Annotated in this window: 55 protein-coding genes, 5 tRNA genes and 1 pseudogene (2 of these 61 only partly in view); 25 read left to right on the top strand and 36 right to left on the bottom strand. The window is 38.3% G+C overall.

Annotated elements, in window-relative coordinates:
* The 3 genes from fepA to HCB49_RS08210 all read right to left on the bottom strand — a co-directional run.
* On the bottom strand, nt 1-1023 hold the 5' portion of the coding sequence (gene fepA / locus HCB49_RS08220) for a multidrug efflux MATE transporter FepA (protein ID WP_185604648.1). The gene continues 309 nt to the left of window position 1, outside the view; only the first 1023 of its 1332 coding nucleotides appear in the window; the start codon lies at nt 1021-1023; the stop codon falls past the left edge of the window.
* 9 nt (nt 1024-1032) lie between these two features.
* The gene (gene fepR, locus HCB49_RS08215; RefSeq protein ID WP_185480998.1) at nt 1033-1623 is read right to left on the bottom strand and encodes an efflux pump transcriptional regulator FepR; all 591 of its coding nucleotides are present in this window, start codon (nt 1621-1623) and stop codon (nt 1033-1035) included.
* Nucleotides 1624-1735: 112 nt separating this feature from the next.
* The gene (locus HCB49_RS08210) at nt 1736-2779 is read right to left on the bottom strand and encodes an alpha/beta hydrolase (protein WP_185480999.1); all 1044 of its coding nucleotides are present in this window, start codon (nt 2777-2779) and stop codon (nt 1736-1738) included.
* Nucleotides 2780-2993: 214 nt separating this feature from the next.
* Here HCB49_RS08210 and HCB49_RS08205 point away from each other — a divergent pair, with 214 nt between their 5' ends.
* The 3 genes from HCB49_RS08205 (at nt 2994) to betL (ending at nt 7263) form a co-directional block, all read left to right on the top strand.
* Nucleotides 2994-4208 (top strand): argininosuccinate synthase, encoded by a 1215-nt coding sequence (locus HCB49_RS08205; RefSeq protein WP_008948399.1) that lies wholly within the window; start codon nt 2994-2996, stop codon nt 4206-4208.
* A 3-nt stretch (nt 4209-4211) separates the two neighbouring features.
* On the top strand, nt 4212-5582 hold the full coding sequence (gene argH / locus HCB49_RS08200; protein ID WP_185604647.1) for an argininosuccinate lyase: 1371 nt from the start codon (nt 4212-4214) through the stop codon (nt 5580-5582).
* 157 nt (nt 5583-5739) lie between these two features.
* Nucleotides 5740-7263 (top strand): BCCT family glycine betaine transporter BetL, encoded by a 1524-nt coding sequence (gene betL / locus HCB49_RS08195; RefSeq protein WP_185604646.1) that lies wholly within the window; start codon nt 5740-5742, stop codon nt 7261-7263.
* 43 nt (nt 7264-7306) lie between these two features.
* On the opposite strand, the gene HCB49_RS08190 is transcribed toward betL, so the two are convergent.
* From HCB49_RS08190 to HCB49_RS08155, 8 genes are all read right to left on the bottom strand, one after another.
* Entirely contained in the window at nt 7307-7504 is a 198-nt protein-coding gene (locus HCB49_RS08190) for a hypothetical protein (protein WP_008948403.1), read from the bottom strand.
* 3 nt (nt 7505-7507) lie between these two features.
* Nucleotides 7508-8158, bottom strand: coding sequence for a class II aldolase/adducin family protein (locus tag HCB49_RS08185; protein ID WP_185604645.1), 651 nt, complete (start codon nt 8156-8158; stop codon nt 7508-7510).
* 1 nt (nt 8159) lies between these two features.
* On the bottom strand, nt 8160-9092 hold the full coding sequence (locus tag HCB49_RS08180) for a 1-phosphofructokinase (protein ID WP_185604644.1): 933 nt from the start codon (nt 9090-9092) through the stop codon (nt 8160-8162).
* 17 nt (nt 9093-9109) lie between these two features.
* Nucleotides 9110-10459 carry a PTS galactitol transporter subunit IIC gene (locus tag HCB49_RS08175; protein ID WP_185392207.1) on the bottom strand — a complete coding sequence of 450 codons (1350 nt, stop codon included), beginning with the start codon at nt 10457-10459 and terminating at the stop codon, nt 9110-9112.
* A 33-nt stretch (nt 10460-10492) separates the two neighbouring features.
* Nucleotides 10493-10768, bottom strand: a complete 276-nt coding sequence (locus HCB49_RS08170) for a PTS sugar transporter subunit IIB (protein ID WP_003722354.1) — start codon at nt 10766-10768, stop codon at nt 10493-10495.
* Nucleotides 10769-10773: 5 nt separating this feature from the next.
* Complete coding sequence (locus tag HCB49_RS08165) at nt 10774-11241, bottom strand: PTS sugar transporter subunit IIA (RefSeq protein WP_185604643.1); 468 nt, start codon at nt 11239-11241, stop codon at nt 10774-10776.
* A gap of 7 nt (nt 11242-11248) precedes the next feature.
* A complete protein-coding gene (locus HCB49_RS08160) occupies nt 11249-13255 on the bottom strand; it encodes a BglG family transcription antiterminator (RefSeq protein ID WP_185604642.1) in 2007 nt (668 codons plus the stop codon).
* A gap of 180 nt (nt 13256-13435) precedes the next feature.
* Nucleotides 13436-14881: an aminotransferase-like domain-containing protein gene (locus tag HCB49_RS08155; RefSeq protein ID WP_185604641.1), complete on the bottom strand. Its 1446-nt coding sequence runs from the start codon at nt 14879-14881 to the stop codon at nt 13436-13438.
* A 126-nt stretch (nt 14882-15007) separates the two neighbouring features.
* Here HCB49_RS08155 and pdxS point away from each other — a divergent pair, with 126 nt between their 5' ends.
* Both pdxS and pdxT read left to right on the top strand, forming a co-directional pair.
* Nucleotides 15008-15895: a pyridoxal 5'-phosphate synthase lyase subunit PdxS gene (gene pdxS, locus HCB49_RS08150; protein ID WP_185604640.1), complete on the top strand. Its 888-nt coding sequence runs from the start codon at nt 15008-15010 to the stop codon at nt 15893-15895.
* Between the two features lies 1 nt (nt 15896).
* Nucleotides 15897-16463, top strand: a complete 567-nt coding sequence (pdxT, locus tag HCB49_RS08145) for a pyridoxal 5'-phosphate synthase glutaminase subunit PdxT (RefSeq protein ID WP_185604639.1) — start codon at nt 15897-15899, stop codon at nt 16461-16463.
* A 261-nt stretch (nt 16464-16724) separates the two neighbouring features.
* On the opposite strand, the gene HCB49_RS08140 is transcribed toward pdxT, so the two are convergent.
* Nucleotides 16725-17261 (bottom strand): TetR/AcrR family transcriptional regulator, encoded by a 537-nt coding sequence (locus HCB49_RS08140; RefSeq protein WP_185604638.1) that lies wholly within the window; start codon nt 17259-17261, stop codon nt 16725-16727.
* A gap of 122 nt (nt 17262-17383) precedes the next feature.
* Between HCB49_RS08140 and HCB49_RS08135 the strand changes: the two genes are divergently transcribed.
* Both HCB49_RS08135 and HCB49_RS08130 read left to right on the top strand, forming a co-directional pair.
* Nucleotides 17384-18034, top strand: coding sequence for a transmembrane-type terpene cyclase (locus HCB49_RS08135; RefSeq protein WP_185604637.1), 651 nt, complete (start codon nt 17384-17386; stop codon nt 18032-18034).
* On the top strand, nt 18031-18648 hold the full coding sequence (locus HCB49_RS08130; protein WP_185604636.1) for an NAD(P)H-dependent oxidoreductase: 618 nt from the start codon (nt 18031-18033) through the stop codon (nt 18646-18648). The genes HCB49_RS08135 and HCB49_RS08130 overlap by 4 nt, the downstream gene beginning before the upstream one ends.
* A 79-nt stretch (nt 18649-18727) precedes the next feature.
* Here the strand turns inward: HCB49_RS08130 and pta are convergent, their stop codons facing one another.
* The gene (gene pta, locus HCB49_RS08125) at nt 18728-19705 is read right to left on the bottom strand and encodes a phosphate acetyltransferase (RefSeq protein WP_185604635.1); all 978 of its coding nucleotides are present in this window, start codon (nt 19703-19705) and stop codon (nt 18728-18730) included.
* Nucleotides 19706-20023: 318 nt separating this feature from the next.
* Between pta and HCB49_RS08120 the strand changes: the two genes are divergently transcribed.
* Genes HCB49_RS08120 through HCB49_RS08110 form a run of 3 tightly spaced genes read left to right on the top strand, consistent with a single transcriptional unit; the run spans nt 20024 to nt 22431 of the window.
* Nucleotides 20024-20251, top strand: a complete 228-nt coding sequence (locus tag HCB49_RS08120) for a FeoA family protein (RefSeq protein ID WP_003722363.1) — start codon at nt 20024-20026, stop codon at nt 20249-20251.
* On the top strand, nt 20248-22242 hold the full coding sequence (gene feoB / locus HCB49_RS08115; protein ID WP_185604634.1) for a ferrous iron transport protein B: 1995 nt from the start codon (nt 20248-20250) through the stop codon (nt 22240-22242). Before HCB49_RS08120 ends, feoB begins: the two co-directional genes overlap by 4 nt.
* 6 nt (nt 22243-22248) lie before the next feature.
* Complete coding sequence (locus tag HCB49_RS08110; protein WP_185481012.1) at nt 22249-22431, top strand: FeoB-associated Cys-rich membrane protein; 183 nt, start codon at nt 22249-22251, stop codon at nt 22429-22431.
* 27 nt (nt 22432-22458) lie between these two features.
* Here HCB49_RS08110 and HCB49_RS08105 read toward each other — a convergent pair whose 3' ends face one another.
* Nucleotides 22459-23313, bottom strand: coding sequence for a metallophosphoesterase (locus HCB49_RS08105; protein ID WP_185604633.1), 855 nt, complete (start codon nt 23311-23313; stop codon nt 22459-22461).
* A gap of 250 nt (nt 23314-23563) precedes the next feature.
* Here HCB49_RS08105 and HCB49_RS08100 point away from each other — a divergent pair, with 250 nt between their 5' ends.
* From HCB49_RS08100 to HCB49_RS08090, 3 genes are read left to right on the top strand one after another with little or no spacing between them, the layout of a single operon-like run.
* Entirely contained in the window at nt 23564-24325 is a 762-nt protein-coding gene (locus tag HCB49_RS08100; RefSeq protein ID WP_185604814.1) for a DeoR/GlpR family DNA-binding transcription regulator, read from the top strand.
* A 5-nt stretch (nt 24326-24330) separates the two neighbouring features.
* Nucleotides 24331-25473: an N-acetylglucosamine-6-phosphate deacetylase gene (gene nagA / locus HCB49_RS08095; RefSeq protein ID WP_185604632.1), complete on the top strand. Its 1143-nt coding sequence runs from the start codon at nt 24331-24333 to the stop codon at nt 25471-25473.
* A 41-nt stretch (nt 25474-25514) separates the two neighbouring features.
* Nucleotides 25515-26312, top strand: coding sequence for an alpha/beta fold hydrolase (locus tag HCB49_RS08090; RefSeq protein ID WP_185604631.1), 798 nt, complete (start codon nt 25515-25517; stop codon nt 26310-26312).
* 89 nt (nt 26313-26401) lie between these two features.
* Here HCB49_RS08090 and manA read toward each other — a convergent pair whose 3' ends face one another.
* Nucleotides 26402-27358, bottom strand: a complete 957-nt coding sequence (gene manA, locus HCB49_RS08085) for a mannose-6-phosphate isomerase, class I (protein WP_185604630.1) — start codon at nt 27356-27358, stop codon at nt 26402-26404.
* Between the two features lie 79 nt (nt 27359-27437).
* Nucleotides 27438-28169, bottom strand: coding sequence for an NADPH-dependent oxidoreductase (locus HCB49_RS08080; protein WP_185604629.1), 732 nt, complete (start codon nt 28167-28169; stop codon nt 27438-27440).
* 122 nt (nt 28170-28291) lie between these two features.
* On the opposite strand from HCB49_RS08080, the gene HCB49_RS08075 reads away from it, so the two are divergent.
* From HCB49_RS08075 to HCB49_RS08060, 4 genes are all read left to right on the top strand, one after another.
* Nucleotides 28292-28522, top strand: a complete 231-nt coding sequence (locus HCB49_RS08075; protein ID WP_185392227.1) for a helix-turn-helix domain-containing protein — start codon at nt 28292-28294, stop codon at nt 28520-28522.
* Between the two features lie 83 nt (nt 28523-28605).
* On the top strand, nt 28606-29361 hold the full coding sequence (hemQ, locus tag HCB49_RS08070; RefSeq protein ID WP_185604628.1) for a hydrogen peroxide-dependent heme synthase: 756 nt from the start codon (nt 28606-28608) through the stop codon (nt 29359-29361).
* 198 nt (nt 29362-29559) lie between these two features.
* Nucleotides 29560-30327 carry an ABC transporter ATP-binding protein gene (locus HCB49_RS08065; RefSeq protein ID WP_185481019.1) on the top strand — a complete coding sequence of 256 codons (768 nt, stop codon included), beginning with the start codon at nt 29560-29562 and terminating at the stop codon, nt 30325-30327.
* On the top strand, nt 30314-32257 hold the full coding sequence (locus HCB49_RS08060; RefSeq protein WP_185604627.1) for an ABC transporter permease: 1944 nt from the start codon (nt 30314-30316) through the stop codon (nt 32255-32257). The genes HCB49_RS08065 and HCB49_RS08060 overlap by 14 nt, the downstream gene beginning before the upstream one ends.
* Before the next feature lie 31 nt (nt 32258-32288).
* Here HCB49_RS08060 and HCB49_RS08055 read toward each other — a convergent pair whose 3' ends face one another.
* Complete coding sequence (locus tag HCB49_RS08055) at nt 32289-33113, bottom strand: hypothetical protein (RefSeq protein ID WP_185604626.1); 825 nt, start codon at nt 33111-33113, stop codon at nt 32289-32291.
* Nucleotides 33114-33174: 61 nt separating this feature from the next.
* Between HCB49_RS08055 and HCB49_RS08050 the strand changes: the two genes are divergently transcribed.
* Nucleotides 33175-33636 (top strand): GNAT family N-acetyltransferase, encoded by a 462-nt coding sequence (locus tag HCB49_RS08050; RefSeq protein ID WP_185604625.1) that lies wholly within the window; start codon nt 33175-33177, stop codon nt 33634-33636.
* 34 nt (nt 33637-33670) lie between these two features.
* Here HCB49_RS08050 and glmM read toward each other — a convergent pair whose 3' ends face one another.
* From glmM to HCB49_RS08005, 9 genes are all read right to left on the bottom strand, one after another.
* A complete protein-coding gene (gene glmM / locus HCB49_RS08045; protein WP_008948433.1) occupies nt 33671-35023 on the bottom strand; it encodes a phosphoglucosamine mutase in 1353 nt (450 codons plus the stop codon).
* A 239-nt stretch (nt 35024-35262) separates the two neighbouring features.
* The gene (locus HCB49_RS08040) at nt 35263-36606 is read right to left on the bottom strand and encodes a CdaR family protein (protein ID WP_185604813.1); all 1344 of its coding nucleotides are present in this window, start codon (nt 36604-36606) and stop codon (nt 35263-35265) included.
* The gene (gene dacA / locus HCB49_RS08035; protein WP_003722380.1) at nt 36606-37427 is read right to left on the bottom strand and encodes a diadenylate cyclase; all 822 of its coding nucleotides are present in this window, start codon (nt 37425-37427) and stop codon (nt 36606-36608) included. The genes HCB49_RS08040 and dacA overlap by 1 nt, the downstream gene beginning before the upstream one ends.
* Before the next feature lie 174 nt (nt 37428-37601).
* Nucleotides 37602-39863, bottom strand: a complete 2262-nt coding sequence (gene mdxK, locus HCB49_RS08030; RefSeq protein ID WP_185604624.1) for a maltose phosphorylase MdxK — start codon at nt 39861-39863, stop codon at nt 37602-37604.
* Between the two features lie 15 nt (nt 39864-39878).
* Entirely contained in the window at nt 39879-40712 is an 834-nt protein-coding gene (locus HCB49_RS08025; RefSeq protein ID WP_185604623.1) for a DUF1189 domain-containing protein, read from the bottom strand.
* 27 nt (nt 40713-40739) lie between these two features.
* Nucleotides 40740-41591, bottom strand: coding sequence for a sugar ABC transporter permease (locus tag HCB49_RS08020; RefSeq protein WP_003763416.1), 852 nt, complete (start codon nt 41589-41591; stop codon nt 40740-40742).
* The gene (locus tag HCB49_RS08015) at nt 41592-42899 is read right to left on the bottom strand and encodes a sugar ABC transporter permease (protein ID WP_185392236.1); all 1308 of its coding nucleotides are present in this window, start codon (nt 42897-42899) and stop codon (nt 41592-41594) included.
* Nucleotides 42900-42986: 87 nt separating this feature from the next.
* Nucleotides 42987-44246 carry an extracellular solute-binding protein gene (locus HCB49_RS08010; protein WP_003739497.1) on the bottom strand — a complete coding sequence of 420 codons (1260 nt, stop codon included), beginning with the start codon at nt 44244-44246 and terminating at the stop codon, nt 42987-42989.
* A gap of 214 nt (nt 44247-44460) precedes the next feature.
* A complete protein-coding gene (locus tag HCB49_RS08005) occupies nt 44461-46236 on the bottom strand; it encodes a glycoside hydrolase family 13 protein (RefSeq protein ID WP_185604622.1) in 1776 nt (591 codons plus the stop codon).
* Between the two features lie 257 nt (nt 46237-46493).
* Here HCB49_RS08005 and HCB49_RS08000 point away from each other — a divergent pair, with 257 nt between their 5' ends.
* A complete protein-coding gene (locus HCB49_RS08000) occupies nt 46494-47129 on the top strand; it encodes a CPBP family intramembrane glutamic endopeptidase (RefSeq protein WP_185604621.1) in 636 nt (211 codons plus the stop codon).
* 36 nt (nt 47130-47165) lie between these two features.
* On the opposite strand, the gene HCB49_RS07995 is transcribed toward HCB49_RS08000, so the two are convergent.
* The 3 genes from HCB49_RS07995 to kimA all read right to left on the bottom strand — a co-directional run bounded on the left by HCB49_RS07995 (nt 47166) and on the right by kimA (nt 50928).
* Nucleotides 47166-48131: a LacI family DNA-binding transcriptional regulator gene (locus tag HCB49_RS07995; RefSeq protein ID WP_185481026.1), complete on the bottom strand. Its 966-nt coding sequence runs from the start codon at nt 48129-48131 to the stop codon at nt 47166-47168.
* A 138-nt stretch (nt 48132-48269) separates the two neighbouring features.
* Nucleotides 48270-48506 (bottom strand): hypothetical protein, encoded by a 237-nt coding sequence (locus HCB49_RS07990; RefSeq protein WP_185481027.1) that lies wholly within the window; start codon nt 48504-48506, stop codon nt 48270-48272.
* Between the two features lie 598 nt (nt 48507-49104).
* Entirely contained in the window at nt 49105-50928 is a 1824-nt protein-coding gene (kimA, locus tag HCB49_RS07985) for a potassium transporter KimA (protein WP_185392242.1), read from the bottom strand.
* Nucleotides 50929-51262: 334 nt separating this feature from the next.
* On the opposite strand from kimA, the gene HCB49_RS07980 reads away from it, so the two are divergent.
* The 5 genes from HCB49_RS07980 to HCB49_RS07960 all read left to right on the top strand — a co-directional run bounded on the left by HCB49_RS07980 (nt 51263) and on the right by HCB49_RS07960 (nt 51822).
* Nucleotides 51263-51334, top strand: a tRNA-Glu gene (locus tag HCB49_RS07980).
* 156 nt (nt 51335-51490) lie between these two features.
* Nucleotides 51491-51564: transfer RNA gene (locus HCB49_RS07975), tRNA-Thr, on the top strand.
* 9 nt (nt 51565-51573) lie between these two features.
* Nucleotides 51574-51657, top strand: a tRNA-Tyr gene (locus HCB49_RS07970).
* Between the two features lie 11 nt (nt 51658-51668).
* Nucleotides 51669-51740, top strand: a tRNA-Gln gene (locus tag HCB49_RS07965).
* 9 nt (nt 51741-51749) lie between these two features.
* Nucleotides 51750-51822, top strand: a tRNA-Lys gene (locus tag HCB49_RS07960).
* Between the two features lie 117 nt (nt 51823-51939).
* Here HCB49_RS07960 and HCB49_RS07955 read toward each other — a convergent pair.
* On the bottom strand, nt 51940-52641 hold the full coding sequence (locus tag HCB49_RS07955; protein ID WP_185481028.1) for a Crp/Fnr family transcriptional regulator: 702 nt from the start codon (nt 52639-52641) through the stop codon (nt 51940-51942).
* A gap of 478 nt (nt 52642-53119) precedes the next feature.
* Between HCB49_RS07955 and HCB49_RS07950 the strand changes: the two are divergent.
* Nucleotides 53120-53850, top strand: a pseudogene (locus HCB49_RS07950) (Crp/Fnr family transcriptional regulator).
* A gap of 10 nt (nt 53851-53860) precedes the next feature.
* Here HCB49_RS07950 and HCB49_RS07945 read toward each other — a convergent pair.
* The 6 genes in view from HCB49_RS07945 to HCB49_RS07920 are tightly spaced (at most 18 nt apart) and all read right to left on the bottom strand, a layout consistent with a single transcriptional unit that may run on beyond the window.
* A complete protein-coding gene (locus tag HCB49_RS07945) occupies nt 53861-54760 on the bottom strand; it encodes a ketose-bisphosphate aldolase (protein WP_185604619.1) in 900 nt (299 codons plus the stop codon).
* 16 nt (nt 54761-54776) lie between these two features.
* Nucleotides 54777-55631: a class II fructose-bisphosphate aldolase gene (locus HCB49_RS07940; RefSeq protein ID WP_185604618.1), complete on the bottom strand. Its 855-nt coding sequence runs from the start codon at nt 55629-55631 to the stop codon at nt 54777-54779.
* Between the two features lie 18 nt (nt 55632-55649).
* Nucleotides 55650-56744, bottom strand: a complete 1095-nt coding sequence (locus HCB49_RS07935; protein WP_185481042.1) for a PTS fructose transporter subunit IIC — start codon at nt 56742-56744, stop codon at nt 55650-55652.
* Nucleotides 56745-56760: 16 nt separating this feature from the next.
* Complete coding sequence (locus tag HCB49_RS07930; protein WP_185481031.1) at nt 56761-57072, bottom strand: PTS fructose transporter subunit IIB; 312 nt, start codon at nt 57070-57072, stop codon at nt 56761-56763.
* Nucleotides 57073-57084: 12 nt separating this feature from the next.
* Nucleotides 57085-57558 carry a PTS sugar transporter subunit IIA gene (locus tag HCB49_RS07925; RefSeq protein ID WP_185604617.1) on the bottom strand — a complete coding sequence of 158 codons (474 nt, stop codon included), beginning with the start codon at nt 57556-57558 and terminating at the stop codon, nt 57085-57087.
* Between the two features lie 11 nt (nt 57559-57569).
* Nucleotides 57570-57671: the final stretch of a BglG family transcription antiterminator gene (locus tag HCB49_RS07920; RefSeq protein WP_185604616.1), read on the bottom strand. 1356 nt of this gene lie beyond the right edge of the window; 102 of the gene's 1458 nt are visible here — the last part of the coding sequence; the start codon falls outside the window, past its right edge — the gene reads right to left on this strand; it ends in the stop codon at nt 57570-57572.

Below are 57671 nucleotides of genomic sequence, written 5' to 3'. Positions count from 1 at the left end.
AACGAGTAAATTGGAGCCAAAGAAACCAACGAGTAAAAAGCCAACTCCCGTGCTAAATGCAACGATAATCGCAATTTTCAACGTTTCCAGTTCTTTTTGTCTAGCTTTCGCCCCGCGGTAATAACTAATAAGCGGCTGAATCGCCGAACCCATCCCGAGGAACAACATCAAAATCACACTGTGCGTATAATTCAATACGGAGAAAGCGGCGACCCCTGCAGTTCCAGCAATTGCCGCAATCGAAATATTATAACCTAACGTAAAGACCGATACGCCAACTTCTGCTAAAAAGCTCGGTAAACCAATCGACAATGTCTTTTTGAAAAAAGCTTTATTCCAGTCCACTTTTACAAATTTCAAGCGACTCGATTTTTTGAAGAAATGGGTGATTAGAATAACTACACCGATAATAATCGCCAGCATTGTTGCTAGAGCTGAACCAGTTACACCCCATTCGAATACAAATAAAAATAAATAGTTCAAAATAACGTTACTAATCGCCGTCACAATAAGCGCAATCATGGATAAATTAGGATCGCCATCATTACGAACGAAAATACTCAAGATATTTTCCAATGTCAGCGCAAATCCGAAAATAAGCAATATGTTCATATACTCAAGCACATAACCAATCGTGTCATCATTCGCACCTAAAAAATAAGCTAACGGTTCTTTAAAAATAAACGCGATAATTCCAATAAAAATCGTAATTGAGACAACCGCTAAAATCGCATTGGTAAAAATTGTTTGCGCCTTCGCGACATTTTTTTCCCCAATTGCAAAGGAAAACTGGGTCGCAGCACCAATCCCAATCCAGATTGAAATTGCTGTAAAAATAGTAAATACTGGCACAGCAATATTAATCCCAGCAAGCGCCACCCCGCCAAGCTTATGCCCAACAAAAATCCCATCGATTACAATGTTTAAAGACATTAATAACATGCCCACTAAGGAAGGGATTAAGTATCTAAAATAAATCTTTTTTACTGAGTCTGTTTCTAAAATTTCAATATTTTTTGCCATGTTACACCTCTAATTCAGAGCTTTTAGCGTAATTCCTCTCCAGAAAATTTGCCATAAAGCCGTGATTTTCTTTTCCGTTCTTTCTGGGTCATTCACGTACACAATGTCAACAATGACAGCATCGAGAATCCCCATATACGCTTCTTTCATCGTTTCCACGTCTTGCATTGGAATTAATTTTTGGTCAATCCAATTGCTAAATAAAACTGTAAAATCTTGCTCCATTTGCCCGACATTTTCGGTAATATCCGCTTGGACGATATCATATAAATGCTTCGGTGGATAAAATCCATATCTTAACCAGAATTGGTAAGCCTCATCCGTATCGTACAATTCCTTCACACCAAAAAGTAAACTAGACAAGACAAGATCCGGCCTTGATAAGTCACTATCCCGAAGTTTCGCACGATAGTAATCTATTTCGGTTGATTTCGCATCCTTCATAATGGATAAAAACAAATCATCTTTATCTTTAAAATGAGAATAGATGGATTGCTTCTTCAGCCCCACCACTCCTGCAATATCAGCAAGTGACGTCCCTTCAAAACCATTATGGGCAAAAAGTGTCAGCGCGGCTTGTTTGATTTCTTCTTTTCTCATCTTATCACTCCTCTCGCAAAAAAACTGACGACCGTTCGTAAGTCATTCTCTCACGAAAAAAATTCTTTGTCAATAAAAAAATCCACCCTATTGAAAGAGTGGATTCACTGTTTTATTTTTCTTCTAAAAACTCGCTAATAAGTTCATACGTTTCATCAGTAGCTGCAGAATTCGTCGTCATAAAGCCATGAGGGACTTTTTCAAAACGTTTCGCAAATACTTCTACGCCAGCATCTTTTAATTTCTTCGCGTATGCTTCTCCTTGATCTCTTAGTGGATCAAACTCAGCAGTTGCAACGAATGTTTTTGGCAGCCCGACTAAGTCTTTACTACGAATTGGTGCAACAAGTGGATCATATTTACGATCACTTGCATTTGCAATGTATAATTTAAAGAATTTATCTAATGATTCTTTTGTAAGTACGTAGCCTTCAGCAAATTCATCCATTGACGGATAAAGAACCGATGCATCACGACTGAAAATATCCGTTGCTGGATAAAGTAAAATTTGAGCTGTTATATTAGGTTTTCCTTTTGCTTTAGCGATTTGTGTAACAACGGTCGCTAAGTTTCCGCCAACGCTATCTCCCGCAACGATAATGTCTGAGGATTTAGCGCGTAAACTAGTACGGTGATTTTGTACCCAAAGTAATGCAGCGTAAGCATCTTCTACTGCTGCTGGGAAAGGATTTTCTGGAGCAAGTCGGTAATCAACAGTGACAACACGAGCGCCCGTAGTTTGTACCAGTTTTCTAGCAATCGCATCATGTGTTTGCAGTCCGCCTAAAACAAATCCACCACCATGATAGTAAACGATAATTTCGAAAGGTCCGTCTTCTTGTGGCGTATAAATCCGAATTGGAATTTTGCCAGCCGGGCCATCAATTTTTTTATTTTCAACATCGCCAATTTCGATATCTTTTGCGGATGGTAATGCTTTTGTTGCTAGTCTCATATATTTATATCGCGAATCTACGTCGGATAATGGTGAAGTGTTTTTCACAAATTCCTGTGAAGCTTCATCTAAATTCTCAAGTACCTCGGGATTATATTCTTTTTTCCCAACCGCTTTTTTGTAAATAAAGAAAACGATTAATAATGGAAGTAGAATGATCCCAGCAAAACCAATGGCAATCCATTTTATTGTATTTTTCACATTCGCTCAACTCCTTCAATATAACTTCATTAACAAGTATAGCAGTTTTACGAACAGGAACCAATTTATTACTATTTGAAATGATTATTTTTATTTCAAAATGTATTTTTAAGCATAATTATGAATAAATAAAAACAAAAAGGTTGATATCCAAAAGCATCGATGTTAATATAAATACAAATGTTTGTATATTTATGAATAGGGGATGTTTACAATGGCGAAAGAAAAAATCGTTTTAGCTTACTCTGGTGGGTTAGATACTTCGGTTGCAATTCAGTGGTTAGTAGAATCAGGTTATGAAGTTATCGCATGTTGCTTAGATGTTGGTGAAGGGAAAAATTTGGACTTTATTAAAGAAAAAGCCATTACGGTTGGAGCAAGTGAATCCTACACGATAGATGCGAAAGAAGAATTTGCCGAGGATTTTGCGTTAATCGCCCTTCAAGCCCATGCTTATTATGAGGGAAAGTATCCGCTCATTTCCGCGCTAAGCCGTCCGTTAATCGCGAAAAAATTAGTTGAAGTAGCTCGTCAAGAAGGCGCCTCTGCTATCGCTCATGGTTGTACTGGTAAAGGAAATGACCAAGTACGGTTTGAAGTAGCGATTCATGCACTTGCTCCTGATTTAAAAGTTGTTTCCCCTGTCCGTGACTGGAAATGGTCAAGAGAAGAAGAAATCAATTACGCCAAAGAACATAACATCCCCGTTCCGATTGATTTAGATAACCCCTTCTCGATTGACCAAAATCTTTGGGGTAGAAGTAACGAATGTGGTGTGCTGGAAAACCCATGGACAACGCCACCAGAAGCTGCCTACGACTTAACAGTTAGTTTAGAGGATGCACCGGACACAGCAGATATTGTCGAAATTACTTTTGATGCTGGTATTCCGATTTCTCTTAATGGAGAAAATATGAGCCTGGCTAATTTAATCCTTACTTTAAACGAAATCGCTGGAAAACATGGCGTCGGCAGAATTGATCATATCGAAAATCGTTTAGTTGGTATTAAATCACGTGAAGTCTATGAATGCCCTGCTGCAGTCACTTTAATTACTGCTCATAAAGAACTGGAAGATTTAACATTTGTTCGTGAAGTGGCGCATTTCAAACCAATTATTGAACAAAAAATCAGCGAAACGATTTACAATGGCTTGTGGTTCTCACCTTTAACAGAAGCATTAGTAGCTTTCTTAAAATCCACGCAAAAATTTGTTAATGGAACGATTCGCGTCAAATTATTTAAGGGGCATGCTATTGTGGAAGGAAGAAAATCTCCAAATTCGCTTTACGATGAAAACTTAGCGACCTATACTTCCTCCGATACATTTGATCAAGATGCAGCTGTTGGTTTCATCAAACTTTGGGGACTACCAACGAAAGTGAGCGCAGAAGTCAATTCAAAAGTTACGATAACGACTGAGGTGTAAAAAATGGAAAAATTATGGGGTGGCCGTTTTCAAGGGAAAAGCGAGGCATGGATTGATGATTTTGGCGCTTCGATTTCGTTTGATCAAAAAATGGCAAAAGAAGACTTAACGGGAAGTTTGGCACATGTCGCTATGCTTGCCAAATGTGGCATTATTCCGGATTCAGAAGCCGCAGAAATCACGGCCGGGTTGAAAATCCTCCAAGAAAAATTAGCGCTTGGTGAACTGGAATTTAGCACGGTGAATGAAGATATCCATTTGAATATCGAAAAGTTGTTGCACGAGGAAATCGGTCCTGTCGCTGGGAAACTTCATACGGCGCGGAGTCGGAATGATCAAGTTGCGACTGATATGCATTTATATTTAAAACAAGCCGTAGCGGAAATCATCCAATCATTAAAACATCTACGTGCGGTGCTTGTTCAAAAAGCCGACGCGCACATTGAAACGATTATGCCTGGTTACACGCATTTGCAACACGCCCAGCCCATATCTTTTGCCCATCATTTACTAGCTTACTTCGGAATGTTTTCGCGGGATTTAGAACGTTTAGAAGAAAGTGTCAAACGGATTGATATTTCGCCGCTTGGTTCTGCTGCGCTGGCTGGAACGACTTTTCCGATTGACCGTGCTTATAGTGCAGAATTGCTTGGCTTTTCTGCTGTATATGAAAACAGCTTGGACGGTGTGAGTGATCGTGATTTTATCATTGAGTTTCTGAGTAATAGTTCCCTTTTGATGATGCATTTATCGCGTTTTTGCGAGGAGCTGATACTTTGGACGAGTCATGAATTTCAATTTGTGGAGTTGACGGACGCATTTTCGACAGGAAGTTCGATTATGCCCCAAAAGAAAAATCCGGATATGGCCGAGTTAATTCGCGGGAAAACTGGTCGAGTGTACGGGAACCTTTTTGGCATGTTGACGGTTTTAAAAGGGCTGCCACTTGCTTATAACAAAGACTTACAAGAAGATAAAGAAGGCATGTTTGATACGCTCGAGACGGTTCAGACGAGCTTAGATATATTTGCCGGGATGATTGAAACGATGAAGGTTCGCACGGATATAATGGAAGAATCTACCCAAAAAGATTTTTCCAATGCGACAGAACTGGCCGATTACTTAGCGAAAAAGGGCGTTCCTTTTAGAGAAGCGCATGAAATCGTTGGGAAATTGGTGCTGGAATGTACGCAAAATGGGATTTATTTGCAAGATGTGTCGCTTAGTCACTATCAAGAAATAAATCCACTTATTGAAGCAGATATTTACGAGGTGCTTTCTTCTAAAACTGCCGTCCAAAAGAGAAATTCTTACGGCGGGACTGGTTTTGAGCAAATTAAAGTTGCACTGGCTAATGCGAAAAAAACGTTATAAAGTGGGCTGGAATACTTATTGGTGTTCCAGCTTTTTTGTATTTGCCCTACCTGCCCCTATTTGTCAAAGCACTACTTTTTTTGTTACTATTAAATAGATGTTACCTTTGTGCTAACATGGGGAAATACATACATAGAATATAAAGGGAAGTGATGTAATGAAAAAATTAACGAATGTCTTTTGGGGAGCAGGTTTTTTAGTTCTCTTAGCTGTTTTATTTGGTGCTTTTTTACCAGAGCAATTTGAGACACTTACAACAAATATCCAAAAATTTCTAACTAGTAATTTCGGTTGGTACTATTTAATCGTTGTTGCGATTATTATTATCTTCTGCTTATTTTTGGTTTTAAGCCCGATTGGCACGATTCGGCTCGGAAAGCCTGGCGAAGAACCGGGATATAGTAATAAATCTTGGTTTGCCATGTTATTTAGTGCTGGAATGGGGATTGGCCTCGTTTTCTGGGGTGCTGCTGAACCTTTATCGCATTATGCTGTTCAAGCTCCCGGCGGTGAAGTTGGCACACAAGCTGCTATGAAAGACGCGCTTCGTTATTCATTCTTTCATTGGGGCATTTCCGCTTGGTCGATTTATGCGGTTGTAGCCTTAGCACTTGCTTACTTTAAATTCAGAAAAAATGCGCCTGGTTTAATAAGCGCCACACTGTATCCACTTTTAGGAAGACATGCAAAAGGTCCGATTGGTCAATTGATTGATATTATCGCTGTTTTCGCGACGGTCATCGGTGTTGCGACGACACTTGGTCTTGGCGCTCAACAAATTAATGGTGGACTTACTTACCTATTTGGCGTTCCAAATAATTTTACGGTTCAATTTACAATTATCATTATCGTTACGATTTTATTCATGTTATCAGCAATGTCTGGTCTTGATAAAGGGATTCAGCTGTTGAGTAATGTAAATATTTATGTCGCTGCTGTATTGCTCGTTTTAACGCTTATTCTTGGACCTACCCTTTTCATTATGAATAATTTTACTAATTCATTTGGGGATTACTTACAAAATATTATCCAAATGAGTTTCCAGACTGCACCTGATGCGCCGGATGCTCGAAAATGGATTGACTCATGGACTATTTTTTACTGGGCATGGTGGCTTTCTTGGTCACCGTTTGTCGGGATTTTCATTGCGCGAATTTCACGTGGCAGAACGATCAGACAATTTTTACTTGGGGTTATCGTTCTTCCAGCTCTAGTCAGCGTCTTCTGGTTTGCTGTATTTGGCGGCTCAGCGATTTTTGTCGAACAACATACAAATTCCGCGCTTTCGAGCTTAGCGACAGAACAAGTACTGTTTGGGGTATTTAACGAGTTTCCAGCTGGAATGGTGTTATCGATTGTCGCGATGATTTTAATTGCCGTCTTCTTTATAACATCGGCAGATTCTGCCACATTTGTTCTCGGTATGCAAACGACTGGTGGCTCTTTAAACCCACCGAACTCCGTCAAAGTGACTTGGGGACTTTTACAAGCAGGAATTGCAAGTGTACTACTTTACGCGGGCGGATTAACAGCACTTCAAAATGCTTCGATTATCGCGGCCTTTCCCTTTTCAATCGTGATTATTTTAATGATTGTCTCCTTGTTCATCTCTTTAATAAGGGAACAAGAAAAACTAGGCTTATTCGTTCGACCGAAAAAATCACAACGTTCACAACTATAATAAAAAGGGCTGGAAATCTAGTTTTAGATTCCCAGCCTTTTTTTCATCCTTTTTTCTGCTTTGCCGCGATTATTTCACGATAGCTACGAGTTTGTTTAGGATATTTTTTCCGAAAGAAATGTTGCGAAACGACTGCTAACACGAGTGAGATGGCGGTAATTGGAATAGAACTTCTAAAAATACCGACCATTAGTAATAAAGCACTGGCAAATAATGTTGCATTAAAAAGGAATTTTTCCATTAGTTACTCCTCCAAATTGTAGTTTAGGTCGTGATCATGTGCTAATTTTTTAATACCTAAAGCATCGAATACTAACGCTTTTTCTGCAATATAAGCATTGTATTCGATACGTTCTAGCATATCGTACGCTTTATGCAAGGACGTGTCTAACACGACAATACCGTGTTTATTTAATAAACTTGCACTAGGAACAGCTTTTTCCCCTAGCTCGATAACATGTTTACGAACGATTTCCGCAAGTTCTGGGCTAGTTGCTGGTGCAAATTCAAGTGTTGGAATTTGACCAATTTTTTGTGTTGCTTCTGTTAAGTTCGGCAGTTCCATACCAAGTGTTGCGAATAACATTGATTCTTTTGGATGGGCATGAAGTACACAGCCGATTTTGGGATTTTCTACGTAACAAGCACGGTGTAAGTTAATTTCTCTAGTAACTCTTCCATCTCCTTCTACGACTTCATTGTTGTTGTCCACTACAAGGATTTCATATGGGGAAAGATCGCAAAGTTTTGCTTGACTCATAAGCGTTGGCGTCATAATAATATGTTCGCTATTCATGCGGACACTCACATTTCCTCCCGCAGCATTTGTTTCAAAGCGGTCAAACATCGTCTTCACAACTTTGGCTAAATCTTCACGTTCTTTTTGGTATAACATATTATCTCTCCTCCAATTGTATAATACTTACTTGATTTTTAAGTTTTCCAGCAGCTTCTAAATCAAAGCTCGAACTATCTTGTTGCATGACTTTGCTGGCTGAGCAACCTGTCGCGACTTTTAACGTTTCGGTAATCGGCATATTCATTGCAAGTCCCGCGATAAATGCACCGACAAACACATCGCCAGCCCCAGTATCATTGCGTTCCTCCACTTTTGGCGGAATAACTTGATACAATTTGCCATTATGTGCGCACATCGATCCTTTTGCTCCAAGCGAAACGACTAGATAAGGGATTTGCTTGGCTAACGTGCGAATGTTTTCTTCCAGTGAATTCGTCTTTTCATCTAAAATGGCCACTACTTCATCTTCATTTGGCTTAATGAAATCGACACCCATTTCGACAGCTACGTTTAAATATTCACCGGAATTATCACATCCAAGAAACGCGCCTGTTGCTTTGACAGTTCTTAGTAGTTCTTTAAAATCAGATAATGTATAATGAGGAGGCGGGGATCCAGCAATCACCACCATGTCCTCTTTTTTAACTTTTTTAGCGATTTGTTTTAAAAGGTTCACTTTGTTGGTCTGACTTACGGTAAAACCAGCTTCTGGTATCATGGTGCTGCCATTCGTGTCATCACTCAAGACGACGAAGCATTCTCTTGTCGAAGTTCCAGCTTCTACAAGGAAATCATGGTTGATATGTTTTTCTTTTAGAATGGCATATAGTTTGTCGAGATTGTCTGATCCCGCAATTCCAAGTGCTTCATTTTTAATTCCGAATTTCGATAGCACGCCCGAAACATGAAGCCCCTTTCCCCCGCAATCAAATTCCGTTTTTTTGACTCGATTAGTCTTCCTTTTTTCCAACTCTCCATTAATGAAAAGCAACCGGTCAATAGCTGGATTTAATGTTATCGTATAAATCATCTCATCACTCCTATTTCTTAAGAGCTAGCTTTTTCTAGTTCAATAGTTCGTTTTTTCATCATTTTCACGTAGAATACTAGTAATAGTACCCAAATCGCGACAAAAATAAATCCTAAAATAGTGAACTGTGCTGCTTCTGCAAATACATAACGGAACACTGGATACTCAAGCGTACTCCAAGTAATTTGTTGCCCAGCTTTAAGCGAAATTGCTCCTGTTGAATGCGCTAAGTCTGTGATTGATCCTGCGAAGAAAGTCGATACATATAAGAAAATTGGTGTTGTAATTGTTCCTAGGATAATCATTCGGATCAAGTTCCCACCTGTTACGATAAGCGCTGGTGCACACAAGGAAATATTTAATATTCCGGCAAACGGTAAAACGCCATTTCCTGGTAAAATTAGCGCAAAAATAAGTGTCACTGGGACCATAAGAACGATAGCTACCCATACTTCACTACATCCTGCTAAAATCGGCCAATCTAGCCCAATGAACAATTCACGGTTTTTAAATTTGCGTTTCATGAATTCAGAAATACCATCAGATAATGGGGATAATGCTTGCATAAATAGTTTCGCAACCATCGGGAATAGTGTTAATGCCGCAGCAGCTTGCATGGCTAACATCAACGTTTTCGCTACATCATAACCAGCTGCAATCCCTAGAAGTCCACCGATAATAAAGCCCATTACATGGTTTTCGGCAAAAATACCAATTTTATCTTTTAATGCATTGGCATCCATATCTTTACGTAGTGCTGGAATTTTCTTCAGTAACCAGTCAATTGGCATTAAGAAAATACAGAAAATCATCATACCGTGGGAAACGGTTACACCAGGAATCCCATTTAATTCTTGAATTTGACGTTGGTTGGCATCACATAGAATTAGTTCTGTAACAATTTGAATTCCGGCAACAATAAATGCTAAGTAAACATTTTGTGTTACGCCAATAATAAGTACGGCTGTTAAAATTTTGCCCCAAACATTCCATAAATCGACGTTTAAGGTTTTGGTTTTATTGATAACGAGCATAATTGCGTTAATACCAAGTTGTAGCGGGAACATCAAGAAAGCAAATGGCCACGCCCAAGCAAGTGTTGCCATTGATGTCCATCCTCCGTCTAAGATGCTTAAATTAATCCCTGTTCTCTCTGCAAGTCCTTGTGCAGCAGGTGTTAAAGCCTCAATCATAAAGCCAATAACAATATTCATTCCAAGGAAAGCTACCCCTAGAATAATCCCCGCACTTACTGCATCTCTCACTTTCATTCGTACGATTAGCCCAATAATAATCATCAGTGCTGGAACAAAAACGGCAGCTCCAAGGTTCAAAATAAACTGTATAACTGATTGTAATGACTCCATTTTTTCACGCTCCCTATTTTATCTTGTTTGTTTTTATTTCAAGGCGTTCAGTAATTTTTCTGTTTCTTCGTCCATGCCCATGCCAGTTAAGAAAGCAATACCATTTAATGTTGGAATATCAAATTCTTTGTTTGCTTTTGTAATCGCCACGTAAACATCACTTGTTTTAATGTGTTGTTCAAGTGACTTAATGTCTACTGCTTCTACTGTCGCGCGAACGCCCTTTTCTTTTAAAATACGTTCTACTTTGGAGGCAACTGTTTGACTTGTCGCTACTCCTGATCCACATGCTACGATAACTTTTTTCATTGTAATCACTCTCCAAATTGTTTTTTTAGGAAATCACATAAAGTATTGCTATCATTCATTTCTTTTATTTGTTCCACAAAGTCTGCTTCCATAAATTTTTCCATGATACTTGAAAGCAGTGGAACTTGATCTTGGGGATTTTTGATTCCTAACATGAAAATTACTTCGACATCAATCCACTTATCTGTCGTTCCCATTTGAACAAAAGGAACCGGTGTAGAAAGTTTATTTACGAGTACAAAAGGACGTTTTACATAAATCGTGTCTGTATGAGGAATTGCGATTTTGATGCCATTCATCTCGAGTCCAGTAGGAAAAACTACTTCTCGGCTTGTTACTGCTTCTTTAAAAGTGGGCTCTACATACTGCTCTTTCTCTAATATCTTGCTCGTGTATTCAAAAAGTTCTGCCTGACTCTCGTAACTTGAATTTATCAGGGTTAACTCTTTTTGAAACAAATCATGGTAATCCACGTGACGCTCACCCCCTTTCAAGGATTTCAACGATTTTCTTTTTGTTAGTTGAAGCAAGAAGTTCCACTAACCTTTCTGGCTGTAAGAAAATTTCGTTCAATTTTAGTAATAGTGGTATGTGTTTGTTTTGTTCGGATGGGGCTAGGGCAATCATGATTTTGACTGTTTCGTCCACCGGCGTTTTTGTGTCCGCTTTCATTATCATCAACTGAATATCTTGCTCGATTACGCCATTCGCCGGTTTAGCATGAGGTAAATAAATATTCGGTCCAATCATCATCTGCTCATAATTTTGATAGAAGATTTCTTCGCAAGTATGAATGTAACAAGTATCCACTGTTCCTCGTTCTAACATTGGTGCAAACGCCGCCGAAACCAGCCTCTCCCACTCAAGTGGCGTTTCTAAAAAATGAACCTGTTCTTCGGTAATCCGCATTGGTTCTGGTTCTTTTTTCTCCACAAGCTGCTCTTTTTTACTGAAAAATGATTCCACTTTAGCTTGCACTAAGCGAATGTTTTCTTCGGGAATTTCATCTTTTAGCATGGCAAGTAGTTCTTTGGTTTTTTTATGACTGTCCATTTCGATGGCTTTATCGACTTGTTCTCTAAGGATTTGTCGGCTATCTTTACTTAAAATCGACGGAATCACGAAAATGGTAGCATCGCTCTGTACTGGAACGGTCGTAAAAATAAAATCAATATCACGGGCAACCGTATTTAATTGCCGCACCGCATAAGCTCCTTGGAAATCAATACTTGGAAACATCATTTTCAAATTTTCTAACAGTAGTTTGGAGATGGATGTACCACTTTTACAAAGGACGACTGCGCGGAAAATCGGCTGTTCCGTTTCCTCGATTTGATACATCCATCCAAGAACTATCATCGAAAGGTACACAATTTCCTCTTCCGACCACTTACGGCCAACCAATTTTTCAAAAGGTTTGGAGGCTTTTTCTACAATGTTGAATGTTGGGGTGTATTCTTTGATAAATTGTTTTTTAAGCGGATTATTGATTTGAAATCCTAAAATCGTCCTGTAAATTGCTGGTCTGACATGTAAAATCACTTTTTCTTTAAACTCATTTTTCTTCATGATTTCGGTCGCAAAATACATTTCTAGTAAGCGGATGAACTCATCAACTGCGTAGGCGATTTCTTCACTGTCTGAGAAATGAAGCGCCGACTCGACTAAATTCGAAGCGAGTACTTGTAACGATAAGTAAAGCAAATCATTTTCACTTAAAAAGTCATAACCCCAAAACATTTCTTTCATTATCGGGAACTCACGGGTATTTTTGATGTCATACATTTCAATTTTAAATGTCCATTTCTTGTTTGTTACTTTGGATCGTTTGATGATGCCATGGAGGATATAGGGCAATTCTTCCATTTGTTCATCTGTAAATGTAATTTGAAGTTTACTTTCGACTTTTTCCAGTCGTTTTTTTAGTAAAAAGACTTCACTGACTGTAATGAGCTTCTTTTCATCAAGTACGAATTTCCCGTACGGGGTCTGAACGACTTCGCGAATAAGTTCCGCCAGTAAATTACGAATCAAGAATTCTGAACCGGAAACTGCATAACCATCTTTTCGTGAGTAATCTAGTTGTATTTCGAATTCATGCAAGCTTTCCTTGATACTTTTCACATCTGTTAACATCGTATTTTTACTCACATAAACATATTCCGCAAGTGCGCCGAGTGACATGTAATGATTGTGAAGCAGTAATTTAATCATGATAAGTTTGCGACGAATATTTACCTCATAAAACGAAAATAACTGTTGCTCTTCCGCAGTTAAAAGCCGGTAACAAGCTTCTCTACATACATCTGTAACAAAAATCATGTCATGGTCAATTAAAATTGGTTCTGACTTTAGTAGATGGTTTATTTGTGTAATCTGTGCGCTAATTGCTTCTTTTGTTACCTTAAAATTTTTGGAAACATTTCTAAGATTCACTTGCCGATTCAAGAGCAGATAAGTAATTAATTCCTTACAATTCTGTTCCATCTACTTTCCCCTCCCTTATATTAATAGTAAATGATAACCCTTACATAAAAATGCTGATTCATCACAACTTATCTTTTGGCAGAAAGATTTATTGTGATGAGTGACATTTTGGGGTCTCTTTCTATTATAGATTAGAAGGTATTCGAGGGGAATATGAAAAAAGTGCGAATCAGCTTTAAATCAAGCTTCCTCGCACTTTTTTTCTAATAAAATTTGTTTTATTATTGCCGCAACACGTATCGCATCTTCCTTCTCAAGTCGTGCATAAGTTACGCGAATAACGGTCTCTTTTACCCCGAATAAAAATCCTGGCATCACGAGTAAATCATTCGCTAAAAAAATATCAAAATCACGAATCGCGCGAAATTCAATTGGTAATTTTACCCATAAATGAAATCCGCCTTGTGGTTTAATAAACGTCAGCTCGTCCGGTACAATTTCATCCAAAGCTTCGATTAAGTTATCGCGCCGCTGTTCTAAAACATCATGCAATTGTTTTAAATGGCTACTATATCCCGCCGTATTTAATACACTGTTAGCCAAAACTTGCGGAAAAATACTTAAACCAAAATCCATTTCTTGTCTGGCGAGCGCGAGTCGTTCAATAACCGCGGTTGGTCCAATTAGCCAACCAATTCGTGTAGTTGATCCCATAATTTTTGAAAGTGAGCCAATATATAACACATTATCCGTGTCCAGTTGCTTTAACGGCGCTGGAATTCGGCTATCGAGCGCGGCCAATTCTGAAAATGGATCATCTTCCACAATCGGAATTTGCAAGTGAGCGCAAATTTTCACGAGTTCTTTGCGCCGCTTTAAACTCATCACTAGCCCAGTCGGATTTTGAAATGTCGGATTAACAAATACCATTTTGACACGATGTTTATGGTATAAATCGCGCAACTCGGAAATAATCACGCCATCCTCATCCATTGGTAAAGCAAAAATTCGTAAGCCTGCTGATTGAAATAACGATAGCGAATAAAAATAAGACGGCGACTCAATTGCTACAGCATCACCCGGTTTTAATAAACATTGCGTAATTAAGAAGAGTGCTTGTTGCGCACCAGATGTAATCAAAATTTGTTCCGGTCGCGACTCTAATCCATATGCAGCTTTCATTTGTTTTTGAATCGTTTCTCGCAAAGGCCTGTAACCCGCTTCGTCTTCTAGCTGCTCCTCGGCAATAAAAGACTGCCATGAAAGACTCGGCGTTTCCATTTTCGGCGTCATTTCCAGTGGAAGTTCACCACTCGCAGCATCAATCACCCGTTCCGCATCCACTTGTTCCATCACGCCGGTTTGGCGAATATAGGGAACTGCCGGTGTAAAACCGCCTTGTGTTAAATAATGGCGCCAATTCGTTGACTGCCCTGCAAAAAGCCCCCATTTTTCCGCATTAACCGTCGTTCCGCTTCCTTGTTTGCGAATGATAACTGCCCGCGCCGTAAGTTCATCGAGCGCCCGCACAACTGTCGAACGATTCACACCAAACATCTCCGCCAACTGCCTTTCCGGAGGCAATTTTTCTTCTGGCAAAAGTTCACCATTCATAATTTTCGTTTCGATTAAATCAACAATTTGTAAATAAATCGGTAAACTCGAATTTCTAGTTAGTTGCCACATCCACACCATTCCTCCTATATAAATTGGATGGAGAAAACAACATCCAATTGGCTGTTTGTACGAAATGGCTTTTAGCTTATCATAATAGTCAGGTAATTTCAATTAACTTTGATGGAGGTTGTTAATATGGAGAAAAAAGTTGGTACTGATCGTATAAAACGTGGTATGGCGCAAATGCAAAAAGGCGGCGTCATTATGGATGTAGTTAATGCTGAACAAGCAAAAATCGCGGAAGAAGCTGGTGCAGTTGCAGTTATGGCGCTTGAACGGGTTCCTTCCGATATTCGCGCAGCCGGTGGTGTCGCTCGAATGGCTGACCCTCGCATTGTCGAAGAAGTAATGAATGCTGTCTCTATCCCTGTTATGGCAAAAGCTCGTATTGGTCACATTACAGAAGCGCGCGTCCTTGAAGCAATGGGCGTGGATTATATTGACGAAAGTGAAGTATTAACTCCCGCTGATGATGAATTCCATTTACTAAAATCAGATTTCACTGTTCCTTTCGTGTGTGGTTGTCGTGATATTGGTGAAGCGCTCCGCCGTATTGGTGAAGGTGCTGCCATGCTCCGTACAAAAGGAGAACCCGGAACTGGTAATATCGTCGAAGCTGTTCGTCATATGCGCCAAGTAAACGGCCAAATCCGTCAAATTGCTGGTATGACAGATGACGAGTTAATGGTTGCCGCTAAAAATTTCGGTGCTCCGTATGAACTGATCAAAGAAATTAAAACACTTGGCAAACTTCCGGTCGTTAATTTTGCTGCTGGTGGTGTTGCGACTCCCGCTGATGCTGCACTAATGATGGAACTTGGAGCAGACGGCGTTTTCGTTGGCTCTGGTATTTTCAAATCTGATAACCCTGCCAAATTTGCCAGTGCGATTGTCCAAGCTACTACTTACTATACTGACTATGAGCTAATCGGAAAACTTTCCAAAGAGCTAGGTTCCCCGATGAAAGGAATCGAAATGTCTCGCCTTAACCCAGAGGACAGAATGCAAGATCGGAGCATTTAATATGAAAAAAATTGGTGTACTTGCACTTCAAGGTGCAGTTGATGAACATATCCAAATGATTGAATCAGCCGGTGCTCTTGCTTTTAAAGTAAAGCGTTCAAATGATTTAGCTGGGCTTGACGGGCTTGTTTTACCCGGTGGTGAAAGCACAACGATGCGCAAAATTATGAAGCGTTATGATTTAATGGAACCTATCCGCGCATTTGCAAGTGAAGGGAAAGCTATTTTTGGAACTTGTGCTGGGCTTGTGCTTTTATCCAAAGAAATTGAAGGTGGCGAAGAGAGTCTAGGATTGATTGACGCTACCGCGATCCGTAATGGTTTTGGACGTCAGAAAGAAAGCTTTGAAGCCAAATTAAATGTAGAAACATTTGGTGCAACTCCCTTTGAAGCCGTGTTTATCCGTGCTCCCTACTTAATTGAACCAAGCGATGAAGTCACCATATTAGCGACAATTGACGAGAGAATCGTCGCTGCCCAACAAGCGAATATTCTCGTAACCGCCTTCCATCCTGAATTAACTAATGACAATCGTTGGATGCGTTACTTCCTCGAAAAAATGGTATAAAAAAATACAGCGGAAATCTAAACTATGATTTCCGCTGTATTTTTTAATTATTTTGCCATAGATTCTATATACAATTTCGCATCTTTTTCCGGAATTCCCTCATAAATATAAATTCATACATGTATTTCTCTAAAGCTGGAAGATACTTCGATACATCTTCGCCAGCTCTTCTCATTTAACTACCTTTTCTCTGATCCATCTAATATAATTCATTATCGTCTCACCTTTCGTCAAACAAGCTTTTAACATTTCCAATTTCTGCTACTCTGATAAATGCTCTAAATCAACCAACTTCAAAATGGACTGAGTCACCTGAGCCGGTGAATCTGTGCTTTTTGTTGAAATCCAATGAAGCATTGTCCGCGTTAAACCTCCTAGTATAAAAGTTTTCTGCGTCTCATTCAAACTATTAAGGGAGGGGATTTCTTCCATTATTTTTTCTAAAAAAGAATAAAATGGTTGATCCAATAAATGAATTAAATTGTTCTTAATGAGAATTTCCATAACTTGAGCATCACGTTTCCAGTAGTTAAAGCACTCTAGCAAAGCATTGTTTATATCAATTATTCCTTCTACTTTTTGTAATTCATTAAAATATTCTTCAAAAAGATAATTAGATCTAGCAAGTAATATTTGATCTTTATTTTCAAAATTTCTATAGAAGGTTAAGCGAGCAACTCCAGCTCTTTTAGTAATTTCAGTGATTGTAATTGCGGAATATGGTTTTGTTTTTAAAAGATCTAATAAAGCTTCAATAATCCATTTTTTACTTAGCACTCTTTGGCTATTTTCTTCCAAGACTCTTCCTCCTCAAAGTGTAACAATTCAGCTTTAAGTGTATCTTGTATTATGAAATCACAAGTACTACACTATTAACTGTAACATATGTAACACCTAATGAAAATAAAGGAGGATATATAATGACATTATTTTTAACCTTATTAAGTGGTATCGCTTGGACTATTGTCTATATAGAATTAATTCGTAATGGAATAAAATATAAAACTTATGCAATGCCCTTATTTGCTCTAAGTCTAAATTTTGCTTGGGAAGTTATTTATTCGGTAAATGATTTAGTAATTAATTCGAACAGCGTAGGCGTACAAGGTTTGGTCAATCTAATATGGGCATGTTTTGACTTAATTATTGTGTACACATACTTTAAATATGGAAAAAAATATTTCCCTGAAAACGCAAAAAAATATTTTATTCCTTTTAGTATCCTTGTATTTGTTACAGGATTTGCCATTCAATTTGCTTTTTATTTTAGTTTTGCATCCATTCCAGCTGCGCAATATTCAGCCTTTATGCAAAATGTCGCCATGTCTATTTTATTTGTAGCAATGTTATTCCAACGCCAAAATACAAATGGTCAAACCTTACTAATGGCTTTTGCCAAATGGATTGGCACTTTGGCACCGACTATATTAATGGGAGTTTTGCTAGAAATCAATATCTATATCATTATATGCGGCTTTATTTGTAGTATTTTTGATATTATATATATCGCTTTCTTGAAAAAACGAAAATCAGCAGAAAATAAACTAGTAAAGAATGGGGGTATTTTATGAAACGGATTTGTATAGTTTTTGACCATCCTTACACAGGTGATGCTAGCTTTAACGAACCACATAACCGGAGTTTTTCAGCCGCTTTGTTATTAACAGCTAAAGAGACTTACGAACAAGCTGGTTACACTGTCGATATAATTGATCTTCACAAAGACGGATTTGACCCTGTTATGCATAAAGAAGATTTAATTGCTTGGCGAAAAAAAGAAGTCGATAATCCACTAGTGAAAAACTATCAAGAACGAATAATGACTGCTGAGGAGCTTCTTTTTATTTTCCCCATTTGGTGGGAAGCAATGCCCGCTATGATGAAAGGCTTTTTTGATAAAGTGATTGCTAAAGGCATCATTTATGAAGCATCCCCGAAAAGCAAACTATTCAAAAGTAATTTACCGAATTTAAAAAAAGTGAAAATGATTACGGTAATGGCCACACCTCATTGGATTTATAAATGCATATTTGGTAGTCCTATTACTAAAATTGTGTTCAGAGGAACTTTTAGAAAAATGGGATTTCACAAATTAAAATGGTATAACTTTTCAAGTGTCCATAAGATGAGTATTAATGATCGAAAAAAACTACTAGATTCATTTAGTCGCAAAATAGAAAAATAAGCAGGAATCTTGTATGCGCCATTTTTACTGGCTTCGTACAAGATTCCTGCTTTTTTATAGTTTAATAGTAAATCGCGTTTTATTTATTCACTGCTTGTGCTGCAGTAATCAACGTTAAGTTATAAACGTCATCTGTATTACAACCACGAGATAAATCATTAACTGGTGCATTTAAGCCTTGTAAAATTGGTCCAACTGCTTCAAAGTTGCCTAAACGTTGTGCAATTTTGTAGCCAATGTTCCCTGCTTCTAGGCTTGGGAAGATAAATACATTTGCGTCCCCTTTAATAACAGAACCTGGTGCTTTTTTCTCAGCAACAGTTGGTACGAATGCTGCATCAAATTGGAATTCGCCGTCTAATGTTAATTCAGGTGCTTTTTCTTTTGCAAGTGCTGTTGCTTCTACTACTTTTTCCGTTTCATCAGATTTTGCAGAACCTTTTGTCGAGAAGCTCAACATTGCAACACGTGGGTCAATGCCGAAGATTTCTGCTGTTTCCGCACTAACAATCGCATTTTCCGCTAAGTCAGCTGCAACTGGGGCAATATTGATAGCTACATCGCTGAATAAGTAACGTTCTTCGCCGCGAACCATAATCATCGCACCGGCAACTTTACTTACGCCTGGTTTAGTTTTAATAATTTGTAGCGCTGGGCGAACCGTGTCACCAGTAGAGTGAGCCGCACCACTTACAAGACCTTCTGCTTTTCCAGTGTATACAAGCATTGTGCCAAAGTAATTTGGATCAACTAGCATTTTACGCGCAGCTTCTTCTGTTGCTTTACCGTTACGACGTTCAACAAATGCCGCCACTAATTCATCAAAAAGTGGATCTGTCGCAGGTTCGTGAATAGCGATTCCTTCAACCGAAACGCCAATTTTTTTTGCTTTTGCTTCAATTTCCGCTTTGTTTCCAAGCAAAATTGGTTGTACGATATTTTCTTTTTGCAGACGTGCAGCTGCTCCAACAATACGTTCATCTGTTCCTTCAGGTAATACAATGCGCACGTTTTTCCCAGTAACTTGTCCTTTGATTGTAGTAAATAAATCACTCATGTGTTAATTGCCTCCATTAATATACATATTATAGTTATCATTTTACTATAAAAAAGCGCAACTTGACAGAAAAAAGTGATTAAAAACAGCTCCAGCACTTATTCCCGTGTATCAATACAGAGGGGAAAAGGCATGCTCCTTAGGTAAAAGAGCATCGTTCTACGCAGAAGTTTTTTTGCTGTTATACCCTACTATTTTGCTATTCTACTAATAAATCCAAAAAAACACTTCATATTAAAGTCTGTTCGTGATAAAATGAACATAGTTGATAATGATTATCATGTTCAATACATAACATAAAAGGAGGCCTACTAGCTTATGCAATTAAATGAAACTGCTGTCGGTGAAAAAGTTCGCATCTCAGAATTAAAAATCGAGAACGCCATGCTCAAACGCCGCCTACTTGCACTTGGTTGCGATGAAGGTTGTGATATTTGTATCAAACAAAAAGGACTATTTGGTGGTCCTTGTACTTTTGAAACAAAAGGGCAATATATTAGTATTCGTCAATGTGATGCTTGTGCCATTATGGTGGAACGCAGATGAGTCAAAATACTTATTGTTTACTCGGAAACCCAAATACTGGGAAAACTTCTTTATTTAATGCATTAACAGGCTCTTATGAATATGTAGGGAACTGGAGCGGCGTAACCGTTGAAAAGAAAATCGGCACATTGCGTTCAAAAACAGGTAAATTAATAGATTTACCTGGCATTTATGATTTAAACCCTATTTCTCGTGATGAAACAGTTGTCACTCGTTTTTTATTAGAAGAAAAATTTGATTGTATGTTAAATATTGTCGACTCCTCGCAAATTGAGCGTAATTTAAATTTAACGATTCAATTACTTGAATTCGGTGCGCCCGTTGTGATGGGGCTGAATATGATTGATGTGGCTGCTGGTCGCGGCATCCATTTAAACATTCAAAACTTGGCGAAAAAACTGCGCATTCCAATTTTGCCAGTCGTTGCTCGGTCTGGAAAAGGTACCGATGACATTTTAACCACTTTATCGGAAAAACATATGGCACCAGCAATTCCGCTTGTTTTACCATACGGCGAACCTGCTGAGAAAGCGATCGCTGAAATCCAAGCATTAACAAAAGATATGCTTCCCGCTAAGCAATCTCGTTGGCTAGCCGTTCAATTTCTTTCCAAAAATGAAGTCACGGAAGAATTTTTAGCCGCTTCCCCTGCTTTCGAACAATTAGAGCAAATCAGAGCGACTTTAGAAATAGCACTTGATGGCAAATTAGAAAATCATTTCCACCAAGTTCGCGTTAATTATATTCATGATATTTGTTTGACCTCAGTCGAATATACGCGCAATTCCGATATTCCCCTATCAGACAAACTCGATAAAATTTTCACGCATAAGTTTTTCGGGATTCCGATTTTCCTTGGTATTATGTGGTTAATTTTCCAAATAACCTTTACTTGGGTTGGCGCACCGCTGTCCGATTTGCTCGATGGTTTTATCGGTGGGCAACTGACGGACTGGGTGACATCCTTCCTAACAACTATTGGTGCATCTGGGTTTATCACGGATCTTGTTGCAGATGGAATCATCGCTGGGGTTGGCGGCGTGCTCGTCTTCGTTCCTCAAATCTTGGTTATCTTCTTCTTTATTTCCGTCTTAGAAGATTCCGGCTACATGGCACGGATAGCGGTTGTTATGGACCGGATAATGGAAATTTTTGGTTTAAATGGGAAAGCTTTTATCCCAATGATTATCGGATTTGGCTGCAACGTGCCAGGAATTATGGCAGCACGCTCAATTGAAGAGTCCAAAGAACGCACACTGACGATTCTTGTCTCGCCATTCATGTCCTGTTCCGCGCGACTTCCCGTGTATGCCCTTTTCGTTGGCGTATTTTTCGAGAAGCATCAAGCGCTTGTCGTTCTGTCACTTTACGTTATCGGTATTTTAATGGCACTGATTGTCACTAAAATCCTTTCGAAAACATTGCTTAAAAAAGACAATTCCGTATTCGTCGTCGAACTGCCACCTTACCGTTTGCCGTCACTAAAAACTTTATGGCGTAGCACATGGGAAAAAGGAAAAGGATTCTTGCGTAAAGCGGGAACGTTCATTTTCGCTGGTTCGGTTATCATTTGGTTGCTCAACTACGCAGGGCCATCTGGACTTGATGTACCAATGGGCGAAAGTTTCTTAGCAATTATCGGCGGCATGCTTGCACCACTACTCGTTCCGCTTGGCTTTGGAACTTGGCAAGCTGGCGCCACACTTATTCCCGGATTTCTAGCAAAAGAAGTTGTTGTTTCTACAATGGCCATTATTTATGCTGTTGGGGAAAGTTCGATGGGCAGCGTCGTTAGCTCCTTTTATACGCCACTTTCGGCTTATTGCTTTATGTTGTTCATCTTGCTTTACATCCCTTGTTTAGCAACGGTTGCCGCAATTCGAAAAGAAACTAGTTCGTGGAAATGGACCGCATTTGCTGTCGCCTATCCACTTGTCACAGCCTACACATTAGTATTTCTCGTTTATCAAATCGGCAGTCTATTCGTTTAAGAAAGGATGTTTTTCATGAGCATTATCGTTAATTTATTACTTGGCGGCGCAATTTTTGGTTACACTATTTACGCGATTATCAACTTTGTCAAACGCAGCAAGCAAGGAAAATGTGGCGGTTGCGAACTTGAAAAAGCCTGCAATTGCGAGTCAGACGAGCATACGAATTTGGATCATATATTTAAATAGCAAAAAGAGCCTGAGATAGGCTCTTTTTTATTTCGTCTCCGGCTTAATCGTCACCGCAACAATTTCATATGGATTCCCTAACCGCGGAAATGCTTTTTGATGAAGGCTTCCCGCACCAAGTCCGGCAGAAATTATCATCGTCTTCCCATCTTTTGAATGCTCACCGTATACATACTTCGGCAAAAGTGTTCGCTGTGGCCCCGGAGCAATCGCGCCAATATTCGTATACGGAATACGCACAATCCCGCCATGCGTGTGCCCACTTAACGTCAAATCAAAACCATTTTCCACATAAAGCTCAAAATAATCCGGCATATGGGACAAAAGAATTTGATAATACTGCGCATCTTGTTGCTTTTTAATTTCCGCTAAGCCTTCCTTGTAATAAGGATAATCGTAATCTAAATTCGCACTACTCCGCAAACCAGCTATCTGTAATTTCTGCCCGTTAACCTCGATAGTCGCCGTTTTATCTTCTACGTTAATAACACCAGCTTCTTCTAAAAATGGCTTATAATCCTCTTCATACGCACTTTTCACATCATATTCATGATTTCCTGGCGAATAATAAACCGGCGCAATCTTCGTTAATTTTTTAATCAGTTCTTTTGGAACGCTATCCCCTTGCCTATCAAACAAATCCCCAGTGATAGCAATTACATCTGGCTTTAAATCCGCCACTTTACTTAACAATTTTTCATTTTTATCGCCAAATTCACTAAAATGCAAATCCGACAATTGCACCAGCTTTATTTCTTTTTCAATTTTAGCAGAACTCACTTCATATTTTTTCACCGTTAGCCTAGTCCCAAGAAACCACCCCACAACTAAAAGCACGACGATAATACTAACTGCTAGAATCCACTTCATTTTTAAAGACATTTTCTCACCTCTATGTTGTTGTTTTCACTTATTATCAATTTTTGTCATCCTTTAAACGTTATCTTTATCATTATAACCTAGATTAAGTGCTGACTCAAAATGCGCGAAAAAATCACCCCAGTCTGATAAAAGTATAAAACAGAGAAAACCATTAAGTTGACATAAACTTGATAAGGTATATAATTAACTTATAAAAACTTATTAATAAATAAAATAAACTTAAAATAAATTATATAAGGTGGCAAAAATGATGAACCAAAAAGAAAGAATAGTGGAGGAATTGAAGCTCTTAGAGGACAAGAAAACTATTTCTCAGGAAGAACTCATGCAGATTTTTTCCATTTCAAAAGATACAGCAAGACGCGACATTTTAAAATTAGTCGAAAGTGGTTTGGCTGAACGCTATCCAGGCGGGGTGTCACTGCCCATCTTAAAACCTCAAATAGAGAGTTATACAAGTAGATTAGTGAAACAAAGTGAACAGAAACAGGAAATTGCTTATGCGGCTAGTGAAGTGATAAAAGATCATATGACTATCTATTTAGATGTTTCGACCACTGTTCATTTTTTGGCTTCACACCTTGAGCAAAATGACTTAGTAGTGGTAACTAATTCTATGGATAATGCAATAGCGGCATCTCAGAAAGAAGATAATAAAGTATACTTGCTCGGTGGTTTTTTCAACTTCCAATCGCGTGTATTATCAGGTGAACCCGTTTTAGGTCAGCTCCAACAATTTAACTTTGATGTTGCTTTTATTGGAGGAGCTGGGCTAACGGAAGAAGGTGTCTTTTATTCAGAACTTACAGACGTCTATATGAAGCAAGAGATTATCAGAAATTCTGAAAAAGTATATTTATTAATTGATAGTACAAAAGTGAATAAAACGACAGCATTCAAAATTGATTTTTCTGGAATTGATGCTGTAATCACAAACGAGCCCTTGCCAAAAGATTTAATGCAACACCTTATCGCTAAAGAAGTGAAAGTTATATCTTTGAAAGGATTGTGAAAATAATGGCGCTAATCAAAAACGTGAAAGTTTGCAAAGAAAATGGATTAATAGATGTATCAGTTGTGACAGAAGGAAATCTAATAAAAGAAATTATTCCAAGCAATAAAATTATTCCCAAACAGTATTCCGAAGAACCAATTTTTGATGGAAATGGTCAGTTGCTCATTCCCGGAATGATTGACGTTCATATTCATGGGGCAAAAAATTATGATATGATGGATGGCTTAACAGAGAGCATTCAAGCTGTTTCTATGGCTTGTGCGGAAACAGGATGTACTAGTTTTTTAGTCACCTCGGTTAGTTCTTCTTTGGAAGATTTAATTCAAATGATTCGACAAACAAAAAAAGTAATTGGAAAAGAGAAAGGTGCCAAAATTGCAGGAATCCATTTAGAAGGCCCCTATCTTAATATCGAAAAAAAAGGAATGCAAAATCCAGCCCATTTAAGACACCCTGACCTAAAAGAAATGAAAAAGATTTTCGATGAAGCAGATGGTCTTATTAAAATGGTAACGATTGCTCCAGAATTGCCCGGCGGTATCGAACTCATTGACTTCTTGAAAAAACGAGGGGTTGTTGTTGCCATTGCGCACTCCAATGCAACTTATGAAGAGGCGCAAAATGCTTTTGAAAAAGGGGCATCTCATATAACGCATTGCTTTAATGCTATGCCAACTATCCATCACCGGGCACCAGGACTTGTTGCAGCAGCTTTAGAAAATGATTCGATAAGCGTTCAAGCCATCGTAGACGGGGTCCACCTTCATCCTGGGATTGTGCGTCTCATCTATAAAATAAAAGGGCCCGATAAAATGGTTCTCACAACCGATGCCCTGCAAGCCATGGGAGTTGGCGACGGCGAGTATATTTTTGGCGGGCACCAAGTAACTGTTACAGAAGGCGTGGCACGCTTACAAGACGGAACATTAGCTTCAAGTACCGTGACGATGAATAAATCTTTAAGACTAAGTAATGAATTTGGTATTAACTTACAAGATACTATACAAATGGCAACAAGCACACCCGCAGCTATTTTAGGCATGAAAAATTTGGGCCGCATTGAACAAGGTTATACCGCTGACTTAGTTTTACTTGATGAAAAATTCGAAGTTCTAAATACATGGATTAACGGTAAAAAATACTAAATTGGCTTGATTACTATCATCAAAGGAGTGGATTATAAAATATGCCGTTATTCAAATACGAAGGAATTGATTTTAACTATGAAATACAAGGAACAGGCATCCCCTTTTTATTTCTTCATGGATTAGGTGATAATTTAAAATTTGCTTTTGAAACATTTAATAATGATAAAAAAATCCAATTAATTTCATTGGATCAAAGAGGTCATGGGAAAAGCGGAGATGATTCCAAAAAACTTAGTTATGATAAATTGGCAAGTGATGCATTAGCGTTAATGGATTATTTAGGAATAGAGCGTTTTTATGTCGGAGGATTATCTATGGGGGCTGGTGTTGCAGTAAATTTGGCAGTCCATGCAAAAAATAGAGTGATGGGAGTAATATTACTTAGAAGCTCTGCGACAGATGAGCCGATGAAAAAAGAAGTGATAGAATGGTTTAGTACCGTGAGTATGTATTTACCTAGAGAAAATGGCTCTCAGTTATTTGAGCAAGATCCAATATTTCCATCGATAAAAGATACCTATCCTAAAGCAATTGATACTTTTAAGCGATATTTTGAAGATGATGCCTCTGTTAATTACTATAAAAAATTTATCGACATTCCTAGAGATAGACCAATAAAAAGCAAAAGTGAATTAACTAATTTAACAATTCCCGCTTTGATACTCGCAAATAATTATGATGTGATTCATCCGATGGAATACAGCTTATTTTATGCACGTAATATGAAAAATGCCAGTTATTATGAACTTACCCCTAAGACCGTTGATGCAGAGAAACATAAATCGGAAATTGATGACTATATAAATACATTTATTATCAGCAGCTCAAAAAAGTAAGTCACTCTTTCATAAAGAAATAAAAAAGCAGAAATCTTGTATATTCCATTGTTAGAAATGGCTTTATACAATGATTTCTGCTGATTTTTTTATTTTACAGGAGGAGTAGAAACAATCGCTGTGGTTTTACCAGCTATTTCCCAAGTTTTCACTTCATTTGGTAAAACGAAATGATCCCCTTTTTTAATCGCTTGCTCGTTACCATCAATCGTAAGTACCGCTTCTCCGTCTAAAATACTAACCAATGTATAAGGCGCTTTAGCTGTAAATTCAGCCTTGCCATCCACTTCCCATTTGTAAACGCTGAAGAAGTCGTTGGAAACAAAAGTCGTTTCCGTTAAGCCACCACGAGTTTCAGTATGAATATCTAGTTTGGCATCCACGTGAGGTGCCGTCGTAACGTCAATGGCTTTATCTAAATGAAGTTCGCGCAAGTTTCCTTCTGCGTCTTTACGATCATAGTCATATACACGATAAGTAGTGTCAGAGCTTTGTTGTGTTTCCAGTACTAACGTGCCAGTACCTAACGCATGAATCGTACCACTTGGAACGTAATAAAATTCGCCCGGTTTAATCGCGACTTTACGAAGCAATTTGTCCCATTCGCCGTTTTTAGCCCAAGTAGCGAATTCTTCTTTGCTGGCTGCTTTATGTCCGTAAATTAATTCCGCACCAGGAGCACAGTCAATAATATACCAGCATTCTGTTTTGCCTAGTTCGCCGTTTTCATGTACTTTTGCATATTCGTCATTTGGATGGACTTGCACAGATAGGTCTGTATTCGCATCCAAAATTTTCGTTAATAACGGAAAAACTGCTTCTGTCGGATTACCAAAAAGTGCTGGGTTTTCTTGCCACAATTCGGCTAATGTTTTGCCTTTATATACGCCGTTTTTGATTACGGAAGGACCATTCGGATGAGCGGAAATCGCCCAGTCTTCTCCAGTAGTATCAGACGGGATATCATAACCAAAGTAATCATGTAATTTCGTTCCACCCCAAATTCGATCTTGAAAAACAGGGTTTAAAAACAATGCTTCTGTCATTATAAAATTACCTCCATTCCAGCCATTTCGCTGGGTTTTGTCAATTAAAAGTATATACTAACTATCGCGAAGATGCTAGTTATTTTCCGCCTAAAAAGCCTCTTTCTTTTATTTGTTCGGTTAAATTCGGATAATATGGTCTGTCATAAAATTTCGCTAAACGTTCTGTGTAAGAAACAAAGCCCTCACGCTCTGAAAACGGAATGATTTCTTGGTCGTATGCTTCGAGTAAAGGTATCACATCGGTTTGGTACGTTTCTTCAAAATAAACTGCTTCTTTTGGCAAACGAGGCTTTACTGGCGCTTCCACATCTGGAACACCAATACAAAGTCCAACAACTGGCATAACGAATTCTGGTAAGCCTAGAAATTCAGATGTTGCCGTAATATTTCTGCGCAAGCCACCAATACAAATCGTCCCGTAACCAAGCGATTCAGCAGCAGTTAAAGCATTTTGCATACAAAGTCCGATATCCGTTGCCGCAACCATCAGTAAGTCCTCTTCTGCAGCGATTTGGAAGCTTTTGCCATGCATGTCACTAGCAACTTTTACGCGATAGAAGTCTGCTACAAAACAAAGAAATACCGAACATTCAGCTATGTATGGTTGATTTCCGCAAAGCTCAGCCATTTTATTTTTACGGTCTTGGTCTTTAATTGCAATAATTGAATAGTGTTGGCCATTAATCCACGACGGGGCTGCTTGAGCTGCGCGGATGATCGCATCTAGTTGTTGTTCTGGAATCTCGACCCCTTGTTTATATTTACGAAAAGAGCGATGATTTCTTAGCAAAGTTAATACGTCATTCATATTTATGCCTCCTAGATTTATCATTTAGTTAAAGTATAGCTTGTTTTTAGGCAATTGTTAATGTTTTCCCTTGTATTTCTGCCAGATATTTTCTACACTTAAAAGAAAAGAGGTGAAAAGATGTGCGCCAACAACAAATAGATTTTAAATGGCTAGAAGAAAACTTCCTGACTGCAAATGAAGCCGCGACTTACTTAGGCATATCTAAGCAAGCACTCCTTTCCTTGGCAAAACGTGAAGTACTCCCCTTTACGAAAAAAGGAAACATGGTCCTTTTTCACCGAATCGACATTGAACTTCGGCTTGAAAATCAACAAAGCTTACGCGAAAAATACCGTCCGTTCGAAACATAAATTTCACAAACAGCGAAACGGACGAACTACTTTCCATATGTTACACTTTAGTTAGTGATATTCTAAACAAGGAGTGATACATAATGAATGAAGCAGTAAAAACGTTAGACGGTTGGTTTTGTCTACATGATTTTCGTTCGATTGACTGGGCAGCATGGCGTGAATTAAATCCAGGCAATCAAGAACTTATGTTAAATGAGTTAAGCCATTTTTTAAGTGATATGGAAATTACTAAAAACATTGGTGAAGGTGAACATACCATTTATAGCATCCTTGGTCAAAAAGCAGATTTAATATTCTTCACGTTACGTGATTCCTTAGAAGCTTTAAATGAAGTTGAAAATCGTTTTAATAAATTAGCGATTGCCGACTATTTATTACCGACTTATTCCTATATATCTGTAGTGGAATTAAGTAACTATCTTGCGTCCCATATGGCTGGTGGCGAAGATCCTTACCAAAACAAAGGCGTTCGCGCGAGACTTTACCCAGCACTTCCACCTAAAAAGCATCTTTGTTTCTATCCTATGAGTAAAAAACGAGATGGCGCGGATAATTGGTACATGCTTCCAATGGAAGAACGCCAACAATTGATTCGCGACCACGGCTTGATTGGTAGAAGCTATGCTGGAAAAGTACAACAAATCATCGGTGGCTCCATCGGATTTGATGATTATGAATGGGGCGTTACGTTATTTTCAGATGATGCACTTGAGTTTAAACGCATCGTAACAGAAATGCGCTTTGATGAAGCAAGTGCTCGTTATGCAGAATTTGGCTCCTTCTTCATCGGGAACCTCTTACCATCCGAAAACCTCTCCAAATTATTTACCATCTAATAAAACCAAACCGAAATTCTAATAAATAAATCTATTTTAAAGATTTGTTTGTATAGATTTCGGTTTTTTTACTTCATAAAACTAACATTTTTGTAAGGATATCCTTGCCAATTGTCATTTGATACGATGGAACCAACTCTTTATAGACGATAGAATGGTAGATAGTAACGAATCTAGTTTTTATAAGGAGAGAAAATAATGGAGACAGTTTTACAAGCAAAAAATGTGAGAAAAATATATGGCAGTAAAGGAAATGTCTACACTGCACTAGAAAATATCAGTATTGATATTAAAGAAGGCGAATTCACAGGAATTATGGGTCCTTCTGGTGCTGGTAAATCGACACTTTTGAATGTCTTATCTACTATCGATAAGCCGACTTCTGGTGAGATTAGAATTTCTGGACAAGAACTTGAAAACATGAATGAACAACAAATGTCTACTTTCCGCCGTGATAAACTAGGTTTTATTTTCCAAGACTACAACTTACTAGATACACTAACGATTCGTGAAAATATTATCCTTCCACTTGCACTAGCTAAACGCCCTGTTAAAGAAATGGAAGCAAAATTAGCAACAATTAGTACTAAATTTGGGATTACTGATATTCTGGATAAATACCCAAGTGAAATTTCTGGAGGTCAAAAGCAACGTACGGCCGCATCACGAGCAATCATTACCTCTCCAAGTCTGATTTTCGCTGATGAGCCAACTGGTGCACTTGATTCCAAATCCGCAACAAACTTACTAGAAAGCCTACGTGACTTAAATGAACAAGATAAAGCGACTATCATGATGGTAACGCATGATGCCTTTGCCGCAAGTTTCTGTAAGCGAATATTATTTATCAAAGACGGCGAATTATATACGGAGATTTATCGTGGCAGCAAAACGCGTAAGGAGTTCTTCCAAAAAATTCTAGATGTCCTTGCAAAACTGGGGGGCGACACAGATGACGTTATTTGATTTAGCCAAGAAAAATATTCGACATAATTTCGTCCACTACTTTCTATACTTTGCGTCAATGATTTTTAGTATCATGATTTATTTTACCTTCTTAGTACTTTCTAAAGATCCAGCAGTTGTCGCGAGAATTGACCAATCATCCAAACTATCGACTGCATTTTCCAGCTCCTCTGTCATTTTACTTATTTTTGTAGCGATTTTTATCCTTTATTCCAATAATTTCTTTACACGAAAACGAAAAAAGGAAATCGGACTTTACTCTTTACTTGGCCTTCGTAAAAAAGAAATCGGCCGTATGTTATTCTATGAAAATTTCATTATGGGACTCGGGGCATTAATCATTGGTATTCTTGCCGGTACACTACTTTCCAAAATTTTCGTAACGATTTTACTTAATCTTATCAATATCGATAATATCGGTGGCTTTGCCTTTTCATGGGGCGCTGTCGTTCAAACGAGTATTGTCTTTATCATCATCACGCTATTTACATCATTTTCTGGTTATCGCATTATTTACCGCACGACGTTACTTGAATTGTTCCACTCTGAAGCAAAACGCGAAAAAAGCCCAAAACCTTCTTTTATTTTGGCGCTACTTTCCGTTCTATTAATCGGTCTAGGTTATGTAATCGCTGGACAGCCTCTTGATTCCAAAGGTTCCATCTGGGCGCAACTTGGCTTTTCTATCGGCGCTTTAGTTATTTTGGCTTCGGTAATCGTTGGGACTGCCCTTTTCATTACCTTCTTCTTGCCGTACTTGCTTAATAAACTTAGAAATAACAAACGAATTTTCTACAAAGGTAGCAATATTATTTCTACCTCACAATTAACGTTTAGAATTTCATCCAATGCGAAAACGCTCATTATTATTTCTATCTTGAGTGCAACTACCCTTTCTGCTATAGGTACGATAAGCAGTATTTATTATCAAGCGAATAACTCCGCCAATACTGCTGCTCCGTCTAGCTTTGAATATGTCGTTCCTAACAATAGTGAAACGAACAATAAAATTCTCGAAACAGCTGAAAGTGACCCAAATCACCCAGTAGAGTTTAAACAAGAAAGTAACTACTACATCGTTAAAGCAGAAGGTAATCGTCCAGACTTTGTCGAGTATGATATAAATGAAGGTTTCCCTGTTATTTCTGAGTCAGATTACAATGGCCTAGTTAAAGGGCAAGGTGAACCAGAAAATGCAGTAAAACTAAAAGAGAATGAAGCGCAAATGGTGCTGTCAATTACCTACAATGAAGAAGCGCAAAAAGAAATGATTGGCGAAAAATATACACTTGCTTCCTCAAATAAACCAACAGTTGAAATTAAATCTGTTGTCCAAAATTCACCAATCAGTACTGTTCCTGGATTGCTCGTTCTTCCAGACAGCCAAGTCAAACAAATAGCGGCAGATTCCACTATTAAAGCACACGGTGTTGAATCTATCGTGATTAAAGATCCGAAGCAAGCACAATCCTTAGATAAGAAAATGCGTTCTGTCATTCCAGAAGATACAGATTTCACATCTTATACTAGTACCTATCAACAAATCATCACAGTGACAGGTGTACTACTTTTCATCGGTATGTTCATCGGCTTTGTGTTCTTAGCAGCAACAGGAAGTATTATTTACTTCAAACAGCTAACAGAAGCTTACAACGATATCGGCACATTTGATATCTTGAAAAAAATCGGTCTTACGCGTAAAGACATCCGCAAGATCCTAGCAAAACAGTTACTAGTCGTTTTCTTAATCCCGCTAGTAATCGGTATTGCCCACAGTAGTTTTGCGCTACTCGGCTTATCGCACATGTTAGAATTAAATCTTACTTTACCAGTTATTATTTCTACTGGAATTTACACGCTTATGTATATCATATACTATTTCGTTACTTTAAATAGTTATACAAATATCGTATTCGGTAAAAAACAATAAAAAAAGAACCCTCTAAATTAGAGGGTTCTTCTTATTTTTTCGCAATATAGGCAAAGATGCTAGAGATAAACGCGGATGCTCCCATTAGAAACTGCATACCAAACACTTGTCGTTCATTGCTACCAAAAGTAATTGCTAAATTTTCTTTGGCAAAATCAATCCAACTATTTACCGATAAATAATTAGTAAGCAAAATAAATGCCGCTCCCATCAAAATACCGATAAGTAGGTATGAAACTTTACGCCAAGCAAGTACGGTTACAAGCAGAAATACTACTGCCATAAAACAAGCAAAGTAGCCATCTAGTGCCGTTGTAAATAAATATCCTTGTTTGATATTATCCGAATGCAGCTGTTTAAAAATTGTTATCGCTGCATAAATCGAAGTCACTGCACCAAGAAGCGAGAAAAATCCTGCAGCATAGCGCCATTTCGTTTTCCAGGCTTGATCCGTTGTTACTTCTTTTGCTTGAAACTTAGGCCCAACAAGAAGTGCAATCAACACCAAGACGCCTGCTATACATAATAACGTTCCCGACCATTCAAACGGCTGCGCGTATTCCAATTTTGCTAAGATTCGCAGCTGATAATAATAAACCGAAAATCCTTGGAATAAAACAAAGCAAGCCACTAAAACTATACTAATGACACGAAAGCTTTCTTTTCTCATAAAAATAAAGCCAACGATAAAAAGTCCTAAACCAAATAATAATAACATCCAATAATTCCATACAAATACAAAACTATTTTCTTCAGCAGTAAAGTAACCAATAACGGCACTTGTAAAACTATATAGCTGGGTGACGCCAAGTGCCACCAGCAAACTACCACATATTCCTCTCCACTTACTAGGCAATTCGCCCACTTCCCTTCCTATTTATGTCTTGCCATGTTAACCTAACAATGAGGTGATAAAAATGAACTGGACCATCTGGGACAAAAGCCAACCAATCCCACTCCATCTATTGTTAGAGGCCGATCCTAGCGAAAGACAAATTGCGACATACTTCGACAAATCTCATGTGATCCAATTAGTGCATGCTGCTAAAATAACCGGCGTCGTTTGCTTACTTCCACTAAGTGCGAACCAACTTGAAATTATGAATATTGCTGTTTCCGCTGAGCATCGCAATCACGGCATTGGCAAACAATTACTCGAAAAAGCATTTGATTATGCTGTTCAAAATCATTTTTCAGAAATTATCGTTAAAACTGGCAATTCTAGTATCGACCAACTTGCCTTTTATCAAAAAAATGGCTTTCGGATGCAGCAAATTAGTCCAAATTACTTTGTAGAACATTATCCAGATCAAACCATTATCGAAAATGGTATCGCTTGTCTTGATCAGATTATGCTAACAAAAGAAATAAAATCCTGATGACGTTGATCATCAGGATTTTTTGTTTGTTGTTTTAATCGTTAAGTGCCATTTCTGAACGAACAACCGCTGAAATACGTTCACAATATTCGTCTGTTTCTTCTTGGGAAGCAGCCTCTACCATTACACGTACTAGTGGTTCTGTACCAGATGGACGAACAAGAACTCGACCATTTCCAGCCATTTCCGCTTCTACTTCACCGATTACTTTACTTACTTTTGGATTATCCGTTACATGATTTTTATCACTTACACGGATGTTTTCTAATTTTTGCGGGAATGTTTTCATTTCAGCCGCAAGCTCAGATAATTTTTTGCCAGTAGCTTTCATTACGTTGATTAATTGGATTCCGGAAAGAAGTCCGTCACCTGTCGTATTATGATCTAAGAAAATAATATGACCGGATTGTTCGCCGCCAAGGTTATAATTACCTTCACGCATAGCTTCTACTACGTAACGGTCACCAACGGCCGTTTGTACGTCTTCAATTGCAAGTTCTTTTAAGCCTTTGTAAAAGCCTAAGTTACTCATAACCGTTGATACAATTGTGTTGTTATTTAATAAGCCTTGTTCACGCATGTATTTCGCGCAAATGAACATGATTTTATCTCCATCAACAATTTGGCCAAGTTCGTCAATCGCAATAACACGGTCGCCATCGCCATCAAAAGCTAAACCAACGTCTGCTTTTTTATCTAGGACGAATGCAGCTAGTGTTTCTGGGTGAGTAGAGCCAACGCCGTCATTGATATTTAGACCATTAGGAGAAGCTCCCATTGAACTAATATCGGCATCTAAATCAGCAAATAAATGTGTCGCTAGGCCAGAAGTTGCTCCGTTAGCGCAATCTAATGCAATATGATAACCATTAAAATCATTTTCGATTGTTTGTTTTAAGTACTGAATATATTTTTGTTTACCTTCAAAATAATCACTCACGGTTCCTAGGCCTTCACCGCTTGGACGTGGTAATGTATCTTCTGGTGTATCAAGAAGTTGTTCAATTTCTTCTTCTTGATCGTCTGATAGTTTAAAGCCATCAGAACCAAAGAATTTAATACCATTATCGTCTACTGGATTATGGCTGGCAGAAATCATTACGCTGGCAGAAGCTCCTTGTGCTTTTGTTAAATAAGCTACACCTGGAGTGGAAATAACACCTAAACGCATTACTTCAATTCCCACAGAAACAAGTCCTGCGATTAAAGCGGATTCAAGCATTTCTCCGGATATACGTGTATCACGCGCAACAAGCACACGTGGATGTTCACCAACGTGACGAGTTAAAACATACCCACCCATACGACCTAATCTGAATGCAAGTTCTGGTGTTAATTCAGAGTTTGCTACACCTCTAACTCCATCCGTACCAAAATATTTACCCATTTCATTACTCTCCTTCTAAGTCATTCATTATCTAAATGATTTTTGTTTGTCATTTCGTAGTTACTTTTCAAATGCTGGTTCTATATTTGCTCATTCTCAACCATACATCTGTTATTATACCTTTTTTGAGAGAAAATTTCATCTCTCTATGTTAAAACGTTGCTATCACTCGCTTCTATGTATAAAAAGCTTTCTTAAAAAAGGAGGAGTATGAGACAAACGCCCCACACTCCTTATGTTTATGTTTTTTTGGAAGGTACTTGAATGGACGCTTCTTTGTCCGTAATGATAAAATCTGCCCTTCTAGGATTAATCACATAGGCGACATTATCTGGTAAACCATTCAATTCTAGCGGTATGCTATAATTTCCTGCTTTGCTCTTGCTCAAGTTAGCAATAACACTTAGATCTTTCGCTGCAATTCCATCGACTGTTTTCTTCTCACCGGTGATGGTTACAGAAACTTTTCCATTCGCAGGCGTAATCATCTGGGCATCGAACGTATTTTTCAATCCGCTCATATATACTTGCATGCTAGAAAACGACTTGGAAATTTTTGTGCTATTATCATCTGTGTTTTCATCGCTTGTATCTGTACCCTGATTATTATCTGAGGTTGTATTGTTATTTGCTTCAGACTTTTTTACGGTCTTAATCTTCACCTCTATCGTCGTCGGTTGAACTGATTTCGCACCAGTTGGAACGGGAACAGTCACTTCTTTGACGGTATCTGCTTTTATTTTAGAAACATCAATTGGAATTTCGATTTCTTTGATTTTTTCAAGGACAGCATCGTCACCAACGACAACTACTTCTGACTTATCTGGTGTCATGCTAGAAATTTCAATATCACTTTCTGGCGTGCCTTCTTGCTTAATTTTGACTGGAACGGACTTCCCAACTTTTTCCACTGGGACAGTTACTTCCACTTCTTGCGGATTTACCTCCACGTCTAGTTTATTCAAATTGCTGTCAAAAACAGAGACGGTTGCTTTATCGGTAAATTCGGATTTATGCTTGCCATCATTTTCGAGTGTTGCTTTGACGTAAGCAATTTGTTCAATCGTATCTTTGGCACCAGTAATGGAGACTTTTTTAGGGTCAATTATTGGTGTTCCAGCTTGGTATCCGTCTGCGATAACAGATTTACTTAATTCTACATCTACAGAGAATTTTTTCGTTACTTTTTCTTGTACGTTTACTGTCACTGTCGCAGGATTCACTTTTACTTTTAAGCGGTCAGATACATCTTTTACTTGTAGTTTTACTTCTTGTGTCCCAATCGATGCATTCTTCAAATCTGCGTAAACGGTAAAGTCTTGTTGTGCTTTGGCAGATTGAACGATACTACGCGGGCCAGAAAGTGTAACGGTCACGGTTTCTGGAATGCCTGAAATGTATAAATTAGTTTTATCATAATATACTTTGACAGGAACGTTCTCAATAACTTCTGAATCACTTGAAGCAGTTGTCGAAAAGGACGTGGCATTATTGTTATTAGCGTTCACCGACGTAAAAAGGATGGCTGCAAGAACTAGAGCTATAATCCGAATCGACCATTTATTATTTAAAATTCGATCCATCATTCGCTTTTGCCTCCTTTCCATTTAGAAAAGATAGAAGGTTTCTTTGCGGTTACTGTGACTAACTCTTTAAGAAGAATTTTATGTAACTCTTCTTCTGAAACATCACGGAAAAGTTCTCCACCTTTAGTAAGGGAAATTCCGCCTGTCTCTTCGGAAACTACGATGGTAATACTATCTGTCACTTCACTAATTCCAAGCGCAGCCCGGTGACGCGTTCCAAGTTCTTTGGATAAGAACGGGCTATCTGAAAGTGGTAAGTAACTTGCTGCCGATGCAATTTCGTTTCCTTTAATGATAACAGCTCCATCATGAAGCGGTGTATTAGGAATAAAAATATTAATTAATAATTGAGAAGAAATTTTTGCATTTAGCGGAATACCTGTTTCAATATAATCATCCATCCCAGTGTCACGTGCTACTGAAATCAATGCGCCAATACGACGTTTCGCCATGTACTGGGTAGATTTTTCGATAGACTCAATTAAGTGGTGCTGTTCGCGCTCGATTCTTGATCCGTAACGAGTAAAAATATTGCCTCGTCCAAGCGTTTCTAAAGCACGGCGTAATTCCGGTTGGAAGATAATTATAATTGCAAGGAATCCCCAAGTAAGCATCTGATCCGTAATCCATTCTACTGTTTGGAGACCAAAAAATCCGCTTAATAGTTTGACTGCAATGATAATAAAAATGCCTTTTAATAATTGTACCGCTTTTGTACCTCGGATTAACATGATCACTTTATAAATTACAAACCATACGACAAGAATATCTACAATGTTTGCTAGATAATGCAATATCGACATATTGGAAAAATCCATCACTTCACCTCCGTGCCTCTTGTAAACCATTTATGATCATATGGTTCACTTTCTTTATTATAGCATAAGAGTGCAGGCGGAAAAAGCAATCATCCCACCAAAAATTAGAAAGATTTGTTAAAGAAAAAACTTGTTGAAAACGGTTGTTATCGTTTTCAACAAGTTCTATTATCGTTACATTTCTACTGTTACAGCCGTTTCCAGCAAATATTTTTTCTTATACATTTCTAAATCAATTGGCTCTCCGTGGCATAATTTCACTGTCACTTCTCCGACTTCCACTTTTACTTCTAATAAGCGATCACGGAAGTTAATTTTGAAACGATAATTATCCCAGCCTGTTGGTAAAAATGGTGCAAAGCTTAACTCGCCGGCTGTTACTCGCATCCCAGCGAAACCTTGGACTATCGATAACCAGCTTCCGGCCATGGAGGTAATGTGCAAGCCATCCTCTGTGTCGTTGTTAATATTATCAAGATCCAGTCGCGCGGTCCGCTGATACAGTTCTACTGCTTTATCATACTTACCAAGTTCCGCTGCTAACACCGCATGCACAGCTGGCGATAAACTAGATTCATGTACCGTTAATGGCTCATAGAATTCGAAGTTGCGTTGTTTTGTATCAAAGTCAAAGTCATCATAGAACAAATATAAACCTTGCAGTACATCGGCTTGTTTAATGAAGCAAGAACGTAAAATTTTGTCCCAAGACCAGTTTTGATTGATTGGCATATCTTCTGCTTTTAATGTATCGGTCGAACGTAATTCTTTATCTAAAAAGGTATCGTGTTGTACAAAAATCTGCCATTTTTCGTCAAAAGGATAATACATTCTGTGTTCGATGTCTTCCCATTTAGCGACTTCATACTCGGTCACGCCTAGACGTTTTTTCGCTTCTGCGTCCAAGTTTTCCAGCGTATATCGAATTGTCCAAGCTGCGATATAGTTTGTATACCAGTTATTGCTGACGTTATTATCGTATTCGTTTGGCCCAGTGACACCGTGAATCATGTATTTATCTAATCGATCGGATAAATGCACGCGGTCGGCCCAAAAACGAGTGATTTCGGTTAATACTTCGATACCATCTGTTTTTAAATACGAATCATCGCCAGTGTAGTTAGTATAGTTGTAAATCGCATAGGCAATCGCGCCATTGCGGTGGATTTCTTCAAAAGTAATTTCCCATTCATTATGGCACTCGACTCCGGTAAAAGTGACCATTGGGTAAAGTGCGCCTCCTAAGCCGATTTTCTGTGCGTTGATTTTGGCACCGTCTAATTGATCATGACGATATTTCAGCAAGTTGTGGCTCACAGATTTGTCAGTCAGCGATAAATACATTGGAAGCGCGAATGCTTCGGTATCCCAATAGGTTGCGCCACCATATTTTTCACCAGTGAAGCCTTTAGGACCAATGTTTAATCTAGCATCTTCGCCGTAATAAGTCGCAAATAATTGGAAAATATTAAAACGGATGCCTTGTTGCGCGGAATCGTCTCCCGCAATTTCGACATCGGCTTTATCCCAGCGTTCGCGCCATCCTGCGACATGGGCGGCCAGTAACTCTTCGTAAGACAATGTTTCTAAACTATTTAAAATCGCTTCTCCCGCTGGCAAAATTTCTGCTTCTTCAAAATCACGAGAAGTCGTGATGACTACGCGCTTTTCAATTTGTGCCACTTCATTTGCTTGTATGTCGAATTGGTAGTGATTTTCAGCGTAAAGGGCTTTTGTTTGGTTTGTTTCATTTGCCGTATTGGTCTTATTTTTCATTACTGCTGAAACGGTGAAGCGTGGTGTACCAAAGTTATTTGGGATTGTTTTAGTTACAAGTGAGCCGCGACTTGCTGATGAAGCTTTTTCGACTTCTTGCCAGAACATTTCTTCATAGTTGGCATCTTCATTTTGGACGTTACCATTTAAAGTAGATGTTAATTCCACTTTTGCTGGGCTTTCAGATTGCACGTGGTAGCGAATAACCGCCAGTTCTTTCGTTGCAATACTTAGGAAACGTTCCGCTGAAATCTGGAACGTTTTACTATTTTTAACGACCGTGAATTTGCGTCTTAAAACGCCTTTTTCCATATCTAAAACAAGTTCAAAATTGCTTATTTCATCTACAAATAAATCGAGTTTTTCACCGTCAAGACGTACTTCAATTCCGATAAAATTAAGGCCGTTAATGACTTTCCCAAAATAATCTGGATAGCCGTTTTTCCACCAACCAACGCGTGTTTTATCGGGAAACCATACGCCTGCATAATAAGTTCCAATATGGCCATCGCCCGAGTATCCTTCTTCAAAATTCCCGCGCATCCCCATGTATCCATTACCGAGTGAAGTTAGGCTTTCTTGCAAACGTTTATTTTCTTTATCTAGTTTGGTTGTCCGTAATGTCCATGGTTCGATTTCAAATAATTGCTTCTGTGCCATACTAAAACCTCCTAATTAGCGACTAGCAGCCATACTTTTTTCACTAGTCTTATAAAATCTTGTTTTCAAAAATGTCCATGCTATCATTAACACCATTCCGAGCGACTGAACAGCCATAATAACGGTAATATCAAAGTAGATAAAGCCGATAATACAAGCCGCAACCACTGGAATTCCCAGTGCATTTAGCGTTAAATTTAATGATTCTTTAAAAGAAGCAATGCTTGAAAAACTGCTCCGTTTTGTCATCCAAATGAAAAGTGTCGTGAATACAGCTAACATAAGAGAGCTAACGAAAATAATCGAGCCAATCATTAGCACCATCGATAAGAAAACAAACGCTTGGTTTTCTAAGTACCACTGCGCCGAAATCCAATCAACGAGCGATTCTCCGGATGTAATTTCGCTTAAAGTCGCGTTTTTTGGATAGCTTACTTCAAAATCATATCCACTCGCATCTGTTAGCGTCATTTCTCGGTCTTTGATGTTAATCACGTTCTTCGCTCCAGCAAGTTCTCTTTTCGTTAAATTCACTCCAGCAACACCATTCGCTGATTTTTCGACGATATGCGCATTTTTATCGGTTAGTTCGCCATTTTCAAGTGTCAGTCCACCAACCTCGGCCGCCAATTGATCCGTGCCAAGCGTCGCCATTTTCGGCATTAAACTCGGTAAATCAAAGCTCGACTGGTTGGCAAAATGAGCGGATACAGGTAATAACAGCAACGCATTTAAGAAAATAAACACGATGACCATTTGCCAGAATTTCAGTACTTTCCGCCCTTCGAAAATTGCCGTTGGACCGAGCGTACTTTTTACATATTGAATGATAAACGGAACTTTTTTCATTGATATCACAGCCTTTTTAAAAATCAATTATCCTTTTGTTCCACCAGCAGTTAGGCCGGAAACAAAGTTCTTTTGTAAGAAGAAGAATAGCAAACAAATTGGTAGCGCGGCTAAGATTGCGCCCGCTGCGAATAAGGCTACTTTTTGTTGTTGTGGGTTGGCGATGAACGTTTGAAGTCCTACCGCGATTGTTAAGTTTTCTGGCGTTCTTAGTAAGAATTTTGCAAGTAGGAAATCGCCAAATGGTCCCATGAATGCCCATAACGCTTGAACGGCAATCATCGGTCTTACTAGCGGCAAGATGATTTGGGCGAAAATTCGGAAATGCCCTGCGCCGTCTAGTTTAGCGGATTCATCCAGATCGCGTGGCACGGTATCAAAGTATCCTTTCATCAGCCATGTGTTCATTGGAATTCCGCCACCGATGTAAATCAGTGTTAAGAACCAATATTGGTCCAATGCGCCTAGTAGCATTGCTAACACGTAGAAAGCTGTTAGTGCCGCCATTGTTGGTACCATTTGAATAATCAAGAAGAACACCAAGCTATTTTTACGACCTTTGAAACGGTAACGGCTGTATGTATAACCGGCTAGCGTCACAATCGTTACTTGCATAATCATTGTTACAACTGCGATAATTAGCGTATTTTTGTACCAATCGAGATATAATGTTTCATTAAATAATCTTGTAAAGTTATTCAGCGTCCAGCTATCCGACCACTCAAGCGTAAATGCCGCGATATTGCCTGGTTTGAAGGCCGAAGATGCAGTTATTAGAATCGGATACAAAATAATAATCGTAAGCACGGTTAAAAATAAATACGTGAAAAACTGTGTTAAAAACTTTGTTGTCCGTTGATCTTTCATAAAGTCTCTCATTTACATCATCTCCTCGTTCCCAAAGGCATTCGTCTTCTTAAAGGCAATCATCGAAACAGTGATAACGATAATGGAGATAAGAAGCGTCACAGCAGCAGCTACAGCGTATTGTGGCGAAGTACCTGTTGTTAATTTGTAAATCCATGAAATTAAGATATCGGTTGATCCTGCGCCTGCTCCGACACTTCCGGGACCACCTTCATTGAATAAGTAGATTATCGAAAAGTTATTGAAGTTAAATGTATATTGCGTAATAAATACCGGTGCTGTTACAAATAAAATCATCGGTAGCGTAATTTTGCGGAACCGTTGAATCGCGCTTGCTCCATCAATTCTAGCTGCTTCGTAAAGCTCACCAGGAATCGCTTGAAGCACCCCTGTTACCATAACGTAAATATACGGGAACCCAAGCCAACCTTGGATACCAATAAGTGCCACTTTTGTCCAGAAAGGATCTGTTTTCCAAGCAATCGCATTAATATCAACGAATGGAAGATGATTTAGAAGTGGAATGACTTGCGAGTTAATCGCCCCGATACTATCGTTGAACATATTTGAAAAACTCATAATTGTAATAAAAGCTGGTACCGCCCAAGGAAGTAAGAAAACAACCCCAAAAAGACGTTTCCCTTTAATAAAGCTTTGGTTCGCAACAATCGCTGTGAATACCCCAACAACAATTTGTAAAGAAGTCGCACAAATCGTCCAAACGAGCGTCCACGAAAATACACTCAAGAACGTGTCGCGATACGAACTTAGGAAGAAAATATTAAAGAAGTTCTTAAATCCAACCCAGTCAATCAAGTTCGCTGGCGGAATATGGTAAAAATCATAGTTCGTAAATGCCATGAAAAGTGTTACAAGAACAGGGAAAATAATAACAAAAGTCATCACTAGGTAAGCGGGTAGTGTAAGTAAGTACGGGAAGCCTTTGTCGAGCATATTTTTTATAATAGCAATTGCGGAACGATTCACAGTTTCACCAAGGTTCCACTGCATCGCCACGCGTCTTGCATCGAAAATATTTATAAACCAGAAGCCTATAAATAGTAATGTCACAATTAATTGTAAAGTACCCTCAATCATTAAGAATAAGGAATGGTCCACACCTGGCACAGATCCAAGTGTCACGAGGCCAATAAGTGCATTCAGCCCAACTGCAAAAAATTCTATGATAAACAAAGCAAATAGTGCGAAAAAGACAATCCCTTTAAAATTTTGCTTATTATAAAATTGACCAAGTCCTGGAATGATTGATAACAAAGTCGCTTGACGAACATTTTTAATTTGTTTTTGTTCTAGTTTCATTTTGTTACCCTCAATTCTAGATATAGATTCACTAGCTAAGTTGAAAAAATTGGCGGAGCGCGCTATCTTTGCCCCGCCAACTCATAATTATTTAGTATATTTTTGCGTTACATTGTCTTCAATTACTTTTACTGCATCATCTGCTGATTGTTGCGGTGTTTTCGAACCAGAAGCTGCATCAAACATTAAGTTTTCAGCGCCAGTCCAAACTTCCGACATTTCAGGAATATTTGGCATTGGTTGTGCATTTTTGTATTGTTCGATAACGGCATTTGTTAATTCGTCATTTTTCGATTTTGCTGTATCGCGTGCTTTTAAGTTAGCTGGTACTTCATTTGTCATATCATATAAAGTTTCTTGATTTTTTTGGTTAGTCACATAATCCAACCATTTTTGAGCTACATCTTTGTTTTTAGAATAGTTACTTACAACCCAACCTTTACCGCCTGCAAATGGAGAATACTCTTTGCCATTATCAAGTGTTGGGATTTTTGCTACACCGTAATTAATTTTTGCTTCTTTGTAGTTTGCTGCTGACCAAGGACCGCCTAGAATAGCTGCTGCTTTACCTTTAACAAATTGATCTTGGATAAAGTCATCCGCACTCTTATTATCTTGCATACCTTTTGGCCATACATCTTGGAACCATTTTGTTGCATAAGTAATTCCTTCAACCGAACCTTTATTGTTTAAACCGATGTCTTTTGGATTTGTGCCTTCATCGCCGAATACATAACCGCCGTATCCTGCAAGAAGTCCGTAAGAGAAGTAGAAATCAGTCCATTTTGCTAAGAAACCAGTATTTTTTCCTTTTTCAGAAGTAAAGGCAAAACGAGAATCTTTGGAAAGTGTTTCTAAATCTTTGAAAGTTGCTGGAGCTTTGTCGAGTAAATCTTTATTGTAGTAAAGAACTAATGTTTCAATAATTGCTGGAGCGCCATAAATTTTATCATCAATCGTTACTTGTTTTTGGTCTTTTTCATCGTAATCGTCTTTATTTCCAAGTTTCACTTCCGCCAAATGTCCTTGTTGACCTAGGCTTCCGATTCTATCAAATGCGGACATCATTACGTCTGGAGCAGTTCCAGCTGGTCCGTCAAGTGGCAGTGCTTCTAATGTTTCAAACATGTCTTTTTCGACAACTTTTACTTTTACGTCATTGTCTTTTTCAAAATCACCTTTTATTTTGTTCACGTAGTCTTTGTAACCTGCGTCAACAGAAACCGTTAATGTCTTTTCATCAGATGAGCCCGATTTGCTAGTATCTTTTCCGCCACCACATGCTGCCAAGCTTAAAGCCATTACTAAAACCGCCGAAACTATTCCCACTTTTTTGAAACGCTTCATTTACTTTTCCTCCTCTTTATGAAAAAAGTCGCTCTTTACTGTCTGATTTTATAAGTCCCTTTCTTTTTTCAATTCTTTTTTAAAGTTTGTGAATTAGGTTAACCTATGCATTTATTATATGCTGATTTCGAAAGCGTTTACAAGGAGATTTCACATGTTACCGATAACAACATTTTTCTAGTAAACATGTGAAAAATCCCTTTACGCTGTTGATTTAACTGTTTTCTTTAATAACAAGAAATCCTTTTGCTGGGATGACAAGATTATCTGATACAGCTTGATTGTTCCAAATATCAGTTGCTGCGTTTTTAAATGATATTGTGAAATCTTTCTCTTCATTGGCTTGATTGAAAAGGAAATGCAGTTTTTCGCCATTCAGTTCTTTTGTAAATGCGGTAATGCCTGTTTCACTACTTGCGCCTAGCCAAGTTAATTCACCGGATGTGATGATTGCTTGGTTGTCTTTTCGAAGCGCAATCAGTTGTTTCGTAAATGCTAGCATAGCTTGATTTTGTTTTGCTTCATCCCACTCCATGCACTTACGGCAACCAGGGTCATTTCCGCCATCCATACCGATTTCTGTGCCGTAATAAATACACGGCGAACCAGTGTGCGCGAACATGAAAGCAAGCGCCTGCTTCACTTTATCTTCGTCATTATTAGCACGTGTTAAAATCCGCGCCGTATCATGGCTATCTAGCATATTGAACATCACTTCATTCACTTGATTTGGATAGCGCATGTATTGTTCATTAATGCCCGAAACCATTTGCTCTGGCGTGATTTTTTCTTCAATAAAGTTCTCGATAATGGTTTGCGTAAATGGATAGTTCATCACTGCATGGAATTCATCGCCGAGCAACCAAATCCAAGAATCATGCCAAATTTCACCAAGAATATAAATATCTTCTTTTTCCGCTTGGACTGCTTTTTTGAATTCTTTCCAAAACGCATGATCGACTTCATTAGCAACATCTAAGCGCCAGCCGTCAATATCAAATTCGCGAATCCAGTAAGTTGCAATATCAAGAAGATACTTTTGAACTTCTGGGTTAGCTGTATTTAATTTCGGCATATGTGTCGTGAACGCAAACGTATCATAAGAAAGCGTTGGTTCACCTTCGATATTGCCATTTTCATTTTGACGGACAGGGAAACTGTGAATATGGAACCAATCGCGATACACTGATTTTTCTTCGTTTAAAACAACATCTTGCCACTCAGCGGAAGTATCACCAATGTGGTTAAATACCGCATCTAGCATAATCCGAATGCCACGTTTATGCGCTTCTTGAACCAATTTTCTAAAAGTCTCTTTATCACCAAAATGCGGATCAATTTTTTTATAATCAACTGTATCGTATTTATGATTGGTCGGTGCCTCAAACACAGGCGTCAAATAAATCCCGTTAATACCAAGCTCTACTAAATAATCTAAATGCTCGATAATTCCTTTAATATCGCCACCGAAAAAGTCTGTCGTGCTCGGATCTTTACTTCCCCATGGCAACGCATTTTCCGGAGAAATTGCCGGATTGCCATTCGCAAAACGTTCTGGGAAAATTTGATACCAAATCGTTTTCCCAACCCATTCAGGCGCTTCGAAAGTATCCACAGCATGTATAAAAGGAAATTTAAAATAATAATCCATCGTAGCTAAATTTGCTTCAGTCGGTTCAAAAAAGCCACGTCCACCATAAAAGGTCGTTTCTCCTTCTGTATCCGTTAACAAAAAGCCATATTGAAGACGTCTGTGCTCTGGCGTAATTGCAAAAAACCAATAATCATGCTCTTCTGTTTCGGCAATTTTGCGCATTGAATAAGCTTCACTTTGCCATTTTCCATCGTTCCATAAGTAAGGGTCGGCCGCAATTAGAGTAACCTCGCTAATATCCAAGCGTTTCGTTCTAATCCGAATATGTAGTGTTTTCGCGTCATAACTATAAGCATAGCTACTCGCTGGTTGATGATAAATCCCTGCTTTTTCCATTTTTTCTCCTCCTATATCACTTTTCGTTCTATTTCAAATTAGCATTTCCATTAAAGCGTTTGCAACCTTTTCTCGCTCGTTAACGGTAACAAGATTTCCGAACTATTTAACATTCTTTCAACATACTATAGAAGAAAACCAATTCTCCCTCCTCCTTTAAAGTGACAAATAAGTAACTTTACTGATTTAAAGTAAAGAGCTATAATAACTCATGGACTACTGAAATGCTCTTAAAACTGGTCTAAAAGGAGGATAAAATGGAAAATACTTTAAGCTTAAAAAAACAAGGGTATTGGTTATTTTCCAGCGCAATCATTATTGGTGTTCTTTTTCTTCTTTTGCCACACATCATTTCCAATATTGGAGTGTTAGAATTTATAGGTGCTTTTTTTAATGCCCTATGTATGGGGGTTATCGCTTTTATCATACTGAAAGCTGAATTCCTCGATTGGTTTAAACATTTTAGTTTCAAATGGATAATCATTGGTGCTCCCGCATTAATCATTATCAGCTCTATTTTCAACATTGCCTGGGCTTACTTCGCAGGTAGTACTACTGAAAATGGTATCAACAGTGTTCTTACATGGTCTTACGTCTTTACAAGTATTCCGTTTATGCTACTCGGCGAAGAATTACTATCTATTAGTTTACTCTACGCCGCTTGGAAAAAATGGAACTGGAAATTCTGGCAAGCGTCCTTGCTTTGCGCGTTACTTTTTGCAACGTGGCATCTGACTTCCTATGATTTTAATTTCCTACAATGTATCATTACGTTAGCACCAGCTAGACTCATTTTGAACTACTTATTTAAGAAAACAAACTCGATTTGGGTCACTTTTATCGTTCACTTCATCTTTGATTTTATTGCATTTTTACCGATTTTACTCAAATAAAAAAGACGCTAGGAATACAGATTCCTAGCGTTTTTATTACTCTTCTTTTCCAGTTGTAGAGGCTCGTATCAGTAATTCCGGAGTAAATAATAGGTTTCCTTGAGGTTTTCCATGATCATTAATTTTCGCAAGTAACATTTTTGCGAGTTCTTCCCCCATTTCGACGACCGGAGAACGAACAGTAGTAATTTTAGGCGATGAAATTCTATCTAAGAAAACACCATCAAACCCTGTTACAGCAATGTTTTCACCAAAACGGCGACCAAATGCAGCGGCCGCTCGAACGACACCAATGGCAATTCGATCTGATGCGCAAACAATTGCAATTTTTTCTGAGTTATATCGTAGTAATTCAAATGCTTTTTCTTCTGCGACACTAGAACTATTCGCAATAAAATAGCTTTCCGGCTCCAAACCCTGTTTTTTCACTACTTCTTCGTAACCTTCTAAGCGCGATTTCATAAACTGTTCATCTAATAAATCAATTCCTAAAAAGACGATTCGCGAAAAACCGATTTCAACCATATGCTCTGTTGCGAGTGCGGTCCCTTTTTTATTATCTACATCGATAGAATCATAGCCACGTTTATTTTCACCATAAAAAATAACTGGTTTATCAATATCTAAAAGTCCTAAATCATAATCTTTGTCGCGTATTCCCGTAACAATAAGCCCGTCATAAGCTCCGATATTTCTGGACCTTTGTGTAACGAGTTGCAACGAATAATAGTACTTATCTAACTCCCGACTAATGCCTGTTAGTAAGTTCATGTAATATGGTTCAACTGTATCAATTTCTTCTAAAATCAAAAACTTTATGACTTGTGTCCTATTTTGAACAAGCGCCCTGGCAGCATAATTTGGTACATACTCTAAGGCTTCCATTGCACTATAAACAAGCATTTTCAGTTCATCTGAGACTTGATCTGGATGATTAATAACCCGTGAAACTGTCATTTTGGAGACATTTGCCCGTTTCGCAACATCTGCTAAAGTCGCCATCTCCAACCTCCTCCATTCATAATCTTTCTTATTGTACCATCTTTTACGCAAAAAAAAATAAGAATTAACCCACAAAAAAAGCATTCTCTCGAAAAGTCCGAAAATGCTTGGTTTATTATGATTATGTAATGAGTCATTTTATAGTGTTTGCCACTTTTTTTGAGAGACTCTACGTTCCTTCGTTTGTTGATAAGCTTTGATAATCACTCTGCTTAACTGATGAATCCCGCCAATGATAATTCCAATGACAACAGCAACGAGCGTAGTTGTTAGAAAACTAATAAATGGAAAACTAGATGCATTCATAGCAGCAATTCCTAATATAAAAACAATAATAGTAGGTAGTACATAATACCTAATGTCCTGCTCCTGCATTCAAAGCGCCCCTTTACCAAAATAATAACTCCCATCAACTACTGAAATTATAACGCGAAAACTGGCTTTTTTCAAGGCTTGGGCGGATTTTAAAACTGTGCGCTAAAAATGATGAATGGCTCTATACAGCGCTTTCCAAAGAGGAGCTAAATCCACTCAGTATGAATTCATCAAAAAGAAAAATTTGTTACCACTTTGTAACATTAATTAAGTCCTTTTGCTTATTTTTAGGTAAACTTATATTTATTCATTTTATTAGATAAGTATTACTGTTTATGTCGTTATGCTCTGAGTTAATTGCTTAATTATTTATAGCATATACAAAACGCGGTGCTCTTGTTGTAGGATGTAAAAATAATTTTTGATTTATGCAAAAAACTCTATTCACTCAGAAAAATTGATTTTAGAGGTTTTTCTCAGGTTCAAAATACGGTTTTTGCTTAGGTGAAAATCATGTTTTCTACTGAAAACTAACTTCAAAAACGCAATTTCGGCTTTTTACAAATAATTAAACACCGGTTATGCTTACATTGTTCCATTATAAAAACGGAAGAGCTCCCCCCTCTTCCCCCGAAGGTCTCTTCCGTTTTTTCTCTTGTTATTCTTTTAAATGATAAGGATATGTTGACACTACGACATCCCTTTTCATTAGAAGTCTAGTGCGAATCAATAGACTTGTTTGGTTATGAAGGACATTTTGCCAACCTTTTCTAGGGATAAATTGCGGTATTAATACCGTTAGTGAGTAATTGTCTTGGTCTGCTTTTTGCTTAGCCGTGTCAATAAATTTCATTAATGGATCTGAAATAGATCGATACGGAGAGAACAGATTAGCCATACGCACTTCCGGGTGAACCCTATTCCATCTCTCAACAAATTCTTTTTCCTGCTTTTTATCAATAGAAATGTGAACAGCAATGACCGTATCACCAATAGACTTAGCATATTGCAATGCGCCTTCTACAACCTTGGTGGTATCAGACACACAAATAATGACGGCATTTCCTTTAAAATCAGGCAAGTCCATTGTTTCGTCAATTCTAAGTTGTGGACCTACTTTCCGGTAATGATGTCTTGTCCGGTGGAACACATAAATCATAATTGGCATAAAGATAAATACCGGCCATACAGATTCAATTCTCGTTAAAAATAATACTAACAGAACCGTGAATGAAATCGAGGCACCAAGTAAATTAGCGGATAATGCCTTTTTCCATCCTTTTGGACGCTGTTTCCACCATTTTACAATCATTCCTGTTTGCGACAGTGTGAATGGTATAAATACCCCGACAGAATATAGCGGAATAAGTAGTTCTGTTTTCCCTTTAAATAGAATAATTAGTAAGATAGAGCCGATTGCTAAGGTAATAATACCATTTGAGTAACCTAGTCGATCTCCTCTAGCTAAATACATTCTTGGCATAAATTTATCTTTCGCCAAGTTAAATGCTAACATTGGGAATGCCGAGAATCCGGTGTTAGCTGCTAAAACCAAAATAAGTGCTGTTGTAGCTTGAATAAAATAAAACATGAAGTTTCTACCAAATACATTTTCGGCAATTTGAGATAATACAGTTACTTTTAATTCAGGTACCGTTCCATAAACAAAAGCAAGTACCGTTATTCCTACAAAGAAGAAACCTAACAATCCTGCCATTAGTGTTAATGTTTTAGCTGCGTTTTTTGGTCGTGGTTCTTTAAATAATGGAACTGCGTTTGAAATAGCCTCAATACCAGTCAAAGAAGCAGAACCTGATGCAAATGCTCTTAGTAAAAGGAAAATCGTAACGCCTTGTACATGTGTTCCCACTGCAGCAGTTTCATGACTTGCATCCATACCAGTTAAAACTTTAAATAAACCTGTAAAAATAAGAGCAATAATAGAAAAAACAAATAAATATACTGGTATTGCGAGCAAACTAGCTGATTCAGTAATCCCTCTAAGGTTGATAATTGTTACCCCGACAACAAGTAGTACAGCTATAGGCACTGCGAACGGATATAACGATGGGACTGCAGAAACAATGGCATCTGTTCCAGACGATACACTTACAGCAACCGTAAGCATGTAATCTACTAGCAAGGATCCACCTGCGATTAACCCAGCATTATTCCCTAAATTCTCTCTCGAAACAATATACGCTCCACCACCATGTGGATAAGAGTAAATAATTTGTTTGTACGATAGATTAAGAGCAAACAAAAGAACAAGTACGCAGAGCGCGATTGGTAATGAATACCACATTGCGGCAGCACTAACAGTCACGAGTACCAATAAGATTTGTTCTGTACCATACGCAATAGAAGAAAGTGCATCTGATGACAGAACTGCTAAAGCTTTTAATTTCCCCAGTTTTTGGTCTCCAGCTTCTGATGTTTTCAGAGGGCGGCCGATTAATAGTCTTTTTAGCGGCGAAGCCATTGTATTCCCTACCTTTTTTATTTGATTTTTAGCTAACTCCAAGATGACCAGACACATTATAGCACAGCTGATTTTAGATTGTAATACTAAATTAAATTATTTTAGTCACCTAATTATTTTCTGAGTGAATAATTGTTCATAATGCTTGTTTTCGCAACTTTTCCAACTAAAAATTTATTTCATACGTCTTTCAATATACATACCCATTAATAAGATAAATAACCCGTTTTTCTTAGCTATATTTTCAGAAAAAAAAGAATTTAATTTGGGTATTTACAAATGATAACCTTTTTTTATATAATAGTTTCTAGCGGTAAAAAACTTTTATACATATGGCCCGTTGGTCAAGCGGTTAAGACACCGCCCTTTCACGGCGGTAACACGGGTTCGAATCCCGTACGGGTCACTTTTAATCAAAAAAAGCAGTTTAAAAAATATTTTTCATTTTTTTCAAAAAAAAGCTGGTAAAATGATTCAAAATGTTATATCATGTACTAGTATCTGTTTTAAAGAATTAATTATGCATTAGATTTCGATGTGCCAGCAGTGAGAGCAATTCTTAGCCGACTTAGCTCAATCTGGTAGAGCAACTGAATCGTAATCAGTAGGTTGCGGGTTCAATTCCTGCAGTCGGCATTTTATAGCGGAGGGGTAGCGAAGTGGCTAAACGCGGCGGACTGTAAATCCGCTCCTTCGGGTTCGGTGGTTCGAATCCACTCCCCTCCACCATTTTCTATTATTGGGCTATAGCCAAGCGGTAAGGCAACGGATTTTGATTCCGTCATGCGCTGGTTCGAATCCAGCTAGCCCAGTCATATTTAGAGCCGTTAGCTCAGTTGGTAGAGCATCTGACTTTTAATCAGAGGGTCGCTGGTTCGAACCCAGCACGGCTCATCTTTAATGAACAAGCAAAGTAATTACTTTGCTTGTTTTTTTAATGTCTACTTTTCGCCTTTATAAAGCAAAAAATAAACCATTTTACTAAATAGTTTATCTTTTTTCTAAGTATGACTATGGGGCTGTTGCGGTAGACTTTATTCTTCCACACGGACTTTCATATCTGTTCAACAAAACAAAAGACTTCGAATTTTCTGCTAAAAATCCTGATTCTATCAGCTTTCTGCAAAGGTGTGTGACTGAACGTACGGATAGGTTAGAATAGTTAGCGATAATTTTTCGTGTGAAACATTTTGGAATACGAAGCATCCCTTCTTTTTCAACACCAAAAAAGTTTCCGAGTTGTTCTAAAGACTCTTTCAAGCGACTTTCCCCATTACCACGCATTAGATTGCATTTTTCGATTAGTACATTTTCGTGATTTCGATTATTAAGATATAAATAGAGCCACCCCTCTTGCATCCCAATAATCGAGCAAATTATATCTTCTTTATCAAATTCATATGCTGTAATTGTTTCGATAACTCTAGCCGTATATACATCTGCTTCGGCCATGAAATAATCATTTAATCCAACAATTTGGTCTGAACCTAAAAAACTTATTACATTTTTGTTCTTCTCTAATGAAACAATCCCTTTTTCAATAAAATAAACCTTGGTATTTATCGTATCTTCAGTTAGTAAAATCATGTTGGTCGGCATCTTTATTTTTTTATAAAGGATTTTGTTATCGATTAAAGTTTGCAAGAAGCTAGCATAACCAAATTCTTCTTCCAAAATTTTTTTACTATACAAATCTTCAAATACGGATTGCATTTATTGTCATCTCATTTCTATTTTGTGTTATTAGCAAATAGTTTTATAATGCGATGAGTGGCTTCTTACAAGTGATGATACTACCAAACACTTTTAAAAGGAACCCAACAAAAAAACAAAACTTCCTACTTTACCCAGCTATTTTTGACTTTTTTGTCACAATTGAATTTTACTCACATTATAAATTATTGTGTAAGTTTCTTTTGATACTTCTATTATAAGCTGAGCCACCTTTCTCCAACTTTTCATTAAAATTTTTCCACACACTATTTAAGTGAAAATAGTACCTTCCTTAATACCTTTTTTAAAGCAAAACTTCTCCTTTCTAGTGATTATGACGATATTTTGTACTATTTGTGAAAGTTTCTAATTCTTGATTTTGTTCTTCTTCGCTTCTATTTTTGCAAAAATGTTCTGCTGGAAGAATAAGTTTTATGCTCTAAGATTGCGGGAATCAAAGGGCATAGGGGGAATCGGTATGTATTTAAAAGAAACGTTAGATCAATTTGCTTCGTTAAATAATGTGCTTATACTACTTAAGAAAAATCCGAGCTTCAATAAACACTGTATACAAGAACGGCTCCCACAAAAAACGATTATCGCATCCACTAACCAACGAAAACACATCTATATAATAGAAGAAGGTTTTATGAAACTAATATTTGATGAAAACAAACCGCATGATTTTTCTTATATCTTATCCAAAGGCACGTTTCCTTATTTGCCTGTTTATACGGAAGATATCCCTCAGCACACGTTGATGGTTGCTCTCACAGATGTCGTGTGGTGGAAAATTGATATTGGTTTCTTTAAAAATATGATAACGTTTGAAGATCCACGAAATTATCTTATGCTTCATCAGTTAGCGGAAACAAGGAGAAGATTTTATACTATCGCTTATCAAGAGAAACTGACTTCTCGGGAAAGTATTTATTATTCTTTAAACGCGCTGATTGAGTTTGGTTTGCGTATCTCTGAAAAAGTAGTAGAACTTCCAGAATTTTTAACCTATCAAATACTTGCGGATCATGCTAATACTTCTAAGAGTTACACGTCTAAAGTGCTAGGACATTTACGTGAAGAAGGAATTTTGGAATCACAAAAAAAGCCCTGGCGCATTAACGATGTCCAGAAGCTTCGACGATTAATTGAGACAGATGTCCCGCTTATAAAGATACAAAAAAACTAAGAGCTAATTTGCGCTCTTAGTTTTTTGAAGTTAAATTAGTTCACTTCGCCAAGCTAGTGTTTTTGCTTGTTGGTATTTCTCCACTTGGCCGATTGATTGAAATAGTTCCATTTTATATTTCACGACTTCTTTTGCGGCATCAATGCAGTCTGGGTAAATTGCATTCGCATCCCAAAGCTCTGTTGTACTGAGGATTTCACGGCATTTCTTATAAAAGGCATATTTATAATCGCTCGATATGTTCACTTTTTGAATGCCAATTTCGACTGCTGCAGCAATTTCAGCATCTGGATTTGCAGAACCGCCATGAAGCACGAGCGGGATATTCACCAAAGCTTGTATTTCTTTTAAAATATCCAGGCGTAGTTTTGGCTCTTTGTCTTTCGGATAAATACCGTGAGCTGTTCCAATCGCCACTGCTAGCGTATCTACACCAGTGCGGCTAATATATTCTTCCGCTTCTTCAGGTTTTGTATAAATAATCTCGCTGACGCCACCTTCAATGCTATTCCCCGTTTTTCCGATAGTCCCAAGCTCGCCCTCAACCGAAACGCCCAGCTTGTGACAAACATCGACAACTTCTTTTGTCACTCGAATATTTTCTTCAAAAGGTAATAACGACCCGTCAATCATCACAGAACTAAAACCACAACGCACTGCTCGCATCACAACGGCCATATTATCGCCATGATCTAAATGAAGCACAAATGGAACTGGGCTATTTTTAATTCTCGCAAGGACATATTGGAAAAAATCATCTTTTGTAAAATCTAATTCTGTTGGATGCACGGCGATAATTGCTGGGGCATTATTTTTTTCGGCTTCTTCTACTACTACGCGTAAAAAGTTACTGTCTGCAACATTAAATGCTCCCACCGCGAATTTATTTTCTTTAGCTACTTCTAATAATTGCTTCATATTTACTAACATATTTTCATTTCTCCTTTTAAAGTGATTTTCCGGTTGAACCGGATAGTTGAATATAATACTGCACAGCTTCTTTGCCAGCCATAATCGTTTCATGGATGAGGTCGACATAGTTAATCGCTGGGTTTTCTTGTAAGGTCGTTTTTATTTTATTGGTTTGTGCTTTCATAAAGTCTGAGCCGACATTGATTTTGTTAATGCCAAGTCGAACGGATTCGCGGATATTTTCTGCCCCACAACCAGACCCGCCGTGCAAAACGAGTGGCATATTTGTTGCAGCTTTAATTTCTCGGACAATATCAAATTGAAAAGCCGGTGTAAAACCTTCTGGATAATCGCCGTGGGAAGAACCATAGGAAATGGCTAGTGCGTCAATTCCCGTGCGCTTTGCAAAATCAATTGCCACTTTGGGATTGGTATACATGTCTTGATTCGTGTAATTATCTCCCGTCACCGCGCCAATATTACCAACTTCCGCCTCGACACTCGCATTAAAAACCTCCGCAAACTCGACCATTTTTTTCGTAATTGCAACATTTTCTTCATATGGATAACTGGACGCGTCCATCATCACACTTGAAAACCCATCTGCTAAGCATTGCTTCACTATTGCCACATCTTGCCCGTGGTCTAAATTAATCGCTACTTCCACACTTGCTTCTTCTGCCATTTTTATAATCGGCTGCGTTAAAAATCGACTGCCAAGGTGACTTGTTAAATGATCTTGAAGTAAATCTATGATGATCGGTGCCCGAAGTTCTTGCGCTGCATCAATAACCGCCCTCGCTGTCTCCAAATTAAAACAATTAATGGCCATTACTGCATAACGCTCCTTGTTCGCGCGTGCTAACATTCCTTTCATCGAAACGTACATTTGCCTTATCTCCTCGCCTTATGAAATTTTAATTCCAGACAAATCGACTTCCTCTTCTTCCTCTAATCCTTGGTCTGCAATGAGTTCTTCTTCCTTGGTTGGTTCACGTTTCAGAATGAGCAACATCGCTGCCGTAACACATGTGCCAATTAGTAGCGCTAAGCAGAATAAAAATGGTTCATTCATCGCTGGGACAATAAACATTCCGCCTGATGGGACGGGCGAACCAATCCCCCACGTCATACTAAGTCCACCACCGACCGCGGCCCCAAGTGTACAAGAAATAATTACGCGAATCGGGTCTACTGCTGCAATCGGAATAACGCCTTCTGTAATCATGCAAATCCCCATCGGAAAAGCGATTTTGATATTGTCTTCTTCTGATTTGGTATATTTTTTCTTTTTAATCAGTTTGGAGACTACCCACGAAAGTGTAACTCCAAATGGCGGCACCATCGAGGCTAGAATTTTCACCGCTTCTGGTTCCTTAACACCTTCTAAAAGCAATCCATCGGCAAATAAGGAAGCAACTTTATTTACTGGTCCACCAAAGTCAAATGCAGCCATAGCTCCGAGGATTGCGCCGAAAACAAATCGCATGCTGCCTTGCATACCTTGTAAGAAACTCGTCATCGCCTCTGTTGCCCAAACGATTGGAACACCGACAACGAAATACATCAGGAGCCCGATAACCAAACTACTAATAAGCGGAATAATCATCATCGGCATTAAACCTTGCGCCCATTTTGGCACTTTGACATATTTGACAAGGATAAGGATAAAATAACCAACTAAGTACCCTCCAAGCATCCCGCCTAAGAAACCTGCACCGATGGAATTGGCGATAAGCCCCATCAGGAGACCTGGCGCAATCCCGGGCCTATCCGCTATCGAGTAGGCTATCGCACCGGCAATAACTGGCGCAAGTAAGCCCATACCGAGAACACCGAGAGAAACGAGCGCATCTGGAATAGAATACGGCGCTTTGTAATTTTCAATAACCTGTCCACTTGTTAAATTTCCAATGGCAATAAGTAACCCCGAGGCAACAACTAACGGTAACATATACGAAATCGCTGTAAGTGCATGTTTTTTGATTTGCAGTTTTTTCATCATACCGGTTCACTCCCTAGTTATTTATTTCGTTGTCTATTTTATTGATAATTTGCTTTGGTGCTTTAATTGCTAAATCAGTCGGGATTTCAACCACACGTTTCCCTTTAAAACGATCTTTTCCACTGATTTTAATATCGGCTGCAATAATCACTACATCGGCGTTTCTCACTTGTTCTACGGAAAGTTCGTCTTCAATCCCAATCGTTCCTTGTGTCTCAATATGGATGGAATGCCCGAGCGCGATGCCTGCTTTGGTTAGTTTTTCCTTGGCGATGTAGGTATGTGCGATTCCAGATGTACAAGCTGCAATTCCAATAATATTCATCTCAAACTCCTCCTAATCCTGATTTTTAGCTAACAGTTTAATAAAGTCTTCTTTTGTCTGTACGGTTTGAAATTGGCTAATCACCTCATCATCTGCGAGTAAAATCGCTACTTTTTGGAGTAACTTGATATGCGTTGTTGTAGCATCCGAATTTTTCACAGCGAAAAGAATAATAATATTAACTGGCTGTTCATCAAGCGACTCCCACTCAACCGGCTTCCTCGTTCGTCCAACAGCAATTGATGTATTCGTTACGCTAGCTGATTTACCGTGCGGAATGGCAACACCTTCACCGAGCCCCGTTTTCCCTTCTTCTTCGCGGTACAATACATCCGCTATAAAAGCCTCTCTATCTGCTACAGCACCAGTTTTAACAAGTAAATCGGTTAATTCTTCAATTACTTCTAATTTCGTCGTTGCTGCTAAGTCTAAATCGACAAGCTCCGGACTTATCACTTTACTAATATCTAATTCTTGGATATCCATGGGTTCGCCTCCTATAAAGTTTCCATCAATTTTTTCACCATCATTTTATCTTTTTCTGTAAACATCGCACTAACGAGCAGCGATGGAATTTCCTTGTTACTTTCTGCATGAAC

It is taken from the genome of Listeria cossartiae subsp. cayugensis, from assembly GCF_014229095.1.
Lineage (GTDB): Bacteria > Bacillota > Bacilli > Lactobacillales > Listeriaceae > Listeria > Listeria cayugensis.
This window is presented reverse-complemented; position numbering and strand designations above follow the sequence as displayed.

Bases quoted from the DNA above. Each gene is read 5' to 3' on its own strand.
- fepR (WP_185480998.1), bottom strand. From the start codon at position 1,623: ATGAGAAAAGAAGAAATCAAACAAGCCGCGCTGACACTTTTTGCCCAT.
- HCB49_RS08205 (WP_008948399.1), top strand. From the start codon at position 2,994: ATGGCGAAAGAAAAAATCGTTTTAGCTTACTCTGGTGGGTTAGATACT.
- argH (WP_185604647.1), top strand. From the start codon at position 4,212: ATGGAAAAATTATGGGGTGGCCGTTTTCAAGGGAAAAGCGAGGCATGG.
- betL (WP_185604646.1), top strand. From the start codon at position 5,740: ATGAAAAAATTAACGAATGTCTTTTGGGGAGCAGGTTTTTTAGTTCTC.
- HCB49_RS08190 (WP_008948403.1), bottom strand. From the start codon at position 7,504: ATGGAAAAATTCCTTTTTAATGCAACATTATTTGCCAGTGCTTTATTA.
- HCB49_RS08185 (WP_185604645.1), bottom strand. From the start codon at position 8,158: ATGTTATACCAAAAAGAACGTGAAGATTTAGCCAAAGTTGTGAAGACG.
- HCB49_RS08180 (WP_185604644.1), bottom strand. From the start codon at position 9,092: ATGATTTATACGATAACATTAAATCCAGCTATTGACCGGTTGCTTTTC.
- HCB49_RS08175 (WP_185392207.1), bottom strand. From the start codon at position 10,459: ATGGAGTCATTACAATCAGTTATACAGTTTATTTTGAACCTTGGAGCT.
- HCB49_RS08170 (WP_003722354.1), bottom strand. From the start codon at position 10,768: ATGAAAAAAGTTATCGTAGCATGTGGATCAGGAGTAGCGACAAGTCAA.
- HCB49_RS08160 (WP_185604642.1), bottom strand. From the start codon at position 13,255: ATGGAACAGAATTGTAAGGAATTAATTACTTATCTGCTCTTGAATCGG.
- HCB49_RS08155 (WP_185604641.1), bottom strand. From the start codon at position 14,881: ATGTGGCAACTAACTAGAAATTCGAGTTTACCGATTTATTTACAAATT.
- pdxS (WP_185604640.1), top strand. From the start codon at position 15,008: ATGGAGAAAAAAGTTGGTACTGATCGTATAAAACGTGGTATGGCGCAA.
- pdxT (WP_185604639.1), top strand. From the start codon at position 15,897: ATGAAAAAAATTGGTGTACTTGCACTTCAAGGTGCAGTTGATGAACAT.
- HCB49_RS08135 (WP_185604637.1), top strand. From the start codon at position 17,384: ATGACATTATTTTTAACCTTATTAAGTGGTATCGCTTGGACTATTGTC.
- HCB49_RS08130 (WP_185604636.1), top strand. From the start codon at position 18,031: ATGAAACGGATTTGTATAGTTTTTGACCATCCTTACACAGGTGATGCT.
- pta (WP_185604635.1), bottom strand. From the start codon at position 19,705: ATGAGTGATTTATTTACTACAATCAAAGGACAAGTTACTGGGAAAAAC.
- HCB49_RS08120 (WP_003722363.1), top strand. From the start codon at position 20,024: ATGCAATTAAATGAAACTGCTGTCGGTGAAAAAGTTCGCATCTCAGAA.
- feoB (WP_185604634.1), top strand. From the start codon at position 20,248: ATGAGTCAAAATACTTATTGTTTACTCGGAAACCCAAATACTGGGAAA.
- HCB49_RS08110 (WP_185481012.1), top strand. From the start codon at position 22,249: ATGTTTTTCATGAGCATTATCGTTAATTTATTACTTGGCGGCGCAATT.
- HCB49_RS08105 (WP_185604633.1), bottom strand. From the start codon at position 23,313: ATGTCTTTAAAAATGAAGTGGATTCTAGCAGTTAGTATTATCGTCGTG.
- HCB49_RS08100 (WP_185604814.1), top strand. From the start codon at position 23,564: ATGAACCAAAAAGAAAGAATAGTGGAGGAATTGAAGCTCTTAGAGGAC.
- nagA (WP_185604632.1), top strand. From the start codon at position 24,331: ATGGCGCTAATCAAAAACGTGAAAGTTTGCAAAGAAAATGGATTAATA.
- HCB49_RS08090 (WP_185604631.1), top strand. From the start codon at position 25,515: ATGCCGTTATTCAAATACGAAGGAATTGATTTTAACTATGAAATACAA.
- manA (WP_185604630.1), bottom strand. From the start codon at position 27,358: ATGACAGAAGCATTGTTTTTAAACCCTGTTTTTCAAGATCGAATTTGG.
- HCB49_RS08080 (WP_185604629.1), bottom strand. From the start codon at position 28,169: ATGAATGACGTATTAACTTTGCTAAGAAATCATCGCTCTTTTCGTAAA.
- hemQ (WP_185604628.1), top strand. From the start codon at position 28,606: ATGAATGAAGCAGTAAAAACGTTAGACGGTTGGTTTTGTCTACATGAT.
- HCB49_RS08065 (WP_185481019.1), top strand. From the start codon at position 29,560: ATGGAGACAGTTTTACAAGCAAAAAATGTGAGAAAAATATATGGCAGT.
- HCB49_RS08060 (WP_185604627.1), top strand. From the start codon at position 30,314: ATGACGTTATTTGATTTAGCCAAGAAAAATATTCGACATAATTTCGTC.
- HCB49_RS08050 (WP_185604625.1), top strand. From the start codon at position 33,175: ATGAACTGGACCATCTGGGACAAAAGCCAACCAATCCCACTCCATCTA.
- glmM (WP_008948433.1), bottom strand. From the start codon at position 35,023: ATGGGTAAATATTTTGGTACGGATGGAGTTAGAGGTGTAGCAAACTCT.
- HCB49_RS08040 (WP_185604813.1), bottom strand. From the start codon at position 36,606: ATGGATCGAATTTTAAATAATAAATGGTCGATTCGGATTATAGCTCTA.
- dacA (WP_003722380.1), bottom strand. From the start codon at position 37,427: ATGGATTTTTCCAATATGTCGATATTGCATTATCTAGCAAACATTGTA.
- mdxK (WP_185604624.1), bottom strand. From the start codon at position 39,863: ATGGCACAGAAGCAATTATTTGAAATCGAACCATGGACATTACGGACA.
- HCB49_RS08025 (WP_185604623.1), bottom strand. From the start codon at position 40,712: ATGAAAAAAGTTCCGTTTATCATTCAATATGTAAAAAGTACGCTCGGT.
- HCB49_RS08020 (WP_003763416.1), bottom strand. From the start codon at position 41,591: ATGAGAGACTTTATGAAAGATCAACGGACAACAAAGTTTTTAACACAG.
- HCB49_RS08015 (WP_185392236.1), bottom strand. From the start codon at position 42,899: ATGAAACTAGAACAAAAACAAATTAAAAATGTTCGTCAAGCGACTTTG.
- HCB49_RS08010 (WP_003739497.1), bottom strand. From the start codon at position 44,246: ATGAAGCGTTTCAAAAAAGTGGGAATAGTTTCGGCGGTTTTAGTAATG.
- HCB49_RS08005 (WP_185604622.1), bottom strand. From the start codon at position 46,236: ATGGAAAAAGCAGGGATTTATCATCAACCAGCGAGTAGCTATGCTTAT.
- HCB49_RS08000 (WP_185604621.1), top strand. From the start codon at position 46,494: ATGGAAAATACTTTAAGCTTAAAAAAACAAGGGTATTGGTTATTTTCC.
- HCB49_RS07995 (WP_185481026.1), bottom strand. From the start codon at position 48,131: ATGGCGACTTTAGCAGATGTTGCGAAACGGGCAAATGTCTCCAAAATG.
- HCB49_RS07990 (WP_185481027.1), bottom strand. From the start codon at position 48,506: ATGCAGGAGCAGGACATTAGGTATTATGTACTACCTACTATTATTGTT.
- kimA (WP_185392242.1), bottom strand. From the start codon at position 50,928: ATGGCTTCGCCGCTAAAAAGACTATTAATCGGCCGCCCTCTGAAAACA.
- HCB49_RS07955 (WP_185481028.1), bottom strand. From the start codon at position 52,641: ATGCAATCCGTATTTGAAGATTTGTATAGTAAAAAAATTTTGGAAGAA.
- HCB49_RS07945 (WP_185604619.1), bottom strand. From the start codon at position 54,760: ATGTTAGTAAATATGAAGCAATTATTAGAAGTAGCTAAAGAAAATAAA.
- HCB49_RS07940 (WP_185604618.1), bottom strand. From the start codon at position 55,631: ATGTACGTTTCGATGAAAGGAATGTTAGCACGCGCGAACAAGGAGCGT.
- HCB49_RS07935 (WP_185481042.1), bottom strand. From the start codon at position 56,744: ATGAAAAAACTGCAAATCAAAAAACATGCACTTACAGCGATTTCGTAT.
- HCB49_RS07930 (WP_185481031.1), bottom strand. From the start codon at position 57,072: ATGAATATTATTGGAATTGCAGCTTGTACATCTGGAATCGCACATACC.
- HCB49_RS07925 (WP_185604617.1), bottom strand. From the start codon at position 57,558: ATGGATATCCAAGAATTAGATATTAGTAAAGTGATAAGTCCGGAGCTT.